Raw genomic sequence first — 57515 nt, 5'->3', positions numbered from 1 at the left:
GAGACTACTACGGTATTGGCGGTCCCTATATGATTGAACCGATGAAGGAAAAAATTGATAAGCTCAGTATGCTGAGAAAGTCCTTTGCCTATGGGGATGAAGAGAATTACTTTGTGGATCAGGACCTCATCGGCTGGGTAAGACATGGAGAAGAAGAACACCCGGAGAAGATGGCCGTGGTGATTTCCCTCTTTGAGAAAAAGACCATCCGTATGGCGCTTGGAGATGAATATGCAGGAAAGGTCTTTGCGGATTATACGGGAAACTGTGAGGATAAAGTGGAGATCGACGAAGAAGGGTTTGGCGATTTTCCAGCGGAGAAAGCATCCATCAGTGTATGGCTGAGAGACGGTTTGGAACTGGTATAATATATCTGTAGAAGAGGCAGCAGAAGCTGTCTTTTCTTCTTTTGGGGTATGATTCTTCAAAAGAGAAATGTTCTTCAGGGAGGACAGTCTTTTTCTGTTGTAAGTGCTTTCTCCTATGCTATGATGAAAGTGGACCAAATTGAAAGGAGAAGATGATGAAGAAGTTCAAACAGGAAGTCTACAGTGTTTTCGGACGCATCTATATTCCAGAAGATCTCATGGGAAAGAGAAATCTCTTTCTTCATATTTCAGATACCCCTTCAGCCATTTATCCGGCTATAAGAGGCCTCTTACGGAAGCTGAAGCCCCAGGTGATTCTCCACACCGGTGATCTTTGCGATCACATCAAACTGGAGAACAATGAGAATCTCATGGGGGAGTTTTTGCATGATGTGGTGAAAATCATACGGATCATGGAATTTTCCTCTGCAGAAGAGATTCACATCACCATGGGAAACCACGACAAGTACAGAGCACTTCAGACTCTTGTGAAGAAAAGCATCTTGCACGAGATGGATGCGGTGCTGGATTTCGGAGAGAATTCCTATCATCTGTCTCATTATTATGAGGATGTGGAGGCGGATCCCAAGGACTTCAATCTCTACGGCCACAATCTGGAGGATAAGACAGAAAAGAGAAGGACCCGCTGGTATTTAAATGGCGTGGAGGGCATCCATGTCATAGAAAGAGATACTGGAAAGGTGCATATACTGAGATATCCTTGGGGAACCAATGATTACAGATACCGAAGAAGAAAACGGGGATTATGAAGTCATGGACTTCCATCAGGACCTTTTGTGAAAGCACAGGGTATAGATTCTGTTCAGTTTTAAAATAAAAGGAAAAGGAGCAGTTGGCATATGGTGGAGCTTTTAAGAACCGGGCCAGGAATCCTTCTTCTGGAAACAGAGGAAGTGATAAAACTACAGGATTATTTTTTATCGAAGGAACCTCAGGATCCCTTGAGTCTCATGGATGCATTCAGTATGGGAACAGAAGGGGAAACCATTGTGCTTCTGACTTCAGCCCAAACGGATGTGTACCGGAAGAGTGAGGAGAAGAATGCCTTGATTCTCAAAGAAAGCCCATCTGTGATCCTGTCGGAGCTTCTTAATGATAAGATGAGCTCTCTTGTGTATCACAGCCGCATCGTCTCCAGGACAATTATCATGCGGACCATGGGAGATATGGGGAAGGTCTTTGAGGAGCTGAAGGAAGACTACGGAGGCAAAGAAGGCAGCATTATGGAGTTCATCAACAGCAACCTGGAAAGTGGCGTCATTGTGGCTCTCACAGACAAGTCCCTGAACCGTCAGGTGACCCTGGGGGACATCTATATGGAAAAATGCCTCCATGTCAATGAGAACTATTTCACCATCTTCAAGGAGCTGAGAAGTAATGCGCTGAAGTATATGAACATCGGACTTGGCAATAAAGTCTGGTATGAGATGGACATCCGGATCTATGACATGTACGCCCACTTCCAGCTTCATTATGAGCGGCTTATGAATGTGCTCACAGAGTTTGAGATGGGGATTGTTCTTGGAAGCACCTGGTCCAAAGACTATCCGAAAATGCTTCTGGCCGTGGATGTGTATAGCGTCCGGTTCTTCACATTCTATGAGCCTAAATACATCAAAAAGATTCTCATGAGTATGGAGTATGTGGATGACGGCACAAGAATTGTGGATTATGATCTTTATATGGGAAAAAAGAAAGTATCCTGGCGGGATATGACCAAAGACAAAAAAGCCACAAGAGAAGGACTGTCCATGGCCTACAGAAAAGAAACCTTATCCAATCTGACGCCGGATGAGCTGAAGAAGCTTTATGCTATGGAAGAGAAGGTCCTCAGCACGAGGAATGTCTAAGAGTCAGCCTAAAAAGGGAAAAAAGGTTCTGGTTGCAGCAGAGTGAGCGGAGGTGGATGGTTTTGAAAACTTCAAGTGCGCGGATGCAGTATTATTTTTCCATGGTGCTTTTTGGCAGCATTGGTCTTTTTGTTCGGAGAATCCCCATGGCTTCTCTGGAAATCGCATTTCTCAGAAGCCTTCTTGGCAGTGTATTTTTAGGGCTTCTTCTGCTGCTGCAAAGAAAACCCTTTCCTAAGAAATTTCTGAGAGAAGAAGGAGGGAAGCTCCTCTTTTCAGGGGCGTTTCTAGGAATAAACTGGATTTTTCTTTTTGAAGCCTTCCAAAAAACCACCATCACCAGCGCTACCCTGGCCTACTACATGGCACCGGTGCTGTTCCTTCTTCTGAGCTCTGTTTTTTATCGGGTGAGATTTACAAGAATTCGGATTGTGACCATCGGACTGGCGTTTCTTGGTCTTTATGTACTGCAGGGCAGTGTGTTCACTCTTGGAAATGCAGACCGGAGTGGTGTCTTTTTTGGGCTTTCAGCGGCGCTTTTCTATGCGCTTGTGATGCTTTTAGGAAGATCCATCCATAAAGTGGATGGACTTCATAGAACCTTTTTGAATCTCTTCATATCTCTGGCGGTTCTCAGCCTTTACATGGCTCTCAATGGTGCTTTCCAAGGGATGAGGATTCCCATGGGAAGTCTTCCGGAGATTCTTCTCATCGGATTTCTCCATACGGGCATCGCTTATGCGCTCTATTTTTCCAGCATCAGCCGTCTGGAAGCCCAGGAAGTGGCTCTGGCCAGCTATCTGGACCCGCTATTTGCCATTTTGTTTTCGGTGATGTTTCTGAAAGAACCCTTTACTTGGACAATGTTTGCTGGTGGAAGTCTCATTCTGGGGTCCTCCCTAATTTATGAGATCTATGGTAGAAAAGAACAATAAATAAGGATAGAGGTGTTAGATATGAATAAAACCATAAAAGTAGAAGGAAATGCGGTTGTCCGCAGGAAACCAGACCGCATGGACCTGGCCTTCGCTTACCGTTTCCAGAAGGAGCAGTATGAAGAAGTACTGCATCTGTTTGAAGCAAGCTACAGCAGATTTCAGGAGGCTATGGAAAAAGCAGGGGTACCCACTGAACAGATAAAAACAGCGCACTTTTCAGTGCATCCAAAATATGAGCAGGAATATGATGGAAAAGTCTATCATCAGGTGTTTCAAGGCTTTGAGATAACAACAGATCTAAACCTTCGGCTTCCCTTGTCCTTTCCAAAACTTTCAGAGATCTTCAGCGCACTCTCAGAGTCTGGCGAAACGCCACAAGTGGGGCTGACCTTCAGTCTGGAAGACGAGAAAGAAGTGCTGGAGGAGGCCATGAAGGAAGCGGTGTTGAATGCCAAGGAAAAAGCAGCGACCATCGCAGAAACCTTAGGACTCAGTATCGGCCATGTGATCTCTGTGGAGGAAGTGTCCGAATCCTACGGAAGTTATTCTCAGGTGGAAGGCAGTCCAAGACTTCTAAAGGCCATGGATCTGTCCATGACCCCAGAAGATGCGGAAGCTATGATGAAGGTGCTTCTGACGGTAGAAATTCTCTGATTTTTTTCAGGCTTTTCTAGTCCTTCTGTCCATCCTACGTTATAATAGATAAGTGCTATCTTTAATATTTTTGACGAAAGAGAAAGGAGGAGTCCTATGAAAAACGAAGAGACTGTCCTCTATCTTCAGAAGCTTCTTACGGAGAACAGCTATAAAGCTCTTCGGGAAGCGATGATAGAAGAGAATGAAGTGGATATTGCAGAATTCATTGGAATCCTGCCCAAAGATAAAGCTGCCATTGTGTTCCGGCTGCTGCCCAAAGATCTCGCCGCGGAGGTGTTCTCCAATCTGGAGCTGGATGTGCAGGAACGGCTGATCCATGAGTTTACGGATAAGGAACTGGAAAGTGTTCTGGAAGAGATGTTCGTGGATGATCTGGTGGATATGTTGGAAGAGCTTCCTGCCGGCATTGTGAAAAGAGTGCTGAGAAATACAGATGAAGGGACCCGTGGGGTCATCAATGCCTTCCTGAAGTATCCAAAAGACTCTGCAGGAACCATCATGACGGCTGAGTATACAAATCTCAGGCCTAAAATGACGGTGAAGGAAGCGATCATGTACCTTCGGAAGAATGGTGCGGACAGCGAAACGCTCTACAACTGCTATGTCATTGATAAAAACAGAGTACTCGATGGCGTGGTCTCCTTAAGAACCCTATTGCTTTCCAAAGATGATGTGCTGGTGGAAGATCTCATGGAGACGGATGTGGTAAAAGTACATACATCAGATGACAAGGAAGAAGTAGCGTATCTCTTCCAGAGATACGACTATTTATCCTTACCTGTTGTGGATTCAGAGGAGCGTCTTGTGGGTATCATCACCGTGGATGACATCATTGACGTTATGGAAGAGGAGGCCACAGAAGACTTTGAGCTCATGGCGGCAACCATTCCGTCGGGAAAACCCTATCTGAAAACCCCTTCCTGGGAACTGGCAAGAAACAGAATCGTCTGGCTCACTGTGCTCATGTTCTCTGGCATGATCTCCGGAGGCATATTAAGCAGATATGAGGAAGCCTTTACGCAGATTCCAGTCCTTGTGAGTTTTATTCCCATGCTTATGAACACAGGCGGTAATGCAGGCTCTCAGGCCAGCACGCTGGTCATCCGTGGTATGGTGCTCAATGAGATTTCCTTGAAAGACGGCTTTGTGGTGCTTTGGAAAGAGTTCCGGGTCAGTCTCATCGCTGGACTGTTCCTGGCAGTGATCAATTTCATCCGTCTCATCATCACCTATCCAGGACAGGAGAAAATCATGTTTGTGGTTTCCTTTGCCATTTTTGGCACTGTAGTCATCGCAAAAATGGTGGGTGGAATTCTTCCCCTCTTTGCGAAGCTGTTGAAAGCGGACCCGGCCATCATGGCAGCACCACTCATCACAACCATCGTGGATGCGCTGTCATTGATTTTTTATTTCTTCCTTGCAGGAGTTTTCCTGGGGATTTCTTGATTTATATGACACTTGGGAGGTAGGAATATTTGGCGGAGAATCCAGTGAAAAATGAAAAGAAGAAAAAGAAGATAAAGAAGAAAGGGCTTTCCTATCTGTGGATCTTCCTTATAGGTGTTCCAATAGGAGTGATTCTGGCAGTGCTCGATGTGGATCTGGGCTTCTTGGATGTTTATTCCTTTTCAGACTATGTGGCCATTTTTATTCTATTTTATGTTGGTGTTTTCCTGACCATCAATCTGCATGAATTGGGACACCTTCTCTTTGGGAAGCTTTTGGGATACGAATTTCTCATGTTTCGCGCAGGTATCTTCTCCATACAGAAAGAAAATGGGAGGCTCCGGTTTTCCATCATCAAGAATGTAGGGTACGGAGGACTCTGTGCCATGATCCCCGATGAGGATGCCACCATGAAGGAATATGCCATATACTCTCTGGGAGGGATTTTTATGAATCTTCTCACCGGAGCGCTGATTCTTTATCTTTCTGCCTTTATGGAGCCATACAGCGTATGGAAGATGGCGGCGATTCTTACTGGGGGAGTCTCTATTCTTCTTGGGATCGTCAACGGGTTTCCGTTTTTCTCCATGAATCAGCCCACAGACGGGATGATGTTTTTCAGTATCCTTAGAAACAGTCCCATGGCAGAAAGGTTCTATGAATCCTCTCTTCTGACGAAGAAACTGTCTTCCGGCATCCGGCCGAAAGATCTGGAGCTGGTGAAGGATTTTGAAACCATAGGGGATATGCATGATCTGACCAAGGCTTTCTATCTCTATTTTCAGGAGATGGACAAGGGAAATAGGGACACTGCAGAAGAATATCTTCGGGATGTGGAGAGAAATCTCTATAAGGTCCCCCCATACAGTCTTCCAGCGTATTATTATGAGATCCTGTTTTTCGCTCTTTTGAAGGGGGATTTTGATAAGGCAAAGGTGTTTTATGAAAAAGCAGGGAAGATCCTCATAAAGGATCAGGACATCAATGGACTGCGTGTGAAAGCCTATTATGCCTTCTTCATGGAAAAAGACGCAGAAAAAGCCAAAGCTCTTGCCCAGAAAGGATTAGTTATGAGAGACCACTATCCTTTCAAAGGGCAGGCAGTATATGAGGCGGAGCTTCTCAATGAGCTTCTCCAGAGAATTGAAACCGAGCGCCAAGGGCAATAAGTCCTGGCGCTTTTTGTTTTCATCTTAATATTTTCATTGGAAGTCTTAAGAATAAAGACAGAGGAAATGCGGATTCTGTAAAAGCTTTCAGGGGATACTGGTATAAAAGGTGGTGAGAGATATGCATTCTGAAAAAATTGAGCGCAGGAAAAGAGAAATCCGCAGCCGGAATAGAAAAAGAAGAGCATTTTTGGGGATGATGGTCCTCTTTGTGCTGATGCTTCTGGTGCTGTTCTTGCAAAAAATTGGACGAGAAGAGCAGAGTGTGTCTCCTGGAAATCCCCTGGATAGAATCAGCAGTCTGGAGGAACTCAATGAGAAGACGAGAGAAGCGGCAGAACTTTTCTTAAGGATTGCAGAAGAGGAAGGTCTTCCAGTACTCGTCACAGAAACCTACCGCACCCAGGAAAGGCAGGAGTATCTTTATGAGCAGGGAAGATCAAGACCAGGACAGGTGGTCACCTGGACCAAAAACTCCAATCACACCAAACGGAATGCCTTTGATATCGCGAAGAATGTGCCTGGAGAAGAGTACAGCGATCTGGAGTTCTTCAGAAAATGCGCCGAAATCGGAAGAGAGATCGGGCTCTCACCAGGATATTACTGGGAAGAAGGAAAGAGGGACATGCCTCATTTTGAGATGAAAAGATTCGGACGGGTGCAGTATCCAGAAGGATATGAAAAAACACCATAGATTCTCAGATATTTCTCTATTTGTTTAGAATTCAGCCAAACCTCTTAGATATACTGAATGAAACAAAGTATATTGAAAATGGAGGAAATGAAATGAAGCCATTACTGACCATCACAAATTATGGACATTCCTGCTTTTCTGTGACTTATGGAGACTATACGATGATCATCGATCCTTACAAAGAAAATAGCATTCCGGGACTTCTCCCGCTGGAGCTGACAGCAGATGATGTATTTGTCACCCATGAGCATTCTGACCATAATGCCAGAAGTGCTGTGAAAGTAAAAGAAAAAGCGGTTCGCTCTCCTTTCAAGGTCACCCGGATTTCTTGTGCCCATGATAAAGAAGGGGGAAGAAAAAGAGGCATGACAGATATTCTTCTTTTTGAGGGGGAAAATCTCCGATTTGCCCATTTTGGAGATATTGGAGAAAGCCTGACAGCTGAGAAGAAAGAGCTTCTGAAGGATCTGGATCTGGTGCTCCTTCCTGTGGGCGGTTTTTATACTATTTCTCCAGAAGAAGCAAAGGATATGATCCATGAACTGAACCCTCATATCGCCATCCCTATGCACTACCGCACCACGGAGTTCGGACTTCTGGATATTGAGCCCCTTGAGAATTTCACCAGCCTTTTTGACCAGGTAATCTTTTACCGGGAAGATACGCTGGTTTATGACAGGGAACATACCAAGCAGCAGGTGGCCGTGCTGAAGCAGAAGAAAATACATCAGCAGGATATACATCTTTCTTGATTGTAAAGAACAGGATCCAGGAAGCATTGCTTTCCTGGATCCTTTTTCCATGGAGAAAGAAAATAGCATAAAGATATATGCATTATCATTTTCATGATAGAATAGAATCAATAGAATCGATTTCAGGAAGAGGAGAAACCATTATGATTGAAGTTCATCAGAAAGTCTTCAGACTCAGCACCAGAAGCACCAGCTACCTTTTTCGGATACTGCCAACGGGGCATCTTGAAAATCTCCATTATGGGCGACTTCTTGCCTGGCAGGATTTTCAAGGGCTTTATATGAAGCAGAATGCCGGAGTGGGAAGTAGTGTTCTTTATGAGGAGGGAGGATACACATTGGATCTTCTTCCGCTCGAGTATTCTTTCAATGGTAAAGGTGATTTCCGGGAAATGCCCTTGGAGATAAAGATGCCGGACGGATCCTATGTGTGTGATTTTCAGTACGAGTCCCATGAGATCCTTGAGGGTACCCTTCCCATGGAAGAGATGCCCACAGCAAAAGGAGAGGAAGCGGAGAATCTTGTCGTCCATCTTTCTGACAGACTGTTTCCACTGAAAATGATGCTGATTTATACTGTTTTTCCAGACTGTGATGTGATCACGCGTAGAGCAGTCATCGAAAACAGATCGGATCAGCCGGTGGAGATTTTGAAGTTCATGAGTATGCAGCTGGATCTTCTTATGGATCATCCAGAAGTGCTGACCCTTTCCGGGGGCTGGATCCGGGAAGCGAAAAAAGAAAGGCACAGGATTCCCGTGGGAAGTTTTCTCCAGGAATCCAGAACGGGAGGCAGCAGTAACCGGCATAACCCGGGTCTTCTTCTTATGGAAAAGAATGCCACTGAAGATTTTGGAAAAGTGTACGGGTTTAATCTTCTATACAGCGGGAACCACAGGAGCGTTGTGGAGAAGACAAGCCATGGACTAGTCCGCGTCCATCAGGGCGTAAGTCCCCATAATTTCTGCTGGATGCTGGAATCCGGAGAGACTTTCAGAACTCCGGAGGCTGTGATGACGGTGAGCATGGATGGTATGAATGGAGTCAGCCATCATTTTCATGATTTTATCAACAGACACATCATTTCCCAGGAGTTTCAGTATAAAGAGAGACCGGTTCTCATGAACAACTGGGAAGCCACCTTTTTTGATTTTAACGAACGGAAGATTCTGTCCCTGGCCAAGGAAGCGAAGAAACTGGGTGTGGAGCTGTTTGTGCTGGATGATGGATGGTTCGGAGAAAGAAACAGTGACAGAGCAGGACTTGGTGACTACTGGGAAAACCGGAAGAAACTGCCCAGCGGCATCAAAGGCTTGGCTGAAAAGATAAAAGCCATGGGGCTTGATTTTGGCCTCTGGTTTGAGCCTGAAATGGTCAATGAGGACAGTGATCTGTATCGCAATCATCCTGAGTATGCCCTTCGCGTACCAGGACGCACGCCATCCAAAGGAAGGAATCAGCTGGTCCTGGACCTCAACCGAAAAGAAGTTCAGGACTATATCATCAAGGAAGTTTCCCATCTTCTTGAAAGCTGTGATATTTCCTATGTGAAATGGGACATGAACCGCCATATGAGCGATGTCTACAGTGGAGCGGTGAATCATCAGGGGATGGCATTTCATGGCTATATTCTTGGACTTTACCGGGTGCTGAAAATCCTCACGGAGCGTTTTCCCAAGGTGCTTTTTGAATCCTGCTCCAGTGGGGGAAACCGCTTTGATCTTGGAATGCTCTCCTACATGCCCCAGGTGTGGGCATCGGATAATACAGATCCCATTTCAAGGCTTACCATTCAAGAAGGACTGAGCTACTTCTATCCATTATCCACCATGGGAGCCCATGTTTCAGATAGTCCCCATCAGCAGACCTTAAGAAAAACCCCTTTGGAGACGAGGTTCCATGTGGCCTCCTTTGGAGTCCTGGGATATGAGCTTGAACTCACCCATCTCAATCTGAAAGAGAAGGAAGAAGTGAAAAAGCAGATTGCCTGGTATAAAAAATACAGAAGCCTCATGCAGTTCGGCAGGTTCTACCGCTTTGACAGGGTACGGGAAAACCGGGTTAATTTTCAGGTGGTGTCGGAGGACAGAAAACAGACGGTTCAAGGGTTTTTCCAGAAAATACAGGAACCCAGCCCCCCTTTTGATGTGATGCCGTTCAAAGGCCTTCCGAATGAAAACACCTATGTGGTAAGAACCAGAGAAGCATCCATGGATATTGAGGCCTTCGGTTCGCTCCTGAAGCACGTGATGCCCATAAAACTGTCTCCGGGCGGCCTGATTTTAAGAAATGCCAGAAAGTTTTACCGTCTCCCTCATAATGTGGAGGAATACACCGTAAAGGGAGATCTTCTTTCAGAAGGGCTCCGTCTCCATCAGCAGTTCATGGGGACAGGTTATCAAAAAGACACCAGAATGCTCGGGGACTTTGGTTCCCAGCTCATGGTGGGAGAAATGAAGGAGGAGAAATAATGGACGCATCACCGTCATTCAGAAAGAACAAATATGCCTTTGCCATGGGTACTTTTGGGCGAGATATGGTCTATTCTCTCGTTAGTATGTACCTCATTGTGTTCATCACGGAAGTGGTGGGGGTATCCAACAGAGAACTTCTGACCATCAATACCATCATCATATTCATCCGTGTTTTTGATGCTTTCAACGATCCCATCATGGGGGTTATTGTAGACAATACCCGGTCGAGATACGGAAAGTACAAGCCGTGGATCTTCTTTGGTGTGCTCCTTGCGGGAATCCTGACAGTCCTCCTGTTTCTGGACACGTCTTTTTCAGGAAACTCCTTCGTGTTCTATGTTACGTTCATTTATCTTCTTTGGGGCATGGCCTGGACTATGAATGACATCTCCTACTGGTCCATGATGCCAAGCCTCAGTTATGACCAGAAGAAGAGAGAAGAGATTGGGGCTCTAGCCCGTATTTTTGCAAACCTCGGTCTGTTCTTTGTGGTGGCATCTGTAATCCCTCTGACCAATACGCTGGGGGAAGCAGCAGGCAGCCTGAAGCGCGGATACTTTGTCTTCGCGGTGATTCTGGTGGTGGTCATGATCCTTTTTCAGATGATCACCGTATTCTTTGTGAAAGAGCCTCCCGTTCTTGGGGGTCACGATTTCAAGAAAACCACTCTGAAGGGGATGATCCGGGCACTGACACAAAATGATCAGCTGATGGTGACAGCCATCGCCATGGCTCTTTTCATGATTGGTTACATGACCACCACAAGTTTTGGGGTGTACTATTTTAAATATGTGTATCTGGATGAAGCCATGTACAGTATTTTTGCACTTGTCCTTGGTGTATCACAGATTACTGCACTTCTTCTGTTTCCTAGATTCAGCAGAAAATATGACCGTAAAACCCTCTATGGTGCGGCGATTCTTCTTATTCTTCTGGGGTATGTGCTCTTCTTCTTCTCCCCAGCCAATATGATTTTCATTGGTATATCCGGAATTATGCTGTTTGTGGGCCAAGCGTTCATACAGCTTCTGATGCTGGTGTTTCTTGCAGATACCATCGAGTATGGCCACTGGAAGCTGGGAAAAAGAAATGAATCCGTGTCCTTTGCCATCCAGCCTTTCATCAATAAAATGGGGGCTGCCGTCGCCCAGGGGATTGTGGGATATACCCTTGTGATTTCAGGGATCAATGGTCTTACTGAAGGAGAAACGCTGAGCGCTCAAGGTCTTCTTATTATGAAGTCTGCCATGATGCTCCTTCCACTGCTCCTCATTGTCATCAGTTTTGTGCTGTACAAGAAAAAATACATCATTGATGAAGAAACCTATGGAAAGATTTTGGAGGAACTTGTCGAGCGGGAAGGAACCAACTGAAGCGCCGTCATAACTAAAGGTGAGAGGAGGCTTAGTCGTGATGATTGAGCAGGATGCGTTAGACTTTTCACAGTTTTTTCAATGTGATCCGATTCTTCTTGATGAGAATGTGCCTTTTTTCTATAATGAAGCTGTCTATGACTTCATAAATGAAGCGGATGAACGGTTTTCCGTTAGGCTTCAGCCCTCTAATCAGGATCTGAAGATTGAAGTCTTCACAGGAGAAGAACGTATGGCTTATCTGGATTTTACGGGAGATTTTTCCTTGGAGATCCTCTCCAGTCAGAGAGATTTCTCCAAACTTCGGATCAAAAACACTACCGGTTCTGCCATTGTGCACTTCAGACCAAAATTCAAGCTCTACATAGATATGTACTTTCCAGATAAATAGAGTCAGAAGTGAGAATGACTTTGGGAATAAAACACGAGTATTTTATCCTTTGTATTGAGAAACTGACGAAAGTTTGAAGAAGTAATAATTAATTCACAAACAAGTTGATTTTTATGAGGCTCTCAATTATCATGGGGCTAGTATCATTTAACAGGGGAGTGTATTATGTTAGCTTCATTTTTTGACCATTATTTACCGGTAGTCATTTATCTCTTAGAATTTATGGGTGTTGTCGTAATAGTGATCACCGCAACAAAAGCATTCGGGATTTATCTGAAGGGTGTTTTGTCACGTCATATAGAAGACGATCAGATCAAAACTGATTTTTCAAAAGGCTTGGGTATGTCTTTGGAATTTCTACTCTCAGCAGAAGTACTGAAAACTATTATTATCCACACAAAAGATGAGCTCATGGTTTTGGGCATCATCATGGGATTAAGAATTATCGTAGGATTCCTTCCTCAGTTGATGCACTCAGGTGGATTCAAGAAACCTTCCATTTTTAAAAAAGCTGCATAAAATCTAGGTTTTCAAGGGAGCTGACAAGTTGTTCAGCTCCTTCTTTAGTTGTGTCCGATCTTAGTGGAATCTATTGGGGAAAGTCTTGATTGGTATCAGATAGCGCCAAGTACATGACTTATGGCAACTCTTTGCACAGTGAGGATCAGCTGAAGAAACCAGCTGGGAATTTTAGATTTGACTTACAGTAGTCATGGTAAGTGCATGGATTCATGAGGGTACTCATTTACAAACAAAAGCCCATTTTAGAAAGCACATCGGATGGAGGTAAGAAATCCGAGTCATGAAAATACGAAAACACAGGATAAGGCTATTGGAGAATCTCCAGTAGTCTTATCCTTTTATGAGTTTTTCTGTCTGTGGTTTGGATATTGAAGGAAAGATATTGATTGAAATCAAATCATAGGATTATATGGTATTGTTTGTATTTGAAAGCATAACATAACAACATAAAGCTCAATACGTTAAAGGTTTTAATTGTCGACTAATGTTATTTACCGTAGGAAGATGATCCTCATTTCTCAGATTACATGATAATATGATAAGATTTTTATAGTATTCTAGGTGAATGCGTTATTTGATTATATAGAAGTTTAAGTAAATAAGAGTGAATTTATCCCTTATTGGAATGAGGATTGGTTCATATAGATGCAATATAGGTCCCAATAATCATAATTGATAGAGCCAGTAGAAATGTAGAAGCAGGCATCTGTCTGAAGATAAGTAAGGACAGTATTGCGCCGATAAAAGGGGCGATAGCATAGTACGCACTGGTTTTTGCAGCTCCTAAGTACCTTTGTGCATAGACATAAAGATAAATGCTTAGTCCATATGCGACAAATCCCAAAAGAAGTGCAAATAGAATATAGACAGTATTTCTAGTAACTTCACCAAGATACCATGCGATGATAAGCGAACCGAACCCTGAACCGAACCCTTTCAGAATCACCACTTGCATCGGATCCTTTACAGAAAGAGCCCTAGTGATATTGTTTTCAAATCCCCAGCATATGGATGCCAAGAGCACCAAGAGTGAACCTTTTGAAAAGGTGAGCATCCCGAAATCCTCCACAGACAGCAGAATACTGGCCAAAGTGATTAAGACGATTGCCAGCCAAAGTCTCGAAGGAATCACTTCCTTAAATAGGACTAGTGCAATGACTGAGGTGGCAACAATTTCAAAATTATTCAAAAGGGAGACCGTTTCCGGTGTGGTGGAAAAAAGTCCGATCATAAGGAAAATCGGTGCAAGGATATCCAATAGAATCATGCCTATGATGTAAGGCAGTTCTTTTTTTGTCAGGTTCATCTCTTTTCTAAGTGTTCCTTTCCTAATTTTAAACAGGGAAAGTAACGCCATGCCAATACCTGCACCGAGGTAAAGAAGTGATGCCATCATGGTAGGTGGAACGTGGGACAAAAGAAGTTTTGAAAAAGGTGTACTGATGGCATATAAAGCAGCTGCAAGAACAGCTAGGAATATGGCTGATGTTTGCTGTTTCTTCATGAGTAATCCTCCATCTACTTCATAAAACGATCAATTGCAGTATTAAGGTCTTCTAATGTTTTATGATCTCCCGTTTCCACAGCTTCTACCACACAGTGGTTGATATGATCTTTTAGGATCACTTTTCCTATATTGTTCACAGCCGACTTCACGGCAGCGATCTGAATGAGAATTTCACTGCAGTCTCTGCCATCTTGAACCATAGTTTTAACAGACTCCAAGTGGCCAATGGCTCTTGAAAGTCTGTGTATGACATTTTCTGTATATTCGTGAGGGTGATGATGTATTTTCAGACTCCTTTCATATCCCCTCTGGGGGGTTATAATTAATATAGTATGGACTGGATTCATTGACAACAGTAAAGCCCTGCAGTCTCCAGGCATCGGCATGGAAACTGCAGGGCTTTTGTCTTATACTTTATAAAGTCTTCCCTCGTAGGGCTGAAGCTTCATTGAAGGCATGAAGGGGAGAGCATCATAGGTGCAAAGCACAGGTTTGAAATTATACGCAGAGACATCCATGAGGTTTGCTTCTGCCAGGGAACCGGACAGATTGATGACAGTGAGATAGGTTTCCTCACCCTCTTGCCTCAGGTAAGACAGCACTTTCTTATTCTCTGTATCCACGGGAATAAAGCTGCCGATGTTCAGCGCTTCTGCATTTTTTCTGATTTCTATGAGCTTTTTATAGAAGGCGAGAATCGAGTTCTCTCTTTTTATTTCTTTATCCACATTGATATAGCTGTAGTTGGGATTTACTTTGATCCAAGGGGTACCTGTGGTGAATCCTGCATTTTTTTCTTCAGACCATTGCATTGGGGTACGTGCATGGTCTCTTGTCATCTTCTGGATCACTTTTCTTGCCAGAGGTTTCGGCAGATGCATCATCTCCTGCAGCACTCTGTAGTCATTGATGGCTTCAAAATCCCTCCAGTCTTCTTCATCCAGATGACAGTTGGTCATGCCGATTTCTTCTCCCTGATAAAGAAACGGTGTGCCTCTTAAGGTGAAGTTCAGCAGGGCCAGAGATTTGGCGGACTTACGCCTGAAAGCGCCATCATGGCCGAATCTTGAGACCTGACGCGGCTGGTCGTGGTTACTCAAAAAGTTTCCAAGCCATCCGCCGCCTTTCTCTACACCGGTCTGCCAGTGAATGATGAGATCTTTCAGTTCCTTTGGCGTCCAGCGGTATCCTTTTCTAAAATCAAACTTGCCCAAGGGACCGCAGCCGATGAGATGCACATCAAACTGGAACATCATCTGAAGCTTCTTCTCTTCAGGTCTTGTATAGGCATTGAGATCCTCTAGGCTTGTGACCATTCCTTCTCCTACAGTAAACACATCCTCATACTGGGAGAGTACCTTCTCGTGCATCTCTTTCACATATTCATGGGATTTGGGTAAAGAGACGATATGCTCAAAGGGAAAGTCCAGTTTTTTTCCTTTTCCGGCAGGAGGAAGCCCATCTTTTTTCGCGATGGTGTTGATGACATCCATACGGAAACCAAGGATTCCTTTATCCAGCCAGAACCTCATGATCTCATAGATTCCTTCCCGGACCTTCTCGTTTTTCCAGTTGAGATCACATTGGTTGGGGGTGAACAAGGTCAGGTAGAACTCATCAGAGTTTGGATCTTTCTGCCAGGCGCTGCCGCCGAAAGCGCTGAGCCAGTTGTTTGGTGGCAAAAGCTCTCCTTTTTTGTTTCGTTTTCCCTGCTTGAAAATGTAATAGTTCCGATAAGGAGAGTCTTTGCTTTTCAGAGCTTCCTGAAACCAGGAATGCTGGTCTGAGGTGTGATTTGCCACAAGATCCATCACGATGCCCATGCCCAGTTTTTTGCTTTTATGAAGCAGTTCATCAAAGTCCTCCATGGATCCAAACTCCGGATTGATTTTATAGTAATCATCAATGTCATAGCCATAATCTTTGTTTCCGGTGGCATAAATGGGAGAGAGCCAAATGGTATCTACGCCAAGGCTTTTTATGTAGTCAAGCTTTCCGATGATGCCTTGAAGATCTCCAATCCCGTCTCCATTGCTGTCTTTGAAAGAGCGTGGCCATATCTGATAGACAATGCGGTGCTTAAAATTCCCCATACTTTCCTCCTAAAACTTTACTGATAGTACTATTATAGCAGTTTTATTGTTCCTTTTCTGTACAGAGCTGTATATTTTAGATCTTTTTCAGAATCTCTTCAGGAGCTGGTTGAATAAAAAAAGGACCTTGCAGTCCTTTTTCACATGCTGATCATCATGCTATTTTTCAAACTCGAAAATCGTCATGATATGATCTTTGTTCCCTGCAGGTGTAGGAATGGTTTCACCAATCCAGAGCTGGGTGTCTGTATGATAGATCCACCAGCTTGTTTTTTCACCAGAAGCTTCATGGACGGCATAGATTCCTTCCAGCTGATCCAGAGGGAAAGTGATTTCTGAGAGTTCGAACAGTTCATCGTCAACTTTTTCCACAGAGATGTACTGAGGATCTGGTAGCTCTACGAGGAACTCTTTACTGAGAATCTTGAACTGATTCTTCTCAATGGTCACTTCTGCTCCATCCATGGTGCTGTCAAATACTTCCAGCATGCTGGAGGAAAGTTGAGACAGATACACTGCTTTTTTAAAACGGTAGGTGCCATAGAAATCATCCGGGTTCTGACCGGAACAGGCAGAAAACAGAAATAGTGACAGACAAAGGAGCATTAGCTGAATAATTTTTTTCATCAAAATCTCCCCCCTTTTGAAGAGATGGTGGATAGGAATGAGGCGACTGAGCAGGATAAAATAGCAGCATGGATGATTGCTACTTCTTCTCGCAGTCTCCTTCATAAAGGCCCACGGTACGGGTGACATCCACCGTAAAGAGAATTCCGTGACCAGGTTTCTCAAGATTAAGCTCTTTCGTCACTGCAAGAACAATATCATCGGTATGACAGTGCTGCGAGAGAATGAGGATGATCTCTTTCAGAGGCTCTACAGTCATGGTGAAGGGAAGCTTCTCTTCTTTGATACCGGAGCCTTTTCCATTGATGAGTGTAGCTCCGAAGGCACCTGCTGCTTTGGCGGTATCAATGACCTTCTGTCCTTTTCCCTGGTCGACTATGGTAAAGATGGCTTCATAATTTATCATAGGGTCTCGATCCTCCTCTAGTAAAGGCTCTATACGGTATGCGCTTCGGATGGTCCTGATGGGCAAGGTGAACGCGATGCCGTTTTTAGGTTTATCCAGCCTCTGGTCTTTGATGATTTTCTCCATTACAGTCTGGCCCTCCTGATCTTTTGAAACGCAAAGGACCAGTTCCTTCCGGATATCCGATACACCAATGAACTGCAGCATACTGCTGTCGATGGTGCCATGCCCCATGAATACGGCAGCGTCAGATATTCCGTAACGGCTGGCGAGCTTCGCCACTCGGGCTCCATTTTTATGGTTGACGATATAGACAAAGAGACTCCACTTCTGTTTTTCCATGATGGCCACCTTTCCGGATTTTCATAGGGTTCTTTTGCTTATAGGATTAGTATACAATAACTTCTTCTTTTAAGTCGGTCCCTTATGTTACGATTTTGTGAAGTTGCCTAAAAAACACCTTGAAAGATGCCGCAGATGAATGAATTCATTGTTCTTGGAGAGTTCTCTGTCTATAATAGAGAAGAAGATATGTGAGGAGAGAAGTGTCATGAATTATGAAGAAGCCTTAAGCTATATAGAGAATACGCAGAAGTTTGGCAGCATTCTTGGATTGGAGAGGATTGCCAAGCTCCTGGAAATGATGGGAAATCCTCAGAAGAAACTGAAGTTCATCCACGTGGCAGGCACCAATGGAAAAGGATCCACTTGTGCCTTCATGCAGAGTGTCTTGACTCAGGCAGGATATAAAGTGGGCATGTATACATCTCCCTCTTTCCTCCGGTTTACAGATCGGATCCGGATCAGCAAAGAGGAAATGAATGAGGAGCGAATGGCAGAAATCATGACCCGAATCAAGTACAATATTGATGAGATGGTTCTTTCAGGCCTACAAAGTCCCACAGAGTTTGAGATCATCACAGCATTGGGCCTGGTGTACTTTTATGAGGAAAACTGTGATCTTGTGATTCTGGAAGTGGGTCTTGGTGGCAGGCTGGACTCCACCAATGTCATTGATGCACCTCTGGTGTCAGTGATCACACCCATTGACTTTGATCATATGGATATTTTAGGCAGCACAATAGAGGAGATTGCAGGGGAAAAAGCAGGGATTCTTAAGGCTGGCAGTGAGCTTGTCTTATACCCCCAAAAGAAAGAAGCGGAAAAGGTGATTCTGAAAAAAGCGGAAGAGCTTCAGATTCCTGTGCACAGAGTCAGTTTTAGAGACAGCCGGGTGCTGAAGTTTGATGGACTTTACCAGAAGTTTTCCTATGAAGGGGAAGAGTACCGCCTGTCTATCCTTGGGGAGCATCAGGTAAAGAATGCGGTGGTTGCTATAGAGGCTTTGTATGCTTTGGAGAAACATGGGTTCAGAGTGCCTCATGAGACCCTTGTAAGGGGATTGTCTGTGGCGAAGTGGCCGGGACGTTTTGAAATTCTGCAAAAAGAACCTGCCGTGATCATTGATGGTGCTCATAACCTTCAGGGCGTTCAAGTTCTGAAGAGTAACCTCATGAAATACTATAGAGGAAAGAAAATCATCTTCATTCTTGGGGTGCTAAAAGACAAGATGTACAAGGAGATGATCCGTGAACTGCTTCCTCTTGCCAAAAGCTTCAATCTCATTACGGTGAATAATGAGAGAGCACTTTCTGCTGAAATTATTTCAGAAGAAATACGCAAGGTGGAAGAGGAAATCCAAGAAGAGAGCGCAACGAAGGAAGCGTCTCTAAAAAAGAAAAGAAGAAAAGAATTTGATTTTGAAGAAGCTTCCTATGTGAAAAAAGAGTGTTTCATGAACATAGAGGAAGCAGTGGACAGTGCACTTCATGAGGCAGAACCAGACGACATCATCTGCGCTCTGGGGTCCCTTTACTACATTCCTGAGGTGCATCGGTATTTTGGGGAAGAAGACTAGCCTTTTTCGTCATGTTCTTTTCACCGGCTTGTCATCTTCATGTAACCCGGTGGAACGCTTTAAAAGGTAGAATTTAAGTACAAAATAAATAGATTGTGTGAGAAGGAAGTGCTTTTCAAATGAAAAAGCTTACGTGGGTTTCGCTTGCTATGGTGGTCCTCATGATGGTAACAGCGTGTAATAAAAGTAACATAGAAACACCGGAGTCCGTGACGCCGGAAGCGCCAGCAGAGTCTCCTGGGGAGTCTGAGATGGAACCGGAGTCACCGGCAGAAGAGGCGGAGACACCTGCGGAGGAGGGGACAGGAATCACGTATACCGTGGACGAAGTGTATCCTTTTGAGGAGAATGTGTACCGTTTCTATGAAGGTACAGGCAATGAGTTTTCAGGATATGACGAGTATGTGGATTTTCTGGATGGAAGCCGTATTCAGTTAAGAAGAAATAATGGTGGTACTGAAATCGTCAGTGTGCTGGAAAAGAAAGAAGGGATGCTTGTTGAAATCATCAGCAGACCGGAAACTTATTATAAAGAGAACTTTCTGGATAAGGATCCTGAAGAAAACAGGATTCTGTTAAAAGAACCCCTTGCTTTAAATGCCAGCTGGGAAAGTGACGGTCAGACGGTCACGGTCACTGGTGTGGATGTGGAAGTGAAGACGGGAATTGGCACTTTTAAAGCGCTTGAAGTGACGAGAGCCACAAAGGGGAAGGAATCAGAAAAAAGAGTGGAGTATTATGTTAGAGGAATGGGACTTGTAAAACTAACAGATATTGGCAAAGACTATGAAGTCAGTGCAAACTTAACCAAGATGGAAGGAAATGCCATCCGAAAGAGATTTGTCAATTTCTATTACCCCAATGCCCAGGACGAGAGGATATTCCTTTACAGAAAAGAAATCTCCTTTATGACCAATGACATCCCAAAGATCCTCATCATCAATGCCTATAAAGAGCTTCCAAAGGAAGCTGTACCAGTGCTTACAAAGAACACCAAGGTGAATTACCTGTATCTCAACCAGGATGGAAGAGTTTATCTGGATCTCACCAAGGAGTTCCTGCAGGAAATGAATGCAGGAGCCGGCTATGAAGGGCTGATCCTTCAGTCTTTAGCCAATACCATTGGAGACTACTATGGTGTCAGCAAAGTGATGCTGACCATCGATGGCAAGACCTATGAGTCCGGACATATTGTACTGGAGAAGTTTGAAGCGCTGGAAGTCAATTATGACAGCATCGTGGATATGAACTAAACACAATAGAAAAGCCCGCCTGAGTTTCTGATCAGGCGGGTTTTCCTATGCAGATTGTTAGGTTTAGAAGTTGAAGAATCTCTGGTAGTAACCAAAAAGATCAAAAGCCATCAGCACACCCACAAGAATCAGGAAGATGCCGGAGATTTTTGTGATGAGGGTATAGTGCTTTTTGATGAAATGGAAAGCCTCTTCCAGCTTGGAAAAGAGAATGCCTGTGATGAGGAAAGGCAGACCAAGTCCCATGGAGAAGACAAAGAGGTAGAACATACCAAGACCCAAAGTGCCCGCATCTGCTGCTAGAATCAGTGCTGCTCCCAGGAAGGTGCCAAGGCAAGGGGACCATCCGAAGGAGAAGACAATACCAAAGATCATGGCACTGAAGAACCCGCTGCCTTCCTTCTTCATCTGAAGACCTCTCTGATAATTGAGGAACGGAATCTTTACAAATCCGCCCATGTTGAGACCAAAGAGGATAATCACAATGCCGCCTATTCTTTGAAGAAGCACTCGGTTCTGGCTTAGGAGGCTTCCTAAAGCTGTTGCGGTGGCCCCTAGGGTGACAAAGACAAGGGTGAATCCTAGAATAAAGCCCAGGATATTCACAAGGAGCTCTTTTCCCTTCTTCTGGCTTTCATTGCTGAGATACATAAGAAAAACAGGGAACATCGGCAGAATGCAAGGAGAAATAAAAGTCAGGACGCCTTCAAAAAAGAGAAGACCAAGCACAACAAAATCCATTTACTCCATCCTTTCCAGAATCGAATCCAAGGTTTTTTTATCGGTCATGCCCATGATGGCATACTGGACAGAACCTTCCTCATCGATGATGAAAGTTTGAGGTATACTGGAGACTTTAAATTCATAGAAAGCGCTCCCCGTGGTGTCATAGAGCACATTCAGGGTCAGATCATTCTCTTCGATGAATTTATCTGCCAGGGCTTTCGTTTCTCGTTGTCCATCGGTGAGATTTACAGCCAGAAGGACCGTTTCTTCCGGGTCCAGCACTTCATGGAGCGCTTGGAACTCCGGCATCTCGAATACACAAGGAGGACACCAGGAGGCCCAGAAATTGAGGATCACTTTCTTGCCTTTGTAGTCCGCCAGCGTCACTTCTTTATTCTCTCCATTGTAAATGGTGAATTCTGGTGAAAATGGCTTCTTCACTTTGAGCTTATCGATGGCATCCAGTGCCACCGGTGTTTCTTCTTTGTCAGAAGGCTCTTCCTCAGCGGCAGGTGTTTCGGAAGGTTCAGAAGGAGTCTCCATTTCACCGCCGCTGCCATTATCCACCACTCCCTGGGGTGTCGCATTTTTTCCATAATTTTCCATAAAATAATATCCACCGCCCAGTACCAGGGCTAAGAGCAGAATCCATAAGATAAAGCTGTATTTTTTCATCATAACCTCCTGTAAGTCTCTGAGAACTTAGAAATTCTTGTTTTTTATTGTAACATAGAATGGAGGAAAATACCTCTGGGGGGTTTAATTTTCACAAAATATAAATTTGATGCCATTAATTTTTTCGGATTCATATGGAGATTCCGGGAATTCAGGGTATAATGGTCTTTATGGATAAATTTGGAGGTATAACAATGAATACAGTTGAGAAAACAAAAAATATATTTGAGCGGAAGCCCTTTGTCATAGCCTTTGCAGTGATTGCATCGATTCTATGGGGAAGCGCTTTTCCAGTACTTAAAATCACATACAGCGAAATGAGTATGGCTGGAGATGATCTTTATTCAAAGATTCTCATCGCGGGAATCCGGTTCTTTCTGGCGGGCATCCTTCTTCTTGGTTACGCTTTTGTGACCATGCGGGAGAAAGTGAAGCTTCATAGCCTTCGTGACTTGGGACGGGTTTTGATATTAGGTCTTGTTCAAACATCGCTGAACTATTTTTTCTTCTATATTGGTCTTGCCAATACAACAGCATCAAAAGGCGCCATCATCAGTTCCCTGTCGAATTTTCTCATCATCATTCTGGCACATTTTATCTATAAGAATGATCGGCTGAACAGAAATAAAATTTGGGGTATTGTCTTTGGCCTCATTGGCGTAGTGGTGGTAAATCTGGATGGAGGACTCACTGGAGGATTCAAGCTCATGGGAGAAGGGTTTATGTTCTTTTCCGTCATCACAGCCATTTTATCAAGCTTCATGGTGAAGAGTTATGCAAGAACCATACATCCCATGCTGCTGTCTGCCTACCAGCTTCTCTTTGGTGGAGCGGCGATGCTCCTCATATCACTGAACGGAACCTATGACACACTGACCATGACACCTTTGGCAGGTGGACTTCTTGTCTACTCTGCACTGTTATCCGCTGTTGCCTTTACGTTATGGTATACACTTCTGAAGTACAACAAACCAGGGGAGATCACCATGTTCCGCTTTCTGATTCCGGTGTCAGGATCGATCCTGTCGGCGATTTTCCTAAAAGAGAAGATCACAGTTCAGGTGCTGATCTCATTATTTTCCATTGTCATCGGGATTATTCTGGTGAACAGGGAAGATCGGAATAAAGTGAAAGCTGAAGTCTAGAGTTCAAATTTGTCAGACTCCTCAAGGGGTTTGACATTTTTTTTGTTTCCATCCTGTTGCTCAATTGTCACCAATAATTGATGGCTGGGCGATAGGATAAAAGTAGAAATGAAAGTTTTCATTAGAACGATGATGAACTGGGGGGAGATGGATATGAAAAACAACAGATGGATCACACTGCTTTCTGTGGCGCTGCTGTTTGCGCTTCTTATGACAAGCACCTCTTGTGCAAAGAAGGTGTCTGGAGAAGATCTGATGAAAGGCATAGATTCCCAAGAGGTCCAGGTGCCTGAGGGCTATAGTGAAGAAGATCTTCAGGCGGCCCTTTCTTTTTCTTTACTGCTATTCCAGAAGAGCCTGGAAGAAAAGAACACACTGCTTTCTCCAATTTCCATCCTTTCAGCCATGGGCATGACGGGAAATGGCGCTCTGGAAAACACCAGGACCCAGATGGAAGAAGTTTTCGGCATGAAGATGGAGGATCTCAACAATCTGCTGTATCTCTATAGAAAGAGCCTGCCGGACAAAGAGAAGCTGAAAATTCATGTGGCAAACTCCATCTGGTTCAAAGAAGGGGGAGCCATTGATGTGGAAGAAGATTTTCTTCAGACCAATGCCAACTACTATGATGCCTCCATCTACCGTGCTCCTTTTGATGAATCCACATTGAAGGACATCAATCTCTGGGTCAAGGAGAAGACGAAGGAAATGATTCCTGAAATCCTCGACGAAATACCAGAGGACGCCGTGATGTATCTCATCAATGCTCTGGCCTTTGAAGGGGAATGGAAGGACATCTATTCAGAAGACCAGATTCAGGATGGTATTTTCAAAAACAGCTCTGGTGCAGAAGAAACGGTGGAAATGATGCGGAATGAAGAATCCCTGTATCTGGAAAATGGTGATACTGTAGGTTTCATGAAGCCCTATGCAGATGGAGAATTTGTCTTTGTTGCTCTTCTCCCAAAGGAGGAGAACCAGACGATTGGCGAGTATGTGAATAGCCTTACGGGGGAAGACCTTTATGAGCTGCTGGATACTGTGGAGTCCACCTCCGTATTTACCATGATGCCTAAGTTTAAAACGGAATACAAAGTGGAGCTTTCAGAAGTATTCAAATCCATGGGGATCAAAGATGCCTTCGATGCGGATCTAGCCAATCTGAGAGCCTTAGGCACATCACCCATTGGAAATCTTTATATCAGCAGAGTGCTCCATAAGACTTTTATCGACGTCAATGAAAGAGGAACCAAGGCTGGAGCAGTCACAGCCGTGGAAGTGGTGGCAGAGTCTGCAGGTCCCATGGATCCAAAGATTGTCAATCTGGACAGACCTTTTGTATATATGATTGTGGATCGCCAAAGTAATCTGCCGCTCTTTATGGGGACAACGGAGAGTGTGAATCCATAAGAAGGAAAGAACGAAAAGTGCCAGGAAGTATAAGCTTTCCTGGCACTTTTCGCATAAGAGCTATTCAGCTGTTAAAAGGTGATGACAGTCTTCCAAACGAGGAGTCCCACAGCATAAAGAATGGGAACCAGAATGGCTGGAAGCATATTGGAGATCTTCAGTTTCAGATTGAACACCATATTGATTCCAAGACCCATAATCATGAGGCTGCCGACTCCCGATATCATGGGAATGGTTTCGGGCACTGCGATGACCAAAGGCCGGATGAAGGTGGCCAGAAGAGAGATGCTTCCCTGGTAAAAAAGTACAGAGAAAGCAGAAAAAAGAACACCGATACCCATGGAGGAGGCAAAAATCACCGAGGTGATACCATCCAGAATGGATTTTGCATAAAGAGTATCATGATTTCCGGAAAGGGTACTCTCTATGGTGCCGATGATGGCCATGGAGCCGATGCAGAAAAGAAGAGATGCCGTCAGGAGGCCATCTTTGATTTTCCCCCTGTAGTAGCGGTTGACCATGGTCTCAATCTTTTCTGTGAGAAGTTCCAGTTTCTTCTCAATATTGATGACTTCTCCAATGAGGGTGCCAAGAGCCATGGACAAGATGATGACCATGGGGTTTTCCACCTTCACAAGACCAGCGATCCCAAGATAGATTACTGTGAGTCCCATAACTTTAAACAGACTGTGAGCAATATCCTGATTGATTATCTTATGGAATACAATCCCCAGTGTACTGCCAAGGAGAATGGTAAAAGCATTAACAACAGTTCCGAACAATTCATACACCTCTTCTTCAGTTTAGAAACAGCAGATAATAAACGACATACACCCAACTGAAAAGCCCATGTATGATGGCCCAAAGCACCGATTGGTTTAGGCTCCAGCTGATGACCATGGCAAGGCCTGTGCCCATGGTGATGCCACTTTTGATGACTTCGCCTTTTTTCATTATCCATCTACTCCTTTATGTCTTTTTTGACTTCTTTTCATTATAGCTTAATTCAAAAGAAAAGTAGAGAATTTTCACCACTTCTTCAGGAAAGAGAGGACATTATCACGAAATCCTGAAATCCCTAAAAGGATAAGGATTCTTCCTTGATAAAGAGAACATGTTAATATATTATCAAAGGGAAGGGGGTGGTTTATGTGGTGAATGCTAGAGAGTACTTCGAAGGCTCTGATGATCTTCAGAAGCTTCAGGAAATGGTGAATCTCATGTGCTATATATCCATGGATTTGAAAGAGATTACCTGTCTTGAAAGCCTGGCGGTATTCGATCGGAAGCTGAATGCCATCTTTTGTGAGTCCAAAGAAGACCTGAAAAATGACAAAACTGGAAGAAGCAAGGTGGAGGAGTTTATCCGGCTGCATCCAGAACTGAGCATTGCGATGAAGGATGTGCTGAAATCCGGGAAACATAAAAAAATACATTTAAGCAAGGATGAGAGTCTCTTAGCGCTGCCTGTCATGGGACATAAGAAACCAATTGGTGTTGTGGGCATCGTGTATGCATCAGACGGATGCCTCCACGAGGAGTGCACCGCAGATCTGCTTTTCAAAGATGTGCTGGAGATTTTCATGACCCGTTATCAGGAAATGAGAGACAAACAGACCATGGCCGCCATGTCCTGCCGGCTGAAGACGCTGGAAGATTATGAGAAGTATGCCATTCTGGAGACCGGAAAACGGTGCAACTGGAACATCAGCAATATGGCGAAAGAACTGGAAATAGGTAGGAATACCCTCTATCAGAAGCTGAAGAAAATGGGCATCAATTAAGGAGAAATTAGGATGAAAATATGGAAGACCATTGGAGAAAGTGTACAGTTTTGGTACAATATCGACTTCTTAAGTTTGTTAATTAACAAATATTAAATTCTATGCTACAATGTTATCAAGCTAAGCGATTAGCTCCCATAAAAGGGTAGTCATACCCCTACCCTTTGTTAAATATACTGTTTCCCTAAACGGACCTTCCTGCTTCTTTGTGAAGTGGAGGTCCGTTTCCCTTTGGGGTCATAAATTCATACTATATCGTACTTCAGTTAGTGGTTTTCCGATGAAGAGGTCCTTTTCAGCTCCTTCTTTGCAGAAGCCTATATGCTCATAGAACTGGATTGCGTGGATATTGTCCTTCAGCACCCACAATACTGCTCTTAGGAAGCCTCTATGTCGAAGCTCCGAAAGACCGTACTCCAGGAGAATCCTCCCGTAGCCTTGACCATAGAAGTCAGGATGAAGATAAATTCCCCAGATTTCACCGGCAGTGTCCTTGCAGTCCTCATCTCTTGCTTTTCCAAGGCAGAGAAGACCTGCTGGAAGATCGTCTACTGTAAGCAGGTAATCCTCTTCCCACTGCAGTGTCAGCGCTTTCTTAAAGAACTGGGCTCGTTTCTCTGGTGTGATCTTATCCAGGATTTCTTTTGGTACGATGCCTTCATAGGCTTTTTTCCACGAAAGGGCATGAATCATGCCCAAGTTTTTTGCGTCGGAAACAGCGGCTTTTCTAATGGTGAACATGAAATCATCCTTCTTTCTTCACTTCTACAAAAAGAGCTCTGTGAGAATTCTGCCGTCGGTATCATGGAGCACCGTTCCCATGGCATGGGCAAAGGTGGGGCCTTCATCTACGAGGCTCATCTTTTCAAGGATGACCCCGTTTCGGATACCTTTTCCTGCAGCAAAAAAGACAGTCTGGTAGTTCTCTTTCCGTGGGTCAAAACCATGGGTGGATCTTCCATGATGGTCTGTTCCCAGAGCTTTCGCATCGCGTTTTAAGAGTGCAGGCCGGTCATGGGCATCCTGAAAATAAAATCCGTTCTTCGCTTCCAGCATCAGGTCCGCTTTTCTGCCTGCGCCCAGAGAAAGCATCTCATCTTTGCCGTAGACGGCTTCTATACCAAAATCTTCTCTGTCCCGCAGCCTGTAGAGAAGAAGGCGGATCTCTTCTTTTCTCTCATCAGAAACCTCTTTTCCGAAATGAAGGTAGGCAGAACCATCAAGGCTCTGGCAGTACACCTCATAGTCTGTGATCTTTCCTTTTTTCACGCTGAGATATCCTTTGTCTTTAAAAATGCTGTTCATATGGATGGCTGTATGTACTGGAATCTGATCATGGTCGCCCAGGACAAAAAGGGTTGTGTTTTCTAGTAGATTCTCTTCTTCAAGCAGAGTATAAAGGTTCTGGAGTTTCATATCATAGCTCTTCAGGGCAGTTTCTGCTTCTTCTGAGTCATAGCCATAGGTGTGGCGCATGGCATCCAGCTCCACAAAGTGCATCATCATGACCTGTGGTCTTTTGGACTTCAGCGCATAGTGGGCAGAGGCTTCCACAAAGAGATCCAGCTGAGGCTGCTTTATGCCGTTTCTCAAGTGGCCAAAGCGTCTGTTGATGTCCAGAAGAAAAGAAGGCGTCCCATGGGCCAGGGTGACGGGAATCTGATGCTGCCAGGGTCTGTTGGCAAAGATTTCTGGAAGGTTCCAGGTGATGTTTGATTTGGCAGCCACTGGCCATAACAGGGAACATACAGAAAGTCCTTTTCGTAGTGCTGCATCATAGAAGGTGTCTGCCTTGATGGAATCCCGTGTCCAGTTCCAGTCCGGAGAGGTTCTGTTCAGCTGAAGCAGCGTATTGGATTCCACACCATGATTTTTTGGATACATCCCTGTGGAGATGCTGGTATGGCAGGGATAGGTAAGGCTCGGGTAAACAGAGGATACGTTCAAGCAGTAAGAAGAGTTTTCTTTCAGTCTTTGAAAGCCTGGAAGATGCTTAAGGTTTATAAGGTCCCTGCTGGACAGGGCATCAAAGGATACAATGATAAAGTGTCTGTTTTTCATAGGATACTCCCTTCGGATGAGATGGGTATACTATAGAATATACAGTTTTTTCAGATAGAATCCTACAAACATTCTGTTAAAGTTTGATACAATGGAGAAAAGCCGGTGAAGAATACGTAGATGAAAGGGGTACATCGTGGAGATCAGAATTGGAAACAGTTGGGATGAGCTTTTACAGGAGGAAGTTCAGAAACCTTATTTTCAGAAGCTTCTTCAGTTTCTGGAGAAAGAATATACCGAGAAGACCGTCTTCCCAAAGAAGGAGGAGATTTTCCGCGCATTTCAGATGACGCCTGTGGAGAAGGTGAAGGTGGTTATCCTTGGTCAGGATCCTTATCATGGGGAGAATCAGGCAGAGGGCCTTGCGTTTTCCGTCAGAAAAGGGGAGAAGATTCCACCATCTCTCAGAAATATCTATAAGGAACTTGAAAGCGATCTGGCGATAAAGAGCCCTGATCATGGCTCTCTTCTGTCCTGGGCTGAAGAAGGGGTCCTTCTCCTTAATACAGTGCTGACGGTGGAGAAGGGAAAAGCCAACAGTCATCAGAAAAAAGGATGGGAGGTTTTTACAGACCATGTGATAAAGAAAATGGGAGCACAGGAAAGGCCTGTGGTGTTCTTTCTGTGGGGGAATGCTGCAATCAGCAAGAAAAAACTTATTGAAAAGCATCATAAAATAATAGAATCAGTGCACCCAAGTCCATTATCGGCCAGAAGAGGCTTTTTTGGGTCCAAACCCTTCAGTGAGGCCAATGAATTTCTTATGAAGACCGGTCAGAGTTCAGTAAAGTGGCAGAATTTATAGCAGACAGGAGGAAAAAATAATGGCTAGAATTACCATGCAAGGAAAAGGCAACAGCAGAGAGATTGTGCAGTATCTGAGAGATGAAATGCTGAAGACAGGGATGTCGGTGGAGCTTCTGGAGCGTTTTGAGAGGACGTTTCATGGCGTGACAGTCTACACCTTAGTTTTTGAAAAATATTTCATGCGTTCATCCAATCGGGCCAGTCTTACTGCAGTGCTCATGGATCAGGAGGGAGAAATCCTTGTGGATATCATCGGTTCGGCAGGAGGACAAGGAGTTTTCTTTAAGATGTCCTGGGGTGCAGAGGAGGATTTCATTTATTCACTGGAAAGCATTTTGGAAACCCTTGGTTTTTCGAGAATTGAGCAGTGAAGATGTGGATTTTTCGTTTGCTTGAAGCAGTGTAGTGATGCAGTGACAAAGGGGGATGTATGAACAAGAAAAGAAAAGTTCTGGGGTTGGTTCTGGCAGGAATGGTCCTTTTTGGCGTCTTTGGATTTTTGCAGTACCAAATAACTCATACGAAAAAGGTGTTAACAGAAACTGTAGAGCAGAATCTCGACCAATTTATAGGAAAGGTTGGGAGTCTTGAGCCGGAAAGCCTCATGATGCAGTATTCCAGTCTTCTGGCTGCCCGGGATGCCTATATTGTGCTTCAAAACCAGAACCTGTTTTTTCGTGAGAATCCAGATCCGTCTCTTGCGCACCTAATCAATGAGATTCATGAGATGATGAAAAAAGAGCCGGAGAAGTTTCAGTCTTTTTTTAGGCAAGAGGGTATAGGACAGAGGTTATACAGAATCATGGATGATTTTTCCAATGAAGAGTTGGTTCGTGAGCTTTATAAAGAGCTGAAGGAATACTAACTTCAGCTCTTCTTCTTGAGATTACTGCATATATGTTTTTTTTTGTAAACTATTTGTTCTTATGTTCTGATAACATAGTATCTAGAAGAAATAAATCTAGTAATATATCAAAATATCGGGAGGTTGTTATGAAAAAAACTGGTTTTCTCATAGCCTTATTCGTTTTCCTGTCTTTTGCCGGATGCTCTGAAAGTACAGAAGGATTAAATCCTACCCCCCTCGAAGAAGAGAGCATTGTCATCAGTGAAGAACTGACATTTACGGTTACCCCAAAAGGAGAAAGGAAAGTAGAAGCGGTTTTAGCTAATGAAAGTGACATAGAGATGGAACATGGACATTTCATCTATCTGGAGAAAAAAATCAATGGAGTCTGGTACCAGATTCCTGAAATAGTCGGATATGCGGATGAATCCATAACGATTCTTCCTGGAGAAGAATTTACTGTTCTTGTGGACTTGAATAACTGGCCAAAGACAGAAAAAGGGACATTCAGAATGTATAAAATATTATCAGAGCCAGGAAAACCATTTTATGAGAGTGCAGTGTACAGTGTTTCCAATGAGTTTGAAATGAAAAAATAAGGACTTGAAGGTAGATTTACCTAGGTCGGTGTATAGAACTTGTAGAATGTATAGAAAAGAACCAAAATGTCTGGAGGAAAATTATGTGGATGATATTTGGACTTATGGCTGCAGCAGCAACTGTTATTAATCTTTATCAGTATAAAAAAGGTAAGGAGTATAAATTTGCGATGGCTATGGGACTTTCTTTTACGGCAGCGACTCTTTGGGCAGAGTACAGACTTGTGTTCAAGTGGGTAGAGAAGGAAGACTGGTCTGCGTTATTAGATGTGGTGCCTACCATGGTGACTTTGTTATCCGCATTGACGCTGGTATCTATAGTACTCAATATGGCCCCAATGCTCTTAGAACTGAAAGCAAAAAAATAAAACTACTCACTATTATTTAGATCGAAGGTCATATATTAAGGGGCATATTTTCGGGATAAAGCATGTTTTGTAAGCGGACCTTTAATGTATGAATACTCAGCTCGGTTTATGTCTCTAAAAACCCCGCAAAGTGATGATGTTTCCTGGATTAGGTCAATATATTAATAGTATTTAATTTTTACGATTTTGTACTTTCAGGGATGTATTAAAACTTATTGGAGGTTCTCATTTATGAAATCTAAAATGTTCGTAATTACGTTTACAATGTTATTTATGGTTTTCTTAGGGGCATGTTCAAAACAGCAAGGGTATGATGTATCAGACGAAACAATTCGTAAAATAAATTCTGAAGAAACTTATCCTGACACTCCTGGAGAACTTCAAACAATATATAATAGCATAAAGGATATTGCATCTGACTCTGATGATATAGTAAAAGTGAATGTATTAGGGAACAGTATAGAAATGCTTGATGGATATCCTCAAGTACATACCATGGTTGAAGTTCAATCCATAGTCAAAGGAAACCTTAAATCTGGTGATAGGATAGAAATTATTGAAGAAGGTGGGGGCGATGAAGTAGTTTTGGGAGGGATCCCTTATTTAAACGATGAACTATCCTATGTGTTGTTTCTCACTCAATATAACCAGAAATATTATATTGTTGGTGCATACCAAGGAAGATTTGTCGAAAGAGAAGGTCATATATTTCAGCAAGCATCAACCGGGGTCAAATTAAGAGATTATGCTCCAGTTAGAACGGATGAATTTTTAAAAATGATTGAAATGACAACCCGATAATTTGATAAACTTTGAAGAGATTCCGGGAACATCTATATTAAGTCTTATACTAAGAGCAAAATAGAAATTTACTCATTTTTTCTGTAATACATAAAAATTTAGATTTTTATTGTCAGATAAAAGGAAGGAGTCGTTTCAAAACTAGATACCTAGTTTTGAAACGACTCCATTTTCATGGTTTATTCTGCAAATAGTATTTTCTGATTCCGAAAACACCTTGAAGGATCAAAGCGCCTCCAATCAATACAAGAAAGATATTTGTTCCATCTTGAACAAACTTATTTGTCCAAACTCCATATATCCAGAAAAATCCTATAAAGATATATAGAATATCAAGAGCAAGATCCTTTTTCGTTTGTTTATTCTTTTGCTTCATCGCTACATCTCCTCATCTGAAAGAAAGGTAAGATTAAATGATACAGTAAGAACCAGATTTAAATGGACATTTTCAGTCTCTTTTGGCCTGGATTTTGTTGTACTCAGTTGGTATCAAAATGCATTCTGTTTTTTCTTTTCCTTTTGAAAATCATAAGCGGTGAAAGCGGTTAAACCACTTAATAACAGCAATACAATCATTTTCTCCTGATCAGCTCTTGCCAAGTAAGAGAGAATTAGGAATACCATCATGGTCGTGATAATCAGAGTAAGTATTGAAATAGTTACAATTCTAGAGGTTTCTTTAGGCTTTGAAGCGTAGGAGATTGCTTCAATAACGCCTTCTAGAAGCAAATATACAATAATATCCATAATTGTGTTCCCCCTAATGATTAAGCAGTTGAGTCACTACGATTTGAAGTTGAATTATAAAAGCATCCATACGAAATAGATTCTCATTAGAAATCCTTATTCAAGTTTACTGTTAAGACGATTAGGTTTATGGTGCTGTTCTCCTGACAAAGAATTCATGATGGTAATAATTTTCTCTCTCCCGGTTTATTGGTTCTAGAATCTCAATGGATTTCTCATAGCCATCGTACTCTACCATGTTGGAGATCTCTACGTTTTTTGTAGCGAAGGTGTGTGACTTGAAGTTTTCAGCGTAAAATCTCATGATGATCTCACCAGATAATAGAGCTCTTTCAATAATGTTCATGGACTCATCAGCATTCGTGAAGGAGAGACTTGCTAGAATCATCATATCTCTATAGTTTTCAACCCAGAACGGGTTGTCCTCATAAGTCACACTAAAGTTCACTTCTTTCACGATATGATCATTCATACGAAAACGGAAATGAGGGTATTTTACAGCATCTGGAAGATATTCCAAACGATCATCCGCCTCTTTCTCTTCCCACTTTCCAAAATTGTTCATCACATAATTACCGAAATCCATGTCATGAAGCTTCTGGTAGTATCTGAAGTTCTCAGAAAATTCTTCTACAGTCAGTGCACCTGTGTTAGGGGGGATATTCTGCAAAAATGGTATGATAATGACCGAAATGCTGATGAAGAAAAAGAGCACAAATGCGATGATATACCGATAAATTTTTCTGTCTTTCATTCTGTAAGCAAGTCCTCTGTCCCAGCTTAGGATTTCACCTTTTCTCAGCTTGTCAAAGCTGCTTCCAAGAGAAATGAGATCGGCCAGAGGAATGAACAGTCCCATACCTCTAACAAGGACATGAAGGGTTCTTCTGAAAGAATCCTCATAAGAAAGCGCGCTACCATTAAGGTTTTCTATATAAAGACCCATGATCCATTTTCCGAAGGTTCGTTTAAACAGCTTGAGCTGTATGGGCTCCAAGATCATAATCATCACAAGGATGGTGAGGATATTTTGAAAGGTGTAGCTTAAGCTGTCAGTTGGAGAATATTCACCTCGAATGAAATAGTTCAGAAATACAATAAGCGTACCGTATAGTGCCATGTCCAGGGTTCTTGCTGCAAAACGTCTTATGGGTTCAAAGACATGTGGAATCTCAAAATCAACATTAAAGTACTCTGAAGAAGATTCCGAGGTTGCTTCTTCGATGCTTACCAGGTGCTTCTCAGCATCCAAAGTTTCGAAGGTGGCGCCTTCTGAAACAATGGATTCGCAGAGGGATTTTGCATAGAGCACATCCTCAGTTTCAGACTCCAGATAACGGATCTGGTTTTTCAGAAGGAAGGAGAGCGTTGTCTTTTTTTGTATCAGAGATTTGATATCTTCCAGACTGAAATGAAGACTTCGAAGGAGCCGTACTTTTAGCAGCTGCTGGAGATCCTTTTCACTATATTCCCGATATCCATTTTCCGTTCTTTCAGGCTGAAGCAGTCCTTCTTTTTCGTAATATCTGATGTTTGCCCGGTCCATGCCAGAGCGCAGTTCGATTTCTTTGATCTTCATGTGTACCTCCAGTGGTGTTCTTTGTCACTATTGTAGGGTGTCGAGGGGCTTCACAGTCAAGAGGAATTTGTAAATAAAGGTGAAAAACAGGAAAACCCGGGCGAAAAGGACTTTTTCAGTCTCTTTTGGCCTGGGTTTTGGTGTGCTTAGTAGAAGGTCTCTTCGTACTCCGTAAGATGCTCCTGAAGATTCTTTGGAATGAGAAAAGCAGAAACTGTGAAGAACATCAGAAGAAGTGCAAGAAGAAACATAAAGCTTAAGCTGATTCCTTCCAGGATTACTTTTCCACCAGCATCTTTCAGAAGGATGTCCTGATATTTTTCTCCTGCTTTGAAATATAGAAAGGTAAAAATCACCGTGAAGAAACCAAGAAGCACATCGCGTATCCTTAAGCGTTTTCTCAGTTCTTTTGAGATGGTGAAGGAGCGGCTGCCGATGTCAAACACCTCTTTATTTCTTTTTCTGAAATGCCCTTTCAGCATCAGATCTCTACGCAGCTTTTTCTCCATGTCAGGAAAGAGCCTTGAAGCGTTTTTCCACATGCCTGGTCAGAAGGAAATGGAAAAGCAGTGCAAGGATAAGAAGACCTAAAAGGCTTGCCATGAAGGCCACATATAAAGATACCTGCACTTTCATTGCAAGGAATATCATAAGGGCTACCAGACCAAATCCTAAAAACATATGGATCACGGAATTGAAGTTCTGCTTTACTGCTTTCTGTTCTGTATCCCAGTTCAGTTTCGGCCAGGTGATATCGAGGAAAATCCCAATCTGATTGATCACTAGAGAAGCCAAAAAGACGATGAGTAGAGAAAGCACGAAGAATACGAGATCGATACGGAACAGATAAAAAACAATTCCGTAGAAGATCACCAGCGCTGCCGCTTCCACATAAAAGGCGCTGACAATCTTTGCATAGATCTGCGTCATGTATGGAACGGGAATGTACTTCAGAAAGTACAGGTTTTTGCCTTCCCTTGAAATGGCAGTAGAAGCTATGATGTTGATGGAACCCATTAAGAATCCTACACCCACTATTCCAAGAAGAAGGGATCCTCTATCAAATCCCTGAAGCATGGTAAAGACACTTTCAAGCTCTGCCTTATCCTCTCTAGATCCCATGAGAAACGGGAAGAGAATGAACAGGGGATAGATGAGGCTGATCAGCACGCAGTTTAAAAAGTAGACTGGAGTTCTTAGAATCAGCTTCAGCTCTTTCAGGGCATAGGAGAAGAGAATGGGCTTTCTTCTTGAACCCTTTTCCATCTCTTCTTTGGAGAGCGCTTTTCGTGTGGCCTTGGATTCGGAGATGCCGATGACCCCTTTAAAGTAAAGAAGGTTCCCCAAGACATAGAACAAGAAGAAGGATAAAACGGTGATCAGAAGAAGGAGAAGAATGCTGAACAGCCCGTTTAAAGAGTTGTAAGCAAGGATTCCTTCTGTGGCAAAATGACTTGTGGGAAATACCCAGGAAGTAATCTTAAACACGGGAAGCTCAGATATGTCTCCAATGGCCAAGTTTGGATCTCCGGTGAATCTTTGGGTGAAAAACTGCAGTCCGAAGTTAAAGCCCAGAGCTACCACAAGACTGAGGATCCCTGCAATCATATTGAACCGGTCTCTGTTCTTAAACTTGCTGCTGTACCTCATGATCAGCATAGAGATGATGGAGGCTACAACCAAGGGGAAAACTGGAATCAGAATAAGAGAAACCAGCATATAGACATAGTAAAGGATACCGCTTCCATCCTTGATGCCATACACAGTAAGCAGAGGAAGGAAGAAAACAAGGATGATGAAATACTCATAGATGAGAGACACCAGGAATTTTGCCCCTAGAATCTCACCTGCCTGCACAGGCAGATAAAGGTAATTCTCCACATCCTTGGAAAAATAGAACACATTCATCACATAAAAAATACCAAACATGAAGACCATGATGCCCGCTGCGGGAACAAGAAGTCTTGGAATGAGATGAGACAGTTCTATAGCGGCCAAAGCATCATATAGGTCCGCCAGCATAAAACCGAAGGACAGCCCCATGAGAACTGCAATGCCCAGAACAAAAAGAATCATCATCCATTTGGATTTCAGGAAAGAACTTTTGGAGCCCTTACTGGTCAGGTTGTTTAAGGTCTCATCGTTCTTGAACATGGTTTTCGTGAGAATTATGAGATTATTCTTCATCATTTGTCATCTCCAGGAAGATTTGCTCCAGACCTTCATTTTCACTGACCATTGCCCGAAGTTCATTCATGGTTCCGCAGAACATAAGCTTTCCTTTATTGATGATGCCCACTCGGTCACAGACCTTCTCTGCCACTTCCAGCACGTGGGTGGAGAAGAAGACCACATTTCCCTTGTCGGCATGCTCTCTCATCATCTCTTTCAGGTAGAAAGAGGATTTTGGATCAAGTCCTGTCATGGGCTCATCTAGAATCCAAAGACTTGGATCATGGATGAGCGCACCCATGAGAATGATCTTCTGTCTCATACCATGGGAATAGCTGGAGATGGAGTCATTAAGAGCATTCTCCATATCAAACCGTTTTGCGAGGCTTTCGATCCGTTCTTTTCGGAGGCTGCTGTCCACCTGATAGATATCGCCCATGAAATTGAGATACTCAATACCTTTCAGACGGAGAAAAATATCTGGACTGTCCGGCACAAATCCGAACTGATTCTTATAGCGGATGGGGTCTTTAGACAGGTCGATGCCATTTACGAGAATCTCTCCGCCATCAGGATCGGTGATGCCTGTAAGCATCTTGATGGTGGTGGTTTTTCCTGCGCCATTTGGCCCTAAAAATCCGAAGATTTCACCAGGCTTCAGTGTCAGGCTGAGATTATCCACGGCCTTCACTTTACCGCCATAGACCTTTGTGACGTTTTTGATTTCAATCATGCTGTTTCATACAAAAGCACTGCTTTTGCTTTCCTCCCCGTGAAAATTAGATCAACGCAGTGGATCAAGTGATACACTGCTCATGTTTAAAATATAACAAAAAGAGGTGCTATAGTAAAGGTAACCAGGGCATATATCAGAAAAGAATCAGATATTCTCTATAGAGAATAAAGACATTTTACTGCAGGAAAAAGAGCATACAGTTACTGTATGCTCTAAAAAGGATGAAATAAGTGCTATTTTCTTTCTTTCAGAAGGTCTCTGATCTCTGTCAGAAGAAGCTCTTCTTTACTTGGTGCAGGTGGAGCTGCAGGAGCAGATTCTTCTTTCTTCTTAAAGCTGTTCAGTGCCTTTACCATCATAAAGATGGACAACGCAACAATAAGAAAGTTCACCACGGCTTGAATAAAGAGTCCAATCATAATGGGCGTTCCATTGACCGTGAAGGCTAGGGTGGAGAAATCAGGTACAGCGAATAAGGCACCGATGAGCGGCATGATCAGGTCATTGACAAAGGATGTGACAATGGCCCCAAAAGCTCCCCCAATGATTACAGCGACAGCTAAGTCCACCACATTGCCTTTCACAGCAAATGCTTTAAATTCTTTTAGAAAATTTTTCATTTTTTCACCTCCTGATCTTATCATATCATAGTTTTTGTATAGGAGAGATGACTTTTTCTGGATCTTCTTGTGGATTATCCAACAGGTGGAAGAAGCTCTATGATATAGAAAGAAGCTCTGAAAAAAACTGTGGTACCCACCGGAAAATGCCAAAAAAGAGAGTGCCCTGTGCTATACTGTAGTATAGAGAAGAATTCTTATTCCCAGATGTTTTTAATAGATTTTTGAGAAATGTTGTTTACAATGAGTTTGTAGTAATTTTTGAAAGTAGGTCTTTTAGATGGCAGAGAAAACAGAGAACAGAATCAGTTATGTGGTGAAGGAATGGGTGATTCCCATTGTGACGGCATTGCTGCTGGCTTTTCTTATCAATACCTTTGTGGTGTTTCGTATAGAAGTGCCCACAGGATCCATGATTCCCACCATCAATGTGGATGATAAGATTTTTGTGAGAAAAGTATACAATAAGGATCAGTTTGAACGCGGTGACATACTGGTCTTCCGCTCGAAAGAACTGTTCACAGAAGATGGAAAAGAGATGCTTCTCATCAAGAGGCTCATCGGGCTTCCTGGAGATGTGGTGGAGCTGAAAGAAGGCATTCTTTATGTCAACGGATATCTGGTGGAAGAGCCCTATGTGGTGAATCAGAGCAGCTTTACCGGAACCTTCACAGTGCCTGAAGATCATCTGCTCTTCTTTGGGGACAACAGAAAGACCTCCAATGATGCCAGATACTGGCAGCAACCGTATATCCATGAGGATCAGGTCATTGGAAAAGGTGGACTTCGGATTCTGCCTCTAGAGGATTTTGGTTTTTTAAAATAGAGTGCAGTGAAAAAATAGGAATGCAGATTAATGGAGGATGGCAATGGAACTTAGAAAAATAATTGAGTCAAACAAGGACAGACTTATAGAAGATGTGCTGAAACTTGTGTCTTTTGAGTCCGTCAAGGGAGAAGAACAAGAAGGGATGCCTCAAGGAGAAGCGGTGCATGAAGCGCTCAAAGCAGCCTTAGAGATGGCGGAAGGCTATGGATTCAAGACTTTCCATGTGGATGGACATGCAGGGGTTGTGGAGTATGGAGACGGAGAAGACTATGTGGCTGTTCTTGGACATCTGGACGTGGTTCCGGTGGGAGACGGCTGGACCAAGAATCCCCTGGGAGAAGTCCACGGAGACCGGATTTACGGAAGAGGCACCATGGATGACAAAGGCCCCATGGTCTCAGCGCTTCATGGACTCATCGCCATCAAAGAGGCTGGGATTCCTCTGAAGCATAAGATCCGTCTTATTTTCGGCACCAGTGAGGAAACCGGTGGACCGGACATCGAAGAGTATCTGAAGAAAGAAAAACAGCCCGTGGCAGGATTCACACCGGATGCTGATTTTCCAGCCATCCATGCGGAAATGGGGATTCTTGTGATCAAGCTTTCCAAGAAGCTGGACAGTCATCCGCTCCTCTCTTTAGAAGGTGGACAGGCTGTGAATATGGTGCCGGACGCAGCTAGAGTGACCTATAGAAAAGGGGATGAAGAAAAGACCATCGCTTTTGAAGGCGTATCTGCCCACGGCAGCACACCTCATAAAGGGAAGAATGCCATTTCCATGCTTCTTTCCCATATGGTGCAAAATGAGGATTTTCAATCTCTTAAGGACACTTTAAGTGTGCTCGAGTATAATCTTGCAAAGGATTTGGACGGAAAAGCCATGGGGGTGGACTTTAAAGATGAGCCATCAGGAAAGCTAGTTCTGAATCTTGGTAAAATCAAACTGACAGAAGACACATTGGACACATACATCAACATCCGGTATCCAGTTACCATAAAGGAAAAGGAAGTCACGGAGAGAATCAGGGAACTTTTTGAAAAAGAAGGATTCACCTTTGACGTCACGGCACATGACGGCCCCCTGTATTTCCCAAAGGATACACCACTCATTGAAAAACTCATGGGGGTGTATACGAAAGAAACTGGAGATGAGAGAGAAGCTCTTGCCATTGGTGGTGGAACTTACGCAAAAATGATGAAGAACATTGTGGCGTTTGGACCACTTCTTCCAGGAAGAGAAGACACACTCCATCAGCTGGATGAATATATTCTCATCGAAGATTTGATGACTTGTGCCAGAATTTATGCCAATGCCATGGTGGAATTGGCAAAATAGGGGGCAGAACATGAACAGTAACAACAATAAACCTGGGAAAGGCAATAAGAATATCAAATTCTATATCGTCTATTTTCTCAGCGTCCTCGTCATGGTGACGGTATTCAATTACTTTGCCAATGACATCAGGAATCAGAAACAGAATTACAATGAGTTTCAGAATGCCATTACAGAAGACCGTGTCAAGAGCATCAAGCTGGATGAGTCCCAGAGAAAATTTGAGTATACCATGGTGGAGGGGGATGAGCTGGCAGGCTTTACGCTCTATACCGGTTACATACCCAACGATGAAGAGCTGGTTCAGCTCATCAAGGAAAAGAACATTCCCTTTGAAGTGGCGACGGTGCAGGTGGCAAATCCGATCCTCAGCATCCTTCTCTCCTGGGTGCTGCCTTTAGGACTTCTGCTGTTCCTTGGTAACTATATCATGAAGAGTATGGACAAACGGGGCGGAGGGATGATGTCCTTCGGCAAGAACACAGCCAAGCTTTATGAGAGCGATACGGGAGTCACCTTCCGAGATGTGGCGGGTCAGGAAGAAGCCAAGGAGTCTTTGGTGGAAATCGTGGACTTCCTTCATAATCCCAAAAAATACGTGGAAATCGGAGCAAAGCTTCCGAAGGGAGCACTTCTTGTGGGGCCTCCAGGAACAGGTAAGACCCTTCTTGCCAAGGCTGTGGCTGGAGAGGCTAAAGTGCCTTTCTTCTCCCTTTCCGGTTCCGCATTTGTAGAAATGTTTGTTGGTATGGGTGCCGCAAGAGTTCGTGACCTCTTCAAAGAAGCCATGGCCAAAGCGCCTTGTATCATATTCATCGATGAGATCGACGCCATTGGTAAGTCCCGTGAAACCGGCGGATACGGAGGCAATGACGAAAGAGAGCAGACACTCAATCAGCTTCTTGCTGAGATGGATGGATTTGACTCTTCTAAGGGTATTGTTCTTCTTGCTGCGACCAACCGTCCTGAAGTGCTGGATAAAGCGCTGCTGAGACCAGGCCGATTTGACAGAAGAATCATTGTAGATGCACCGGACCTTAAGGGCCGTGAAGCGATCCTCAAAGTTCATGCAAAAGACGTTAAAATGGGCGATGATGTGAATCTTCTGGAAATCGCCAAAGGAACACCAGGTGCGGTCGGTGCGGACCTTGCAAATATGATCAACGAAGCTGCACTTCGAGCGGTGAAAAATGGCAGAGCCTATGTCATGCAGGAAGACCTGCAGGAATCCATAGAACTTGTCATCGCTGGACAGCAGAAGAAAGACCGCATCATGTCTCCAAAAGAGAAAAGAATCGTGGCTTTCCACGAGATTGGACACGCACTGGTGGCAGCCATGCAGAAAAATACAGACCCTGTCATGAAAATCACCATCGTACCTCGTACCATGGGTGCCCTGGGGTACACCATGCAGGTGCCGGAAGACGATAAATATCTCATGAGCAAAGAAGAGATGCTCACTGAAATCACCATCTTGTTCGGAGGACGTGCAGCGGAGGAAGTGGAGTTCAAGTCCATCACCACCGGAGCATCCAATGACATTGAACGAGCCACCAACATGGCGAGAAGAATGGTTACTCTTTACGGCATGAGCGATACCTTTGATATGATGGCTTCAGAATCCGTAAGAAACCAGTATCTGGATGGAAGAACTGTGATGAATGTCAGCGACAGAACAGCGGCGAAAGTCGATGAAGAAACACTCAGCATCATCAAGGCATGCCATAAAAAGGCCATTGAAATTCTGGAAGAGCATAAGGACCTCATGAGAGAACTCTCCGAGGTGCTTCTGGATAAAGAAACCATCACAGGTCATGAATTTATGGAAGTGGTGCGTCGCACCATGGGAAATGATTTTGGTCTGACCAAAGCAGAAATGGAAGAAAGAGCAAAAAAGGCAGAGGCAGAAAAAGCCAATGACGAGGCGGAAGTGATCCATGTGGATGAAGAACCCTCAGAAACTGTCCCTGCAGAAGAAAGTAAAGAACTGGACGAATAACCTATGGCCGTAACCATATCTTTTTTGGTTGCGGCTATACCTTTGGAGGACCCATGAAAGAATTTAATTTGGACTTGCCAAAAGAAGAGCTGGAAAAGGAATATGCTTATCTGGAGCGTGTGGAAGCTCTGATTTTGGAAGAGATCTTATATAATACCCAGCGAAAAAAGCTGGTTTATGACGATATTGTAGAATACCGAAAGACCCTCATCGATGAATACCGTTCTGATGAGGATAAACAGATCGACTACTTTGACCACAACCGATATGTACAGGAAGAGACTTTCAAAGCGGTGGAAAAGAGACTGCTGGAGCTCACAGAGCTTCACAGCACCCCTTACTTTGGAAAAATCACCTTCAAAGAAGAAGGTCTGGATGAAGAAGACATCTATATCGGCAAGTTTGGTCTGGTGGATGAGAAGGCTTATGAGCCTCTGGTCATAGACTGGAGAGCGCCCATTGCGTCTCTTTTCTATAAGGGAACCGTGGGAAAGGATTCCTATAAAGCGCCCATAGGAGAAATGCCTGTGGACATCCTTCTGAGAAGACAGTTTCTGATCAGAGAAGGTTTGCTGAAAGGGGTTTTTGATACCCAGAGCAATGTGCAGGATGAAATACTTCTGGAGGTGCTTTCCTCCAATGCAGGAAAGAAGCTGAAGGACATCATCATGACCATTCAGGAGGAGCAGGACCAGATCATCCGTGAAAAGCGGGAAGGCGTTCTTGTGGTCAATGGTGTAGCTGGAAGCGGTAAAACCACCATAGCTCTCCATAGAGTTTCCTATCTTCTTTATAACTACCGTAAGATACTGGAAAATAAGGTCCTGATCTTAGGACCCAATAATATGTTTATGGACTATATCTCTCAAGTGCTGCCCTCTTTAGGGGAAAGCGGTGTCCATCATAACACCTTCAAAGATCTTGCCCTGGAACTCATAGAGTTCAAGGAGCCCATCTTCATGGGCGAGGATTATGTGGAAGCGCTCTTAAGTGGGGATGAAGAACTGGTGGAGGATGCCAGGAAGAAAAGAAGTGATGACTTTAAGAAGGTCCTACTGGAAAAAGTCGAGGAAGTGGAGAAAACATATTTCCCATTCCGTTCTTATGAGTTCTTAGGAAAGACACTGGTCACCGAAGAGGAAATGGAGAGAATTCTCCTTAAAGACTTCAAGTATATGCCGTTCTTCAAAAGAGCCACAAGGCTGAAGAGAATTCTCATCACCAGAATGAAAGAAGTGAGAGATGAGAAGAGGTTTGCCATCGATAAGAAGTACGAGGCCATGAAGGCTACCATGAGTAAAGATGGAAACGACAGAAATACCATCGCCAATATGAGAAGATCTGAAATTAGAGACCTCATTCGGCTGGTGGCACTGAAAAGAGAAGAGTTCCGGGATCTGTCCCATGGCAATTATCTGAAGGGCTACGAGGAGCTGAAGGCTTTTGAGTTCTATACAGAAGCAGACATTGCACCGCTTCTATATTTCAAGCATAAGCTGCATGGACTGAAGCTTCCTTATCAGGTTGCTCATGTGGTGCTGGATGAGGCCCAAGAGTACTCTCTCATTCATTATGAAGCTCTTCGTGACATCACAGGCACCCAGTCCTTCACCATTGTGGGAGACACAAACCAGATGATTCTCCATGGAGAAAGTGCCATGAGAGATCTTTCCTCTGTATTCTCAGATATCAGGCATTATGACCTCAAGAAGAGCTATCGCTCTACTTTTGAAATCATGGACTTTGCAAACTCCTTCCTTGGAGAAGAGAAAATTGTACCTCTGGTACGAAATGGTGAACCGGTGAAGGATCTTGGAGATCTCTCACTGGAAGAATCCTTGGAAAAGATTGTGGAGACGGTGAACAGCTACAAGGAAAACAATCTGGATACCATAGGGATCCTGACAAAGGACATGAATACCACCAGGGAGCTTTATCAGCTTCTGAAAAACAAGATCAATGTAAAACTTATAGACAGTGAGGACGCCCTTTTAAAAGGAGATCTTTACCTAATGCCTTCTTACTTTGCCAAGGGACTGGAGTTTGATGGCGTAGTCATGGTGGAGAAAAAGGGCGAGGAAGGTCAGGCGCTGATCCGCTATATCATGGCCACCCGAGCTCTGCATAGACTCACAAGATTGACTTACGCGGATTCTATGATCTATTAGAACAAATAAAAAAGCTCCAGACGCAATGATGTGTCTGGAGCTTTTTCCGGCATTTGGGGTGCATTTGAGTGCAAAAAAATAGATATCTAAAAATCTGAAATAGTATTAGGAACATTACTTCATATATAGTATAATAATTTCAATAAATGTATAGAGATAGTGTAATAACACTGGAGTATACACACGAAATGGTGTGGAATCGAAAGGAGAGAGCTATGGCAATATGTATCGTCCGTAAGACGGGATGGATGGGGGCAGGGTCAAAGATTCATGTTCAGATTGATGGAGTGAAAAGAGGAGAAGTATATGGAAGCTCTCCCATGGAATTTCCGGTGGATAAAAATGAGGCAGAAGTGAAAGTGACCCAGCTTGGGATCAGAAGCAAAGAGAGGGTCATTTCAGATGGGACTCTTCTTGAAATCCACCAGAGCCTCTGGCATAGAATAAGCTTTCCGGTGATGATTGTTGCACAGTTTCTTACAGTATTTGTTTCAGATTTTATGCTTCGTTTGCTGCTTCTCCTTGCACTTGGCGTTCTTTTCCTTGGAAGTCTGTACGTGATACCTGGATTTCACTTGAAAAAAGTTTCAGATGATATCAATGACCAAACAATGGAAACAGAGGAGGTAACAGGATGGAACAGGTAATAGCACCACTTTTCATCAGTTTTGCACTATATGCAGCACTATTTGTTCTGATTCAGCAAAAGAAAAAACAGCAAAGAGATACAGGGGTGAAGGGAAAACCTCTTCCGTTCATCAACCAATTCTTCATTTACAGTATATGGCCAACACTGATCATGGTGTTTTTCATGGATTTTGAGTTTTATCAATTCGTTGTGTTCTATGGGTACTCTTTGGTGATGGTATATCTTGGGAACATCGCATACAAAAAAACTGTGGAGAGAACTGAAGAAGCTGTGGATGATGCAGAGTAGAGGATATTGCAGATAAGTTGGGACACAAATGGGAAGGGTGAACTCACTTATTGGGTTTCTTGTATCAGCTTCTCAACGATCAGGTGATACAGCGGTGGAGTTCGCATTGAGATGTTTTTTTCAGCCTTTAAAATAATACCCTAGATATAATCCAGGAACTTAGTTGAAATGATGCTGTTGTTTACGAAGGTACATTCAGAGGGAGGATAAAGATGGCGAAAAAAGCTAGGTATGGCATGATTGCAGCAGCAATTATCGGGATTGTGGTGTATATGTTTGTTCTAAGAAATCCTTTGAAACAGGATCCTCAAAAAATAATCATTAGAAATGGGACCACTGGAGAAGAAACGATCCTTATTGAAGAAAACAAAGATCACTTCATGGCTAAATTATCAGAAGCAGAACCAAAAATATCCGGATTTCATCTTTGGACAAGCGGATATAGGTATATGATTTTTTTCGAAGACAATGGAAGAACAAGAGACATCACAACAAAGGGGAAGAACAGATTTGTTTCTGGGATCATAGAGTATACGACAGATATAGACATAATTTCAATCATGGAAGAGTTCACTAGTTCAAAATAAAAAAACCATCCAGCTCAAAGCACGCCGCTTTATTGAACTGGATGGTTTTTGCTTAATGTTCTTTTTATCATTAAATAGAGCAGCTATTTCTAATAGCATATGATGTCCGATGTACTAGAAATTAGAAGAGCAGAAATAGTAGGGTATGTTCAATTTAGGGAAATATTATAAAAGCAAAATGTATCCTGCTTCGCCTTAGAATACTGTCACATCCAGCTCTATGGTGATCATGATCCTGGCGGTCTTAAACTCTTCATGGAGTTTTTCTTCCAGTTCCTTTCGGATCTTCTCGCGGCTTTCTTCTGTGGTGTTTTTACTGTCAACCACCACTTCCAAAATAAGAAGCTCGTGTTCACTGAGACCTGTATACCGAAAATCATGGTAGGAGACCACCCCTTCCACAGAGTGGACGATTTTACCTACAGTTTCTTTCACCGACAGATATTTCTCATCCTGATAGTTCACAGGATCCATATGAATCACAAGGGAGATATGGAATTCTTCCCGTATGTGGCGTTCTATTTTATCGATGAGATTATGAAGTTCTACAAGATCCATGTTGTGTGGCACCTCTACATGGATGGTTGCCATGGTTTTGGATGGGCCATAATTATGGATTTCCAGATCGTGGACTCCATAAATATTGTCGTAGGAGAGGATTTTCTTTTTGATTCTCTCAGCAAGGTCTCTATCCGGTTTCTGACCAAGAATGGGATTGATGGTCTCTAGAGACAGGTTGATGCCTGAGTAGATGATATAGAGCGCTATGAGGACGCCCACGATGCCATCCACTGGAAGGGTCGTGAGAGGAGATAAGAGAAGCCCCAGAAATACCACAAAGGTCGTAAGAACATCACCAATGGCATCCTGCGCAGTGGCTAGAAGGGTTCCAGACTGTACTTTCTTTCCAAGATTTTTATTGAAGACATAAATAAAGAGCTTCACGCTCATGGATAGAAAAAGTATGGTGAGAATCAAAGGAGATGTCTCAACGACACCGGGATTGATGATTTTTTTGAAAGAGGAGACCACAAACTGATACCCTACCACAATGACAAGGACCGCAATGGTGAGACCCGTCAGGTATTCGATTCTGCCATGTCCGTAAGGATGCTCTTTGTCCGGCTCTTTTCCTGCCAGCTTGAATCCGAAGATGGTGATGATGGAGGAGGCGGTATCTGTGAGGTTATTGAAGGCATCGGCGATGATGGAGATGCTACCTGTAAAAAGACCCAGCAGTCCCTTGATGGAGAATAGGAGAAAATTCAGGACGATCCCTAATACACCGGAGATGGTGCCCACCCGTTCCCGTTCCTTTCCATTTTGGTAGTCTCTGCCATCGATGATTCTGTCCACTAATTTGCTGATCATACTAACGTCTCCTCATTTCACAACTGATGCTTTTCATTTGAATTTTAGAATTCATTATACCATATCATCCACACAGATTTCCTGAATAATTTATGAGGAAGAGTCTTTTCTTCAATTTCATACATAGCATATCATCCGCGATACACAAGTGGTGTATAGATATCAAAAGAGCGAAAATGTGGGCAGTACTGGGGAAAACATGATAGAATAGACCTGAGTTTATAATTTACGGAGGTTAGTCATGGAAGAGAAAAAGCTTGCATATGAACTGATTGATTTTCTGCACGCATCCTCTACTGCATTTCAGGCAGTGGATGTGATGAGAAAGGAACTTTTGTCCAAGGGGTATAAAGAGCTTCTGGGAGAAGATTCCTGGTCCCTTCAAGAGGGTGACCGTGCGTTCTATACAAAAAATGGTTCGGCACTATTTATGATACAGATCGGAAAAAACCCGCTGGAAGGCGGCTTCAAAATGGCGGGAGCCCATACCGATTCTCCTGCCTTCAGAATCAAACCGGATGCAGAGATGGTTCAGGACGGATACTTGAAACTGAATGTGGAAACTTATGGTGGACCGATTCTTTCCACCTGGTTTGACAGACCACTGTCTGTGGCAGGACGAGTTCTTCTCAAAGGAGAAAGCGCTCTGAAGCCAAAGACCATGCTGGTGGATTTTGAAAAACCTCTTCTTTATATCCCATCCCTTGCCATCCACATGAACCGTAAGGTCAATGAAGGTGTTGAAATCCATAAGCAGAAACATGTGTTGCCTGTGGTGACCATGGTTCAAGAAGGATTCAATAAGAAAGGATTCCTGAAAGGACTTGTGGCAGAGAAGCTCGGAGTGAGTGCAGAGGAAATCCTCGATTTTGATTTGTTTGTCTATGAAGCGGACAAAGGAAGTCTTGTGGGGCTTCAGGAAGAATTCATCTCATCCAAGAGACAGGACAATCTTTCCAGTGTTCACGCCATCTATAAGGCCATGCTGGAAGCTAAGGAATTCTCTGGCATCAATGTGGGAGCCTTCTTTGACAATGAGGAATGTGGCAGCGCATCGAAGCAGGGAGCAGATTCCACTCTCCTGAGAGATCTGATGGAAAGGGTGTTCTATGCGCTGGGAGGCACAAGAGAAGGCTTCCTGAAGAGTCTGGAGTCTTCCTTCATGATCTCAGCAGATCTCGCCCACAGTGTGCATCCAAATTACAGTGAAATGCATGATCCAACCAATCGTCCGCTGATTAACGAAGGACCTGTGATGAAGATTTCAGCGAACCAGAGATATACTTCCGATGGAGATTCTCTGGCGGTGTTCAGAAATTTATGTGAGACGGCTGGAGTTCCATGCCAGAGCTTCGTGAACAGAAGTGATCTTCCGGGCGGAAGCACCATTGGACCCATCGGATCCACACATCTGCCCATCAGAACCATAGATATCGGGAATCCTCTACTGGGGATGCATTCTGTGAGAGAGCTGGGAGGCGTCAAGGATCATCTGTATCTGACAAAAGCCCTTGTGGTATATTTCAATCTGGTGTAACTGAAACTTTTTTGTCTTTTCTTTCATCAGGAATTTATGTACAATGATTCTAGTAAATAAGTGGAGTTGGTATAGTGAAGAAGCGTAATATTGTAGTGGGTCTTCTCATGGGCGTAACCATGATGGCTCTGTTATCCGGATGTGCATCCGTTCCAAAGGCTGAAGATCCATCGATATATTTGGATCCCGCCCAGGAGAATGCGGAAGACAAAGAAGAAGTGGTCGCTTATGCAGAAGAAGTGAAGCCTCTTATTGAGAGTTTCTATGAAGAAGGAAAGGGGCTGAAAAATCTTTCAGCGAAGGGCAATGCACTTTTCGTGGAAGTGGATCTTTCAGAAGTGCCCGGAGAATATGACAAAGTGGAAGACCAGATGATTTATGAAAGCACCAGAATCACCCATGGACTTCTCAATTACCGTCCTTATGAGTTCATCAAAGACCTCTATAAGATTTCCGTCACCTTTACAGGGGGAAAAACCTTGGACTTCTATGGAAAACAGATGGTGGAGAATGAAGGGGAACTTTCCTTCAAAGCAGAAACCATTGTGGCAGAAGTGAAACGTAAATAAGCCCAATAAGAAGAACCTGAATCAGTGGATGAATTTCTCACTGATTCAGGTTCTTTTTGGTTTCTACAATAGACCTGTTTCTTTGGCCTTTTCCAAGGTTTCTTTTGCTTTTCTATGATCCTGTCTATAGAGGGAGTAGAGCTTCGCTTTTTCTTTCAGCCTTACGCGGGCATCTCTATGGGGGTTCTTGAGTATATAGTCCCTGCATGCTGTGCTGCAGAAACCTTCCTCTTTCTCCTCACAGGTCTCACAGGAAAAGTGCTGCAGATGACAGTCATCATTGGTGCAGTTGATGTACCTGTCCGTTGGGGCTTTGCAGTGCACGCACTTTGAGACGATGACATCTTCCTCCTGATTGATCTTTACAGAGATGCGGTCATCAAAGACATAGCATTTTCCGTCCCATAAGCGGCCTTTGGTGTTCTCGTTCTGGCCATAGGTGACAATGCCTCCTTCCAAGTGATAGACATCTTTAAACCCTTGATTGAGGAGCACACCTGTAAGCTTTTCACAACGGATGCCTCCAGTGCAGTACGCAAGGACCTTCTTGTCTTTGTGCTCGCTGAGGTTCTCCTCGATCCACTTGGGAAATTCCTTGAAGTTTGTGATATCAGGGCGGACGGCTCCTCTAAAGTGCCCCAAGTCATACTCATAACCGTTTCTGCCGTCGAGGATGATCACGTCCTCTTTTTGCATCATTTCGTGCCACTCTTCTGGTTTCAGATAAGTGCCCACAAGATCCTTTGGATTCACATCGTCCTCCGGGAGAAGAGTGATGATGCTGTCTCTTAGTTTTACATAGAGCTTCCGGAAAGCATTATGGTCCTCTTCATGGATCTTAAAAACCATGGTGGCGAATCTGGGATCTTTTTTCATATGGTCCATATAAGCGTCAGTATCTTCCACAGTGCCCGATAGAGTTCCATTGATGCCTTCCTGTGCCACAAGGATTCTGCCCTTTAGGTTCAGAGACTCACAAAGGGCTTTATGCTCTTTTGTATACGCCTCAGGATGTTCTATATGGACGAACTGATAGTAAAGCAGGACGCGGTAATTTTTCTCATTCATAATTCATTTCTCCGTTCAATTTTTCCTGAACTGAGTATACCGTATAAATTAAATTTTGTAAATTGCCATAGCATGCAACTTAAATTGACAAATATTGACATATCGAATCGATCGGAAATGTCAGCAGTCTGCATAAGGAGTTTCAGCTTATTATCGGGAAAGTATACTGCCTAGTTCCCAATAGAGTCATACTATATAATGGAGTTGAAGGTGAGTATAAAATCCACATCAAACAGAAGATTTATAGAACAATAAAAAAATATCTTGATTGAAAATAAAAATAGGCTGCTGAGTACTCATATAAGTAGAGGGGGTGTCTGTGGGGTTGTTTGGAAAGAAGAGTCTACGAAAAGAAACATATCTAGATTTTGTGCATGAGTACAAAGGAACCATGTACCGGATTGCGCTAGGATATCTAAAGGCAGAGAGTGATGCCATGGAAGCTGTGGATGAGACGGTGTACATAGGGCTTTCGAAACTTCATCAGCTGAGAGAAGAGGAAAAGCTGAAACCATGGATGACAAAAATCCTCATCAATGAATGCCATCGTCTGCTCAGGATTCGGAAGAAGGATATTCCTACAGAGCAGCTGCCTGAAACCGAGGAAGTGACATCGAGGGTCTCTCTTACCATGAGAGAAGCCATCGGCGAGCTGCCAGAGGATCTTCAGGAGGTCATTATACTGCGTTATTTTGGGGATCTGACGGTGAAAGACACGGCACAAGAACTGAATATCCCCCAAGGGACCGTGGCTACAAGAACAAGGAAAGCATTGGAGATGTTAAAGGAAAAGCTGATTTTCTGGGAAGGAGGTGCAGAACATGAATCCGTTTGATGAGAAAGTCAGAAGCTGTCTAGAGGATGAAATTATGGAACCTGATACGCTGCATACACTGGAAGAGCGGGTTTTAGCCCGATATAGAGGAACGAGAAGAAAAAAAGCGGCCCAACTGTTTTTGATGATGTCTCTCCTTTTTTCCGGTCTTCTGTTCTATACGGCAAATACTGAATCCGTTTTTGCAGATAAACTCCGAAGCGTTCCCATCCTAAAAGAATTTTTAACCGCCATGGACATCAGTCCAGCTGAAGAGAAAAGCGTTGAAGAGCTTGGAATTCTTTCTGAGAGCGGGAAATATGATGTTCGGCTTCAGTATGCACTATCAGAAGACAAGAGAGTATTTCTTTATTTTCAGTTTCCTGAAGAAGTAGTGCTTCGGGAGAATGATCATCTTGAGATAGAACTGTTAGATGTATACGATCAGGTGACCAAAAAGGACTACTCGATGACATTCATGAAAAACTTAAATCCCGGTATGCCTCCATCAAACAATGGTTATGTTGTGATTCAAGGGTTCATACCCGCAGGGATGGACTTATCTTTCCCAGAAAAGCTGCACATTGCATTTCGGGCCAATGTGGCCAGAAATGTCAGTTACGATCATTGGGGCAAAAGAAGTGCAGAGGATGAGCCACTGGGAGAGTACAGATTTGATGTGGAGCTGCAGAAGATGGAGAAGAGGATTCTGGAACGTGTGGGAAAAAAGGTGCTGATTGACGGGAATACGCTAGTCATTGATCAGCTGGAAAGAGGGTTGAAGACATTGGATATCGTGGTTAGTCAACCCAAAAACAACAACGACATCATCACCGAAATTTCAGGATATATGAGAGACGGGAAGACGAAAAAAATCATCGATGAAGACATAACGGTGTCGTACTCCACAGAAACAGGGGAAATACATGCATTATATCTGAATGGAGAAGAGATTCCTGAGGGGGGAGAAGTGGAAATCGTTCTTGAAGAGGCGATACTTCTACCGAAAGATCAGCAGTATATTACAATTGACATGCAGAAGAAAGAGATGATCCATCCTATTCCGGGAATAAGCCTAGAAATGGCGTCAGCTGGAAAACGCTCTGCGCTTACTTTCATCACTGAAAGTAATCTACATCCCTTTGACACCTATAAAACCTCAGCATCAGCGGAGGAGAAAAGATTGCCTCATCCTAGTGTTCAAACAATCGGGGAGAACAGGACCAAGTGGAGCTATGTGATAGATGAAAATTTGTCGGATGAAGTTGTCTTAAGAAGAGCCAGGGAGTCAGGACGAAAAGCAGTGTTCGAAACGCCTATCGTCATTGAACTCAAGGTGCCTTCTGCAAACTCATTCACCCCAATTCCATAGACAAGCAAAAAAGCTCTGTATAAGGAGCCCGGTATTCATCTAAAGCGAAATGAGTAGCACAGCAAAATGAGAGTATACGTTGAGGAGGACAGATTTGAAAAATAAAAAACACACCACACTACTAGTAATTATGCTAAGCATAATGGTCATTTCCGGATGTAAAAAAGAAGAACAAACACTTTACAACCGTAACATAGTGGTGGATGGCATTGTGTTACCATTCTATGAGAGCTCGTTGACGTATAATGCAGAAGATGAAGGGCAGATGAGAAGCAAGCTTTCTTCAATATGGAATGACACCATTGCAAATCTGCCTGGAACTGAAGAGTATATCATTGTAAATCACAATGGAGAAGATTTGACACAGGAATTTCTTGTTGAGAAATCACCTTCTCATCAGGAAATGCAAGACATGATTAAAAAAGTCAAAGAAAATGGATACCTGATTGTAAGAAAAAATTATTATCGAGTTACAACAATTGAAAAAGAGATGAAGGCTCTCTTTGCTGGTGAAAGGATTGCAATCAGACCTGAAATAATGGATAAAGTGATGAAAGACAACAAAGAAGCGTATGCGAATAAGGACTATGAATCCATCAATTTATATCTCCGAAAGAATGAAATAAAAATCTATGATACATTGAATTTGCAACCATAATAACACTGTTTATATACAGAGCCGAAAAAAAAGACTGGGATACCAGTCTTTTTAAGCGATAAGGAGAATTTCAACCACTTTTAGCTCTCTGTTTTTTGATGGTTTCTTTTCATGATTTTGGGGAGTACTCCGTGGATGAACCCATCCAAAAAAGTGATAGAACCAAATAGTTCCATTCCAATCCCTGGTCTGTATCGCTCTGCGCCAAAGAAATAATTTGCAAGTATTCCCAAGGCATAAAATGCCGCTCCTACGAAGACTTTTTTCATATGATCCTCTTGCTTCTTCAAAAACATCCGTCCTTTCGATTCAGGTATTTTTCGATTGCAGCCATACTGCCAACTGTCCTTTTTGATATTTAGAGTAAAAACATTGCGTTTATCAGAGAGGGAGGTTACAGTAATTCTTCATAAAGGTCTCTAACCACGTGATTTCAAAGTAAGCAGTCTCGTGAAGAATCATGAGGATATCATATATGTCCTATTCTTAGGATTTGCACTCTGATTCTATACTAATGATACGGAATATAGTTTAAGCATACTGTAAAATTTGTAAAATAGATAGTTTAAAATAGAAAAGCAGCTGAAGTTTCTCTTCAACTGCTTTCGTTATTTGATAGACCCGTGATGAACTCCGATCTGCCGAACTGCTAATCCACTTTACCCACATCCGTCAATGTAAGGCCCTTATTGTGGCTGAGTGCCCAGCTGATGCCCCATTCATTCTGGAACAGAAGGATATTTCTGTCTCTCAGATCCTTTACCAGGCGAGTGTCAGAGGTGATGTCCAGATCATCCAGGTTGATGTCTTCCTGATCCATCCAGCGCACAAAGCGGAAAGGCAGTCTTTCGATTTTCAGATCCACACCATATTCGTTCTTCAGTCTGAACTCCAGAACGTCCATCTGCAGTGTACCTACAACACCCACAATGATCTCTTCCATACCGATATGGAGTTCTTTATAGACCTGGATGGCTCCTTCTTGAGCCACCTGAGTGATTCCTTTGACAAATTGCTTTCTCTTCATGGTATCCATAGGCCGCACTCTGGCAAAATGCTCTGGTGCAAAGGCTGGAATACCTTCAAAACGGAATTTGTTGTTTGTGGAGGTGAGGGTATCTCCAATGGAGTAGATGCCTGGGTCGAAAACACCAATGATGTCTCCAGCATAGGCTTCTTCCACCATTTCTCTGTCCTGAGCCAGGAACTGCTGAGGCTGAGAAAGTTTCACCTTTCCTTTACCCTGATAGTGGTTCACTTCCATACCCTTCACAAACTTACCGGAGCAGATTCTGATGAAGGCAATCCGGTCTCTGTGCTGAGGGTTCATATTCGCCTGAATCTTGAAGACAAAGGCAGAGAAGTCATCGCTCATGACATCAATTTCCTCACCCTCACTGGTTTTTCTAGGCAGTGGAGAAGAAGTGAGTTCCAGGAAGGACTTCAGGAATGGCTCCACACCAAAGTTTGTCAGAGCTGAAGCAAAGAATACAGGGCTGAGTTCTCCACGAAGAACCGCTCCCATATCAAACTCATCTCCAGCAATATCAAGAAGCTCGATGTCATCTTTCAGCTGTTTGTGGAAATCCTCTCCGATGAGGTCTACAAACACTTGGTCCTCAACTGATCCCTTCACGGAATTGACTGTAGTCTGTCCATGATTTCCTGAAGAGAACACCTGAATACTGTTGGAGCTTCTCTCATATACACCTTTAAAATCTTTTCCAGATCCAATAGGCCAGTTCATGGGATAGGTTTTGATGCCAAGCTCCCGCTCAATCTCTTCCATAAGCTCAAAAGGGTCCCTTGATTCACGGTCCATCTTATTCACGATGGTGAAGATTGGAATATTTCTCAAAGAGCAAACGTTGAAGAGCTTTCTTGTCTGCTCTTCCACACCTTTTGCAGCATCCACAACCATTACAGCAGAGTCTGCTGCCATAAGAGTTCTATAGGTGTCTTCCGAGAAGTCCTGATGTCCTGGGGTATCCAGAATGTTGATGCAGTAGCCGTCATAATTGAACTGCATCACAGAGGATGTTACAGAGATTCCTCTCTGCTTTTCAATCTCCATCCAGTCGGATACAGCATAATTCTTTGATTTTCTTGATTTTACGGAACCAGCCAGACGGATGGCACCTCCATACAGGAGCAGTTTTTCGGTCAGGGTTGTTTTACCGGCATCCGGGTGAGAGATGATGGCAAAGGTTCTACGTCTCTCAATTTCTTTTCTTAAATCTTCCACGGTTTTCCTCCAAATTTATTCTACACAAATCCTGCCATGTATGCAGGAACTCTACTTTCTTCAAAAGGTCATTTTTCAGTCCAATTATATATTATATTTGATTTTCAAGGATTATACTACTAATTTCTCTGAAGAAAAAGTGGAAAATCTGCTGATTCACAATAATTAATGGAAATTTTATCACATTACATCGTTGTTATCGTAACAGGTATCTGTTTAGGTATCGGTTATATCATCAAACATAGCCTGGACAAAATCCCTAATAAGTACATCCCATTAATCATGGGAGTGCTTGGAGTAGTCCTTAACTCATGGCTAAATGGCTTTGTCTTTACGCCCGAAATACTGTTTGGAGGTTTAGCGAGTGGGTTGGCATCTACTGGAGCGTTTGGAGTTGTGAAGAACCTGAAGAAAGAGGTGTAGTTTATGAAACTACTCTTACTAATCGATGCGGGTCATGGGCTTTACACCTATGGCAAGAGATGCCTCAAAACCTTGGATCCAAACGAAATAAGAGAATGGTTCCTGAATAACAGAATCGCTGAATACCTTGAAGATGAAATGGAAGCCTATGAGGATGTTGTGGTCGCAAGATTGGATGATCCTACAGGTAAAAGAGACGTACCACTAAAGGAAAGAGCTGATAATGCCAATAAGCTTTATGCTCAATATATTGCTTTAGGGTACGTGGTCATCATTATCAGCATCCACCATAACGCAGGTATCAACGGTGGAAGAAGTGGAGGAATTACAACTATCGTTGACAGCAGAAGAGCATCCGCAAGGTCTCTTGAAATAAGAGATAGAATCTACGATGAGCTGATTGCTGTTACTGGACCAAAAGAAAACCGATCCACACCGAAGAGCAGACAGCCTCTTTACATCCTTAATAAAACTGATATGCCTGGTACTCTTGTTGAGCGTGGATTCATGGATTCACCTACTGATATCATCAAAATTTTATCAGATGAGTTTGCTCGACAGTGTGCAGCAGCTCACAGGAATTTTGCTGTCAAAGATTACTCACTCAAAAAGAAAGCTGTCAAGCTAGCGCCTAAACCTGTGGATGATTCCAAGGATTATGGATATTTCACTGCTGCAACTCTCAATGTACGGTCAGGTAGATCCACGAATCACAGGGTAGTTACGCAACTAAAGAGAGGTGCTAAGGTTGAGAAACTCTACCTCGCTAATGGTTGGTGGTCCATTGCTGTTCCACTGTAAGTAGATAAGAGAGGCTATGCTTTTGTCAGTGCAGCGTACATCGCAAACATCGCTCCAAATAAGCCTAAGTACAGCGATGGTGTTGTTACTTCTGATAGAGTAAATGTCCTTAAGGGACCTGGAACGCGCTACGGAGTTGTTAAGGCACTCAGGAAAGGCGAACATGTGACCATCTACGAAGAAAAGTCCGGATGGTATCGCATTGGAACTTATCAGTGGGTGTCCGCGACACACATCAAGAAGTAAGTAAATGTATATATTTTGGTGATTAAATTTATAAATTAAACATATAATTAAAGTTAGAGAAATGTGGAATTTTGGATGGTTACGTTGTTTAGCTATAGTGGTTCTCAATTGATACTTGTGGATATAGTGAATTAAAGTTATTATATTATAAAGTACAAATATCGGGGGGACATTATGAAAAATGTAAAATGCGAGATATGTGTAATTGAAATGCACTTCTCTCCAAGTCGAAAGCAGCCATATCCACCAACACTTGAAGTAGAGTTGAGACGAATATTTAATTTTGCTAGTAAACTTGATCATAATGTAAAGAAAACGATAAACAATACTGAGAAAATCGCCTATTACCTAAATAAACATAAAGAAGTGAAAACACCATCATTTATACATGTTGATATGTGTTCTGGAAAATTTAATCGTAGAAGAGTTGTAAAAAATATGCTCACTAACGAAAACAAGGGTGTGTTAAAAGAAGAGCCAGATGCAGATGAAGAACATACCTATGCATCTCTCTATTTTCCTGATCAAAACACTTGTTACTGCGCCTTTGAAAGTAACTACGATGGGATTGGTATTTCCAAATTTATCAATTACATTAATCATATATCTAACCTATATGTTAAGGAATTGAATGGAAAAACAAGATTTTACAAGTTTGAATATCGAATGTTAGTGAATAGGGATTTTCTTACTGAGCTAAGTAAAATGAAGAAGATTTCAATGGCTAAGATTATTGTAGATTCAAATGAACTTACAGATACAGAGTTCAAAGTCAATAGAAGTGATGTACGAGAAGAAGTAGAGCTAATATACAAACCTAGTTCGCGTGGGGTAAGTATCGGGAGAGATTTTGTAAAAAGGCTCGAAAAACTGAAGAAAAAAGGAACTGTTAAACGAGTTATAGCAAATGGAGATATTGGTTTATCTAAAGTAAGGATTGATACTGAGGAAATGAAAACAAAAGAGGAGATTTCAGTGGATGTAAATCATTTAGGAGAGGTAAAGTGGAATAGTATAAAAGC

Annotated in this window: 62 protein-coding genes (2 of these 62 only partly in view); 40 read left to right on the top strand and 22 right to left on the bottom strand. The window is 43.1% G+C overall.

The features are described from left to right. The 13 genes from T487_RS0103080 to T487_RS0103015 form a co-directional block, all read left to right on the top strand. Positions 1-368, top strand: partial view of an alpha-amylase gene (locus tag T487_RS0103080; RefSeq protein ID WP_031573901.1) — the 3' end only. Its footprint begins 1093 nt before the window's first position; 368 of the gene's 1461 nt are visible here — the last part of the coding sequence; the start codon falls outside the window, past its left edge; it ends in the stop codon at positions 366-368. Between the two features lie 152 nt (positions 369-520). Then, positions 521-1138 (top strand): metallophosphoesterase, encoded by a 618-nt coding sequence (locus T487_RS0103070; protein WP_081827522.1) that lies wholly within the window; start codon positions 521-523, stop codon positions 1136-1138. 90 nt (positions 1139-1228) lie between these two features. Continuing rightward, positions 1229-2239 (top strand): hypothetical protein, encoded by a 1011-nt coding sequence (locus tag T487_RS0103065; protein WP_031573897.1) that lies wholly within the window; start codon positions 1229-1231, stop codon positions 2237-2239. A 62-nt stretch (positions 2240-2301) separates the two neighbouring features. Then, the gene (locus tag T487_RS0103060) at positions 2302-3174 is read left to right on the top strand and encodes a DMT family transporter (protein ID WP_162178212.1); all 873 of its coding nucleotides are present in this window, start codon (positions 2302-2304) and stop codon (positions 3172-3174) included. A gap of 21 nt (positions 3175-3195) precedes the next feature. Further along, the gene (locus T487_RS0103055; RefSeq protein ID WP_031573892.1) at positions 3196-3831 is read left to right on the top strand and encodes an SIMPL domain-containing protein; all 636 of its coding nucleotides are present in this window, start codon (positions 3196-3198) and stop codon (positions 3829-3831) included. 96 nt (positions 3832-3927) lie between these two features. Beyond that, complete coding sequence (mgtE, locus tag T487_RS0103050; protein WP_031573888.1) at positions 3928-5280, top strand: magnesium transporter; 1353 nt, start codon at positions 3928-3930, stop codon at positions 5278-5280. A 29-nt stretch (positions 5281-5309) separates the two neighbouring features. Further along, positions 5310-6449, top strand: a complete 1140-nt coding sequence (locus T487_RS0103045; RefSeq protein ID WP_031573886.1) for a M50 family metallopeptidase — start codon at positions 5310-5312, stop codon at positions 6447-6449. 121 nt (positions 6450-6570) lie between these two features. Next, on the top strand, positions 6571-7143 hold the full coding sequence (locus tag T487_RS0103040; protein ID WP_051651455.1) for a M15 family metallopeptidase: 573 nt from the start codon (positions 6571-6573) through the stop codon (positions 7141-7143). Between the two features lie 92 nt (positions 7144-7235). Next, positions 7236-7895 carry an MBL fold metallo-hydrolase gene (locus T487_RS0103035; RefSeq protein ID WP_051651454.1) on the top strand — a complete coding sequence of 220 codons (660 nt, stop codon included), beginning with the start codon at positions 7236-7238 and terminating at the stop codon, positions 7893-7895. A gap of 143 nt (positions 7896-8038) precedes the next feature. Beyond that, positions 8039-10366, top strand: coding sequence for an alpha-galactosidase (locus T487_RS0103030; RefSeq protein WP_031573877.1), 2328 nt, complete (start codon positions 8039-8041; stop codon positions 10364-10366). After that, positions 10366-11742 (top strand): glycoside-pentoside-hexuronide (GPH):cation symporter, encoded by a 1377-nt coding sequence (locus T487_RS0103025; protein WP_031573874.1) that lies wholly within the window; start codon positions 10366-10368, stop codon positions 11740-11742. The genes T487_RS0103030 and T487_RS0103025 overlap by 1 nt, the downstream gene beginning before the upstream one ends. 37 nt (positions 11743-11779) lie before the next feature. Continuing rightward, entirely contained in the window at positions 11780-12133 is a 354-nt protein-coding gene (locus tag T487_RS0103020) for a hypothetical protein (RefSeq protein WP_143004573.1), read from the top strand. 165 nt (positions 12134-12298) lie between these two features. Then, positions 12299-12652 (top strand): DUF1622 domain-containing protein, encoded by a 354-nt coding sequence (locus T487_RS0103015; protein ID WP_051651453.1) that lies wholly within the window; start codon positions 12299-12301, stop codon positions 12650-12652. A gap of 640 nt (positions 12653-13292) precedes the next feature. Here the strand turns inward: T487_RS0103015 and T487_RS0103010 are convergent. From T487_RS0103010 to T487_RS0102990, 5 genes are all read right to left on the bottom strand, one after another. Beyond that, positions 13293-14159, bottom strand: coding sequence for a DMT family transporter (locus T487_RS0103010; RefSeq protein ID WP_031573866.1), 867 nt, complete (start codon positions 14157-14159; stop codon positions 13293-13295). A gap of 14 nt (positions 14160-14173) precedes the next feature. Then, positions 14174-14509 carry a metal-sensing transcriptional repressor gene (locus T487_RS0103005; RefSeq protein ID WP_081827521.1) on the bottom strand — a complete coding sequence of 112 codons (336 nt, stop codon included), beginning with the start codon at positions 14507-14509 and terminating at the stop codon, positions 14174-14176. A 60-nt stretch (positions 14510-14569) separates the two neighbouring features. Beyond that, positions 14570-16255: a glycoside hydrolase family 13 protein gene (locus T487_RS0103000; protein WP_031573859.1), complete on the bottom strand. Its 1686-nt coding sequence runs from the start codon at positions 16253-16255 to the stop codon at positions 14570-14572. A 159-nt stretch (positions 16256-16414) separates the two neighbouring features. Beyond that, entirely contained in the window at positions 16415-16882 is a 468-nt protein-coding gene (locus T487_RS0102995) for a hypothetical protein (protein WP_031573856.1), read from the bottom strand. A gap of 79 nt (positions 16883-16961) precedes the next feature. Continuing rightward, complete coding sequence (locus T487_RS0102990) at positions 16962-17630, bottom strand: hypothetical protein (protein ID WP_031573852.1); 669 nt, start codon at positions 17628-17630, stop codon at positions 16962-16964. A gap of 208 nt (positions 17631-17838) precedes the next feature. Between T487_RS0102990 and T487_RS0102985 the strand changes: the two genes are divergently transcribed. Further along, positions 17839-19206 carry a bifunctional folylpolyglutamate synthase/dihydrofolate synthase gene (locus T487_RS0102985; RefSeq protein ID WP_031573850.1) on the top strand — a complete coding sequence of 456 codons (1368 nt, stop codon included), beginning with the start codon at positions 17839-17841 and terminating at the stop codon, positions 19204-19206. 119 nt (positions 19207-19325) lie between these two features. Next, positions 19326-20459 carry a GerMN domain-containing protein gene (locus T487_RS0102980; RefSeq protein WP_036909045.1) on the top strand — a complete coding sequence of 378 codons (1134 nt, stop codon included), beginning with the start codon at positions 19326-19328 and terminating at the stop codon, positions 20457-20459. 63 nt (positions 20460-20522) lie between these two features. Here T487_RS0102980 and T487_RS0102975 read toward each other — a convergent pair whose 3' ends face one another. Further along, complete coding sequence (locus tag T487_RS0102975; protein ID WP_031573846.1) at positions 20523-21200, bottom strand: cytochrome c biogenesis CcdA family protein; 678 nt, start codon at positions 21198-21200, stop codon at positions 20523-20525. Then, positions 21201-21860, bottom strand: coding sequence for a TlpA family protein disulfide reductase (locus T487_RS15715; protein WP_051651452.1), 660 nt, complete (start codon positions 21858-21860; stop codon positions 21201-21203). 194 nt (positions 21861-22054) lie between these two features. On the opposite strand from T487_RS15715, the gene T487_RS0102965 reads away from it, so the two are divergent. Together T487_RS0102965 and T487_RS0102960 are read left to right on the top strand one after the other, a co-directional pair. Continuing rightward, positions 22055-23005 carry a DMT family transporter gene (locus tag T487_RS0102965; protein WP_031573841.1) on the top strand — a complete coding sequence of 317 codons (951 nt, stop codon included), beginning with the start codon at positions 22055-22057 and terminating at the stop codon, positions 23003-23005. 153 nt (positions 23006-23158) lie between these two features. Then, positions 23159-24415, top strand: coding sequence for a serpin family protein (locus T487_RS0102960; protein ID WP_162178211.1), 1257 nt, complete (start codon positions 23159-23161; stop codon positions 24413-24415). A 71-nt stretch (positions 24416-24486) separates the two neighbouring features. Here the strand turns inward: T487_RS0102960 and T487_RS0102955 are convergent, their stop codons facing one another. Both T487_RS0102955 and T487_RS16600 read right to left on the bottom strand, forming a co-directional pair. Then, positions 24487-25197 carry a DUF554 domain-containing protein gene (locus T487_RS0102955; protein WP_031573836.1) on the bottom strand — a complete coding sequence of 237 codons (711 nt, stop codon included), beginning with the start codon at positions 25195-25197 and terminating at the stop codon, positions 24487-24489. Between the two features lie 16 nt (positions 25198-25213). Continuing rightward, a complete protein-coding gene (locus T487_RS16600; protein ID WP_169738435.1) occupies positions 25214-25369 on the bottom strand; it encodes a hypothetical protein in 156 nt (51 codons plus the stop codon). 197 nt (positions 25370-25566) lie between these two features. Between T487_RS16600 and T487_RS0102945 the strand changes: the two genes are divergently transcribed. After that, complete coding sequence (locus T487_RS0102945; RefSeq protein ID WP_031573833.1) at positions 25567-26199, top strand: helix-turn-helix domain-containing protein; 633 nt, start codon at positions 25567-25569, stop codon at positions 26197-26199. Positions 26200-26436: 237 nt separating this feature from the next. On the opposite strand, the gene T487_RS0102935 is transcribed toward T487_RS0102945, so the two are convergent. Beyond that, on the bottom strand, positions 26437-26940 hold the full coding sequence (locus T487_RS0102935; RefSeq protein WP_031573831.1) for a GNAT family N-acetyltransferase: 504 nt from the start codon (positions 26938-26940) through the stop codon (positions 26437-26439). A 24-nt stretch (positions 26941-26964) separates the two neighbouring features. Then, positions 26965-28260 (bottom strand): alkaline phosphatase family protein, encoded by a 1296-nt coding sequence (locus T487_RS0102930; RefSeq protein ID WP_031573827.1) that lies wholly within the window; start codon positions 28258-28260, stop codon positions 26965-26967. A 136-nt stretch (positions 28261-28396) separates the two neighbouring features. On the opposite strand from T487_RS0102930, the gene T487_RS0102925 reads away from it, so the two are divergent. From T487_RS0102925 to T487_RS0102900, 6 genes are all read left to right on the top strand, one after another. After that, complete coding sequence (locus T487_RS0102925) at positions 28397-29065, top strand: uracil-DNA glycosylase (RefSeq protein ID WP_031573824.1); 669 nt, start codon at positions 28397-28399, stop codon at positions 29063-29065. A gap of 19 nt (positions 29066-29084) precedes the next feature. Next, positions 29085-29438, top strand: a complete 354-nt coding sequence (locus T487_RS0102920; RefSeq protein ID WP_031573822.1) for a DUF6054 family protein — start codon at positions 29085-29087, stop codon at positions 29436-29438. A 59-nt stretch (positions 29439-29497) separates the two neighbouring features. Beyond that, positions 29498-29932, top strand: a complete 435-nt coding sequence (locus tag T487_RS0102915) for a hypothetical protein (protein WP_031573821.1) — start codon at positions 29498-29500, stop codon at positions 29930-29932. A 128-nt stretch (positions 29933-30060) separates the two neighbouring features. Continuing rightward, a complete protein-coding gene (locus T487_RS0102910) occupies positions 30061-30513 on the top strand; it encodes an immunoglobulin-like domain-containing protein (protein ID WP_031573819.1) in 453 nt (150 codons plus the stop codon). 83 nt (positions 30514-30596) lie between these two features. After that, positions 30597-30881, top strand: coding sequence for a hypothetical protein (locus T487_RS0102905; protein ID WP_031573816.1), 285 nt, complete (start codon positions 30597-30599; stop codon positions 30879-30881). A gap of 231 nt (positions 30882-31112) precedes the next feature. After that, positions 31113-31682: a hypothetical protein gene (locus T487_RS0102900; protein ID WP_031573813.1), complete on the top strand. Its 570-nt coding sequence runs from the start codon at positions 31113-31115 to the stop codon at positions 31680-31682. Positions 31683-31854: 172 nt separating this feature from the next. Here the strand turns inward: T487_RS0102900 and T487_RS0102895 are convergent, their stop codons facing one another. From T487_RS0102895 to mscL, 7 genes are all read right to left on the bottom strand, one after another. Further along, positions 31855-32058: a hypothetical protein gene (locus T487_RS0102895; protein ID WP_031573810.1), complete on the bottom strand. Its 204-nt coding sequence runs from the start codon at positions 32056-32058 to the stop codon at positions 31855-31857. Positions 32059-32171: 113 nt separating this feature from the next. Next, positions 32172-32429, bottom strand: coding sequence for a hypothetical protein (locus T487_RS0102890; RefSeq protein WP_031573807.1), 258 nt, complete (start codon positions 32427-32429; stop codon positions 32172-32174). 127 nt (positions 32430-32556) lie between these two features. Next, positions 32557-34008, bottom strand: a complete 1452-nt coding sequence (locus T487_RS15710; RefSeq protein WP_051651450.1) for a MerR family transcriptional regulator — start codon at positions 34006-34008, stop codon at positions 32557-32559. 146 nt (positions 34009-34154) lie between these two features. Beyond that, complete coding sequence (locus T487_RS0102880; protein WP_031573804.1) at positions 34155-34517, bottom strand: hypothetical protein; 363 nt, start codon at positions 34515-34517, stop codon at positions 34155-34157. A gap of 1 nt (position 34518) precedes the next feature. Further along, complete coding sequence (locus T487_RS0102875; RefSeq protein WP_031573800.1) at positions 34519-36198, bottom strand: putative ABC transporter permease subunit; 1680 nt, start codon at positions 36196-36198, stop codon at positions 34519-34521. After that, entirely contained in the window at positions 36185-36913 is a 729-nt protein-coding gene (locus T487_RS0102870; RefSeq protein ID WP_031573798.1) for an ABC transporter ATP-binding protein, read from the bottom strand. The genes T487_RS0102875 and T487_RS0102870 overlap by 14 nt, the downstream gene beginning before the upstream one ends. Positions 36914-37149: 236 nt before the next feature. Then, complete coding sequence (gene mscL / locus T487_RS0102865; protein WP_031573796.1) at positions 37150-37536, bottom strand: large-conductance mechanosensitive channel protein MscL; 387 nt, start codon at positions 37534-37536, stop codon at positions 37150-37152. A gap of 280 nt (positions 37537-37816) precedes the next feature. Between mscL and lepB the strand changes: the two genes are divergently transcribed. The 7 genes from lepB to T487_RS0102825 all read left to right on the top strand — a co-directional run bounded on the left by lepB (position 37817) and on the right by T487_RS0102825 (position 45389). After that, positions 37817-38362 carry a signal peptidase I gene (gene lepB, locus T487_RS0102855; protein WP_031573794.1) on the top strand — a complete coding sequence of 182 codons (546 nt, stop codon included), beginning with the start codon at positions 37817-37819 and terminating at the stop codon, positions 38360-38362. A gap of 43 nt (positions 38363-38405) precedes the next feature. Further along, positions 38406-39701: a Sapep family Mn(2+)-dependent dipeptidase gene (locus T487_RS0102850; protein WP_031573791.1), complete on the top strand. Its 1296-nt coding sequence runs from the start codon at positions 38406-38408 to the stop codon at positions 39699-39701. 10 nt (positions 39702-39711) lie between these two features. Next, positions 39712-41697: an ATP-dependent zinc metalloprotease FtsH gene (gene ftsH / locus T487_RS0102845; protein WP_074542583.1), complete on the top strand. Its 1986-nt coding sequence runs from the start codon at positions 39712-39714 to the stop codon at positions 41695-41697. A gap of 53 nt (positions 41698-41750) precedes the next feature. Then, positions 41751-43865 carry a HelD family protein gene (locus T487_RS0102840; RefSeq protein ID WP_036909044.1) on the top strand — a complete coding sequence of 705 codons (2115 nt, stop codon included), beginning with the start codon at positions 41751-41753 and terminating at the stop codon, positions 43863-43865. Between the two features lie 215 nt (positions 43866-44080). Continuing rightward, a complete protein-coding gene (locus tag T487_RS0102835; protein WP_031573782.1) occupies positions 44081-44512 on the top strand; it encodes a hypothetical protein in 432 nt (143 codons plus the stop codon). After that, on the top strand, positions 44500-44802 hold the full coding sequence (locus T487_RS0102830; protein ID WP_031573779.1) for a hypothetical protein: 303 nt from the start codon (positions 44500-44502) through the stop codon (positions 44800-44802). Before T487_RS0102835 ends, T487_RS0102830 begins: the two co-directional genes overlap by 13 nt. A gap of 236 nt (positions 44803-45038) precedes the next feature. Continuing rightward, positions 45039-45389, top strand: coding sequence for a hypothetical protein (locus T487_RS0102825; RefSeq protein WP_155953237.1), 351 nt, complete (start codon positions 45039-45041; stop codon positions 45387-45389). A gap of 195 nt (positions 45390-45584) precedes the next feature. On the opposite strand, the gene T487_RS0102820 is transcribed toward T487_RS0102825, so the two are convergent. Beyond that, a complete protein-coding gene (locus tag T487_RS0102820; RefSeq protein ID WP_031573775.1) occupies positions 45585-46760 on the bottom strand; it encodes a cation diffusion facilitator family transporter in 1176 nt (391 codons plus the stop codon). A gap of 241 nt (positions 46761-47001) precedes the next feature. Between T487_RS0102820 and T487_RS0102815 the strand changes: the two genes are divergently transcribed. Together T487_RS0102815 and T487_RS0102810 are read left to right on the top strand one after the other, a co-directional pair. Beyond that, positions 47002-48297, top strand: coding sequence for a M18 family aminopeptidase (locus T487_RS0102815; RefSeq protein WP_031573772.1), 1296 nt, complete (start codon positions 47002-47004; stop codon positions 48295-48297). A 74-nt stretch (positions 48298-48371) separates the two neighbouring features. Then, on the top strand, positions 48372-48866 hold the full coding sequence (locus T487_RS0102810; protein WP_031573771.1) for a hypothetical protein: 495 nt from the start codon (positions 48372-48374) through the stop codon (positions 48864-48866). A gap of 63 nt (positions 48867-48929) precedes the next feature. On the opposite strand, the gene trhO is transcribed toward T487_RS0102810, so the two are convergent. Continuing rightward, positions 48930-49934, bottom strand: coding sequence for an oxygen-dependent tRNA uridine(34) hydroxylase TrhO (gene trhO, locus T487_RS0102805; RefSeq protein WP_074542582.1), 1005 nt, complete (start codon positions 49932-49934; stop codon positions 48930-48932). Between the two features lie 319 nt (positions 49935-50253). Between trhO and T487_RS0102800 the strand changes: the two genes are divergently transcribed. The 3 genes from T487_RS0102800 (at position 50254) to T487_RS0102790 (ending at position 52778) form a co-directional block, all read left to right on the top strand. Continuing rightward, entirely contained in the window at positions 50254-50769 is a 516-nt protein-coding gene (locus tag T487_RS0102800; protein ID WP_031573768.1) for a sigma-70 family RNA polymerase sigma factor, read from the top strand. Continuing rightward, positions 50756-52120 (top strand): hypothetical protein, encoded by a 1365-nt coding sequence (locus tag T487_RS0102795; protein ID WP_031573766.1) that lies wholly within the window; start codon positions 50756-50758, stop codon positions 52118-52120. The genes T487_RS0102800 and T487_RS0102795 overlap by 14 nt, the downstream gene beginning before the upstream one ends. 94 nt (positions 52121-52214) lie before the next feature. Next, the gene (locus tag T487_RS0102790) at positions 52215-52778 is read left to right on the top strand and encodes a hypothetical protein (RefSeq protein ID WP_031573764.1); all 564 of its coding nucleotides are present in this window, start codon (positions 52215-52217) and stop codon (positions 52776-52778) included. An 80-nt stretch (positions 52779-52858) separates the two neighbouring features. Here T487_RS0102790 and T487_RS0102785 read toward each other — a convergent pair whose 3' ends face one another. Next, entirely contained in the window at positions 52859-53047 is a 189-nt protein-coding gene (locus T487_RS0102785) for a hypothetical protein (protein ID WP_031573761.1), read from the bottom strand. Positions 53048-53427: 380 nt separating this feature from the next. Then, the gene (locus T487_RS0102780) at positions 53428-55023 is read right to left on the bottom strand and encodes a peptide chain release factor 3 (RefSeq protein WP_031573758.1); all 1596 of its coding nucleotides are present in this window, start codon (positions 55021-55023) and stop codon (positions 53428-53430) included. 168 nt (positions 55024-55191) lie between these two features. On the opposite strand from T487_RS0102780, the gene T487_RS0102775 reads away from it, so the two are divergent. From T487_RS0102775 to T487_RS0102765, 4 genes are all read left to right on the top strand, one after another. Beyond that, complete coding sequence (locus tag T487_RS0102775) at positions 55192-55446, top strand: phage holin family protein (protein ID WP_031573755.1); 255 nt, start codon at positions 55192-55194, stop codon at positions 55444-55446. Between the two features lie 3 nt (positions 55447-55449). Then, on the top strand, positions 55450-56247 hold the full coding sequence (locus T487_RS0102770; protein ID WP_031573752.1) for an N-acetylmuramoyl-L-alanine amidase: 798 nt from the start codon (positions 55450-55452) through the stop codon (positions 56245-56247). A gap of 39 nt (positions 56248-56286) precedes the next feature. Further along, the gene (locus tag T487_RS16780; protein ID WP_081827517.1) at positions 56287-56493 is read left to right on the top strand and encodes an SH3 domain-containing protein; all 207 of its coding nucleotides are present in this window, start codon (positions 56287-56289) and stop codon (positions 56491-56493) included. A 174-nt stretch (positions 56494-56667) separates the two neighbouring features. After that, positions 56668-57515, top strand: partial view of a hypothetical protein gene (locus T487_RS0102765; RefSeq protein WP_031573749.1) — the 5' portion only. Its footprint extends 127 nt past the window's final position; 848 of the gene's 975 nt are visible here — the first part of the coding sequence; it begins with the start codon at positions 56668-56670; its stop codon lies off the right edge, out of view.

The sequence above is a fragment of the Proteiniclasticum ruminis DSM 24773 genome (assembly GCF_000701905.1).
Classification (GTDB): domain Bacteria; phylum Bacillota; class Clostridia; order Clostridiales; family Clostridiaceae; genus Proteiniclasticum; species Proteiniclasticum ruminis.
Note: the sequence above shows the minus strand (reverse complement) of the source record. Positions and strands in the feature narration are given on the sequence as shown.

Coding starts and splice junctions, on each gene's coding strand:
- T487_RS0102785 (WP_031573761.1), bottom strand. CDS start 53,047: ATGAAAAAAGTCTTCGTAGGAGCGGCATTTTATGCCTTGGGAATACTT.
- T487_RS0102965 (WP_031573841.1), top strand. CDS start 22,055: ATGAATACAGTTGAGAAAACAAAAAATATATTTGAGCGGAAGCCCTTT.
- T487_RS0102880 (WP_031573804.1), bottom strand. CDS start 34,517: ATGGAGAAAAAGCTGCGTAGAGATCTGATGCTGAAAGGGCATTTCAGA.
- T487_RS0102775 (WP_031573755.1), top strand. CDS start 55,192: ATGGAAATTTTATCACATTACATCGTTGTTATCGTAACAGGTATCTGT.
- T487_RS0102990 (WP_031573852.1), bottom strand. CDS start 17,630: ATGGAAAAACAGAAGTGGAGTCTCTTTGTCTATATCGTCAACCATAAA.
- ftsH (WP_074542583.1), top strand. CDS start 39,712: ATGAACAGTAACAACAATAAACCTGGGAAAGGCAATAAGAATATCAAA.
- T487_RS0102890 (WP_031573807.1), bottom strand. CDS start 32,429: ATGGATATTATTGTATATTTGCTTCTAGAAGGCGTTATTGAAGCAATC.
- T487_RS0103040 (WP_051651455.1), top strand. CDS start 6,571: ATGCATTCTGAAAAAATTGAGCGCAGGAAAAGAGAAATCCGCAGCCGG.
- T487_RS0102815 (WP_031573772.1), top strand. CDS start 47,002: ATGGAAGAGAAAAAGCTTGCATATGAACTGATTGATTTTCTGCACGCA.
- T487_RS0102905 (WP_031573816.1), top strand. CDS start 30,597: ATGTGGATGATATTTGGACTTATGGCTGCAGCAGCAACTGTTATTAAT.
- T487_RS0102875 (WP_031573800.1), bottom strand. CDS start 36,198: ATGATGAAGAATAATCTCATAATTCTCACGAAAACCATGTTCAAGAAC.
- T487_RS0102935 (WP_031573831.1), bottom strand. CDS start 26,940: ATGTTCACCATTAGAAAAGCCGCTGTTTCCGACGCAAAAAACTTGGGC.
- T487_RS0102910 (WP_031573819.1), top strand. CDS start 30,061: ATGAAAAAAACTGGTTTTCTCATAGCCTTATTCGTTTTCCTGTCTTTT.
- T487_RS0103005 (WP_081827521.1), bottom strand. CDS start 14,509: ATGAATCCAGTCCATACTATATTAATTATAACCCCCCAGAGGGGATAT.
- T487_RS0102830 (WP_031573779.1), top strand. CDS start 44,500: ATGGAACAGGTAATAGCACCACTTTTCATCAGTTTTGCACTATATGCA.
- T487_RS0102975 (WP_031573846.1), bottom strand. CDS start 21,200: ATGGATTTTGTTGTGCTTGGTCTTCTCTTTTTTGAAGGCGTCCTGACT.
- T487_RS15710 (WP_051651450.1), bottom strand. CDS start 34,008: ATGAAGATCAAAGAAATCGAACTGCGCTCTGGCATGGACCGGGCAAAC.
- T487_RS0102960 (WP_162178211.1), top strand. CDS start 23,159: ATGAAAAACAACAGATGGATCACACTGCTTTCTGTGGCGCTGCTGTTT.
- T487_RS0102840 (WP_036909044.1), top strand. CDS start 41,751: ATGAAAGAATTTAATTTGGACTTGCCAAAAGAAGAGCTGGAAAAGGAA.
- T487_RS0103070 (WP_081827522.1), top strand. CDS start 521: ATGATGAAGAAGTTCAAACAGGAAGTCTACAGTGTTTTCGGACGCATC.
- T487_RS0102985 (WP_031573850.1), top strand. CDS start 17,839: ATGAATTATGAAGAAGCCTTAAGCTATATAGAGAATACGCAGAAGTTT.
- T487_RS0102895 (WP_031573810.1), bottom strand. CDS start 32,058: ATGAAGCAAAAGAATAAACAAACGAAAAAGGATCTTGCTCTTGATATT.
- T487_RS0102825 (WP_155953237.1), top strand. CDS start 45,039: ATGATTGCAGCAGCAATTATCGGGATTGTGGTGTATATGTTTGTTCTA.
- T487_RS0103015 (WP_051651453.1), top strand. CDS start 12,299: ATGTTAGCTTCATTTTTTGACCATTATTTACCGGTAGTCATTTATCTC.
- T487_RS15715 (WP_051651452.1), bottom strand. CDS start 21,860: ATGAAAAAATACAGCTTTATCTTATGGATTCTGCTCTTAGCCCTGGTA.
- T487_RS0102770 (WP_031573752.1), top strand. CDS start 55,450: ATGAAACTACTCTTACTAATCGATGCGGGTCATGGGCTTTACACCTAT.
- T487_RS0103065 (WP_031573897.1), top strand. CDS start 1,229: ATGGTGGAGCTTTTAAGAACCGGGCCAGGAATCCTTCTTCTGGAAACA.
- lepB (WP_031573794.1), top strand. CDS start 37,817: ATGGCAGAGAAAACAGAGAACAGAATCAGTTATGTGGTGAAGGAATGG.
- T487_RS0102915 (WP_031573821.1), top strand. CDS start 29,498: ATGAACAAGAAAAGAAAAGTTCTGGGGTTGGTTCTGGCAGGAATGGTC.
- T487_RS0103000 (WP_031573859.1), bottom strand. CDS start 16,255: ATGGGGAATTTTAAGCACCGCATTGTCTATCAGATATGGCCACGCTCT.
- mscL (WP_031573796.1), bottom strand. CDS start 37,536: ATGAAAAATTTTCTAAAAGAATTTAAAGCATTTGCTGTGAAAGGCAAT.
- T487_RS0102930 (WP_031573827.1), bottom strand. CDS start 28,260: ATGAAAAACAGACACTTTATCATTGTATCCTTTGATGCCCTGTCCAGC.
- T487_RS0103010 (WP_031573866.1), bottom strand. CDS start 14,159: ATGAAGAAACAGCAAACATCAGCCATATTCCTAGCTGTTCTTGCAGCT.
- T487_RS0102850 (WP_031573791.1), top strand. CDS start 38,406: ATGGAACTTAGAAAAATAATTGAGTCAAACAAGGACAGACTTATAGAA.
- mgtE (WP_031573888.1), top strand. CDS start 3,928: ATGAAAAACGAAGAGACTGTCCTCTATCTTCAGAAGCTTCTTACGGAG.
- T487_RS0102820 (WP_031573775.1), bottom strand. CDS start 46,760: ATGATCAGCAAATTAGTGGACAGAATCATCGATGGCAGAGACTACCAA.
- trhO (WP_074542582.1), bottom strand. CDS start 49,934: ATGAATGAGAAAAATTACCGCGTCCTGCTTTACTATCAGTTCGTCCAT.
- T487_RS0102900 (WP_031573813.1), top strand. CDS start 31,113: ATGAAATCTAAAATGTTCGTAATTACGTTTACAATGTTATTTATGGTT.
- T487_RS0102870 (WP_031573798.1), bottom strand. CDS start 36,913: ATGATTGAAATCAAAAACGTCACAAAGGTCTATGGCGGTAAAGTGAAG.
- T487_RS0103055 (WP_031573892.1), top strand. CDS start 3,196: ATGAATAAAACCATAAAAGTAGAAGGAAATGCGGTTGTCCGCAGGAAA.
- T487_RS0102795 (WP_031573766.1), top strand. CDS start 50,756: ATGAATCCGTTTGATGAGAAAGTCAGAAGCTGTCTAGAGGATGAAATT.
- T487_RS0103025 (WP_031573874.1), top strand. CDS start 10,366: ATGGACGCATCACCGTCATTCAGAAAGAACAAATATGCCTTTGCCATG.
- T487_RS0102995 (WP_031573856.1), bottom strand. CDS start 16,882: ATGAAAAAAATTATTCAGCTAATGCTCCTTTGTCTGTCACTATTTCTG.
- T487_RS0102980 (WP_036909045.1), top strand. CDS start 19,326: ATGAAAAAGCTTACGTGGGTTTCGCTTGCTATGGTGGTCCTCATGATG.
- T487_RS0103030 (WP_031573877.1), top strand. CDS start 8,039: ATGATTGAAGTTCATCAGAAAGTCTTCAGACTCAGCACCAGAAGCACC.
- T487_RS0102835 (WP_031573782.1), top strand. CDS start 44,081: ATGGCAATATGTATCGTCCGTAAGACGGGATGGATGGGGGCAGGGTCA.
- T487_RS0103035 (WP_051651454.1), top strand. CDS start 7,236: ATGAAGCCATTACTGACCATCACAAATTATGGACATTCCTGCTTTTCT.
- T487_RS16600 (WP_169738435.1), bottom strand. CDS start 25,369: ATGAAAAAAGGCGAAGTCATCAAAAGTGGCATCACCATGGGCACAGGC.
- T487_RS0102920 (WP_031573822.1), top strand. CDS start 29,085: ATGGCTAGAATTACCATGCAAGGAAAAGGCAACAGCAGAGAGATTGTG.